Source organism: Pseudomonas sp. B33.4 (genome assembly GCF_034555375.1).
In the GTDB taxonomy this organism is placed as follows: domain Bacteria; phylum Pseudomonadota; class Gammaproteobacteria; order Pseudomonadales; family Pseudomonadaceae; genus Aquipseudomonas.
In genome coordinates this window covers 5611628-5669017 of record NZ_CP140706.1, presented here as the reverse complement: position 1 = coordinate 5669017, position 57390 = coordinate 5611628, and the positions used below count along the sequence as shown (strand labels likewise).

General features: G+C 59.2%; 52 protein-coding genes (1 of these 52 running past the window's edge). 32 read left to right on the top strand and 20 right to left on the bottom strand.

Annotated features, from left to right (window positions below; genetic code table 11):
- The first annotated feature begins 87 nt into the window (after positions 1-87).
- Genes katB through radA form a run of 3 tightly spaced genes read left to right on the top strand, consistent with a single transcriptional unit; the run spans position 88 to position 3645 of the window.
- Positions 88-1629, top strand: a complete 1542-nt coding sequence (katB, locus tag U6037_RS25045) for a catalase KatB (protein ID WP_322844876.1) — start codon at positions 88-90, stop codon at positions 1627-1629.
- Between the two features lie 57 nt (positions 1630-1686).
- Positions 1687-2232 (top strand): ankyrin repeat domain-containing protein, encoded by a 546-nt coding sequence (locus U6037_RS25040; RefSeq protein ID WP_322844875.1) that lies wholly within the window; start codon positions 1687-1689, stop codon positions 2230-2232.
- A 45-nt stretch (positions 2233-2277) separates the two neighbouring features.
- Positions 2278-3645 (top strand): DNA repair protein RadA, encoded by a 1368-nt coding sequence (gene radA / locus U6037_RS25035; RefSeq protein WP_007909773.1) that lies wholly within the window; start codon positions 2278-2280, stop codon positions 3643-3645.
- Positions 3646-3762: 117 nt separating this feature from the next.
- Here the strand turns inward: radA and U6037_RS25030 are convergent, their stop codons facing one another.
- Positions 3763-4131: a PilZ domain-containing protein gene (locus tag U6037_RS25030; protein ID WP_322844874.1), complete on the bottom strand. Its 369-nt coding sequence runs from the start codon at positions 4129-4131 to the stop codon at positions 3763-3765.
- Between the two features lie 159 nt (positions 4132-4290).
- On the opposite strand from U6037_RS25030, the gene U6037_RS25025 reads away from it, so the two are divergent.
- The 3 genes from U6037_RS25025 to yjiA all read left to right on the top strand — a co-directional run bounded on the left by U6037_RS25025 (position 4291) and on the right by yjiA (position 7704).
- Positions 4291-6357, top strand: coding sequence for a carbon starvation CstA family protein (locus U6037_RS25025; protein ID WP_322844873.1), 2067 nt, complete (start codon positions 4291-4293; stop codon positions 6355-6357).
- Positions 6358-6372: 15 nt separating this feature from the next.
- Positions 6373-6570 (top strand): YbdD/YjiX family protein, encoded by a 198-nt coding sequence (locus tag U6037_RS25020; RefSeq protein ID WP_003228401.1) that lies wholly within the window; start codon positions 6373-6375, stop codon positions 6568-6570.
- A gap of 162 nt (positions 6571-6732) precedes the next feature.
- Positions 6733-7704 (top strand): GTPase, encoded by a 972-nt coding sequence (gene yjiA, locus U6037_RS25015; RefSeq protein ID WP_322844872.1) that lies wholly within the window; start codon positions 6733-6735, stop codon positions 7702-7704.
- Positions 7705-7802: 98 nt separating this feature from the next.
- Here the strand turns inward: yjiA and U6037_RS25010 are convergent, their stop codons facing one another.
- From U6037_RS25010 to morA, 5 genes are all read right to left on the bottom strand, one after another.
- Complete coding sequence (locus U6037_RS25010) at positions 7803-8513, bottom strand: GntR family transcriptional regulator (protein WP_322844871.1); 711 nt, start codon at positions 8511-8513, stop codon at positions 7803-7805.
- A 19-nt stretch (positions 8514-8532) separates the two neighbouring features.
- A complete protein-coding gene (locus tag U6037_RS25005) occupies positions 8533-9237 on the bottom strand; it encodes a FadR/GntR family transcriptional regulator (protein WP_150751711.1) in 705 nt (234 codons plus the stop codon).
- A gap of 83 nt (positions 9238-9320) precedes the next feature.
- On the bottom strand, positions 9321-10634 hold the full coding sequence (locus U6037_RS25000; RefSeq protein WP_277759365.1) for a C4-dicarboxylate transporter DctA: 1314 nt from the start codon (positions 10632-10634) through the stop codon (positions 9321-9323).
- Positions 10635-10966: 332 nt separating this feature from the next.
- Complete coding sequence (gene glyA, locus U6037_RS24995) at positions 10967-12220, bottom strand: serine hydroxymethyltransferase (RefSeq protein ID WP_007909785.1); 1254 nt, start codon at positions 12218-12220, stop codon at positions 10967-10969.
- A gap of 240 nt (positions 12221-12460) precedes the next feature.
- Positions 12461-16309 carry a cyclic di-GMP receptor MorA gene (morA, locus tag U6037_RS24990; protein ID WP_322844870.1) on the bottom strand — a complete coding sequence of 1283 codons (3849 nt, stop codon included), beginning with the start codon at positions 16307-16309 and terminating at the stop codon, positions 12461-12463.
- Between the two features lie 285 nt (positions 16310-16594).
- Here morA and ettA point away from each other — a divergent pair, with 285 nt between their 5' ends.
- Together ettA and gdhA are read left to right on the top strand one after the other, a co-directional pair.
- A complete protein-coding gene (gene ettA / locus U6037_RS24985) occupies positions 16595-18259 on the top strand; it encodes an energy-dependent translational throttle protein EttA (RefSeq protein WP_093434780.1) in 1665 nt (554 codons plus the stop codon).
- Between the two features lie 372 nt (positions 18260-18631).
- Positions 18632-19969 (top strand): NADP-specific glutamate dehydrogenase, encoded by a 1338-nt coding sequence (gene gdhA, locus U6037_RS24980; protein ID WP_322844869.1) that lies wholly within the window; start codon positions 18632-18634, stop codon positions 19967-19969.
- Here the strand turns inward: gdhA and U6037_RS24975 are convergent.
- The 4 genes from U6037_RS24975 to U6037_RS24960 all read right to left on the bottom strand — a co-directional run bounded on the left by U6037_RS24975 (position 19966) and on the right by U6037_RS24960 (position 23539).
- Entirely contained in the window at positions 19966-20460 is a 495-nt protein-coding gene (locus tag U6037_RS24975) for a GreA/GreB family elongation factor (RefSeq protein ID WP_322844868.1), read from the bottom strand. The two genes, gdhA and U6037_RS24975, sit on opposite strands and share 4 nt — an antisense overlap.
- Before the next feature lie 70 nt (positions 20461-20530).
- Positions 20531-20887: a hypothetical protein gene (locus U6037_RS24970; RefSeq protein ID WP_322844867.1), complete on the bottom strand. Its 357-nt coding sequence runs from the start codon at positions 20885-20887 to the stop codon at positions 20531-20533.
- A gap of 214 nt (positions 20888-21101) precedes the next feature.
- Positions 21102-22955 carry a DUF4105 domain-containing protein gene (locus tag U6037_RS24965; protein ID WP_322844866.1) on the bottom strand — a complete coding sequence of 618 codons (1854 nt, stop codon included), beginning with the start codon at positions 22953-22955 and terminating at the stop codon, positions 21102-21104.
- A gap of 95 nt (positions 22956-23050) precedes the next feature.
- Positions 23051-23539: a DUF3015 domain-containing protein gene (locus U6037_RS24960; RefSeq protein ID WP_007909797.1), complete on the bottom strand. Its 489-nt coding sequence runs from the start codon at positions 23537-23539 to the stop codon at positions 23051-23053.
- 302 nt (positions 23540-23841) lie between these two features.
- Between U6037_RS24960 and U6037_RS24955 the strand changes: the two genes are divergently transcribed.
- Positions 23842-26280, top strand: coding sequence for a Lon protease family protein (locus U6037_RS24955; protein WP_122599741.1), 2439 nt, complete (start codon positions 23842-23844; stop codon positions 26278-26280).
- A gap of 308 nt (positions 26281-26588) precedes the next feature.
- Positions 26589-26906 carry a hypothetical protein gene (locus tag U6037_RS24950; protein ID WP_322844865.1) on the top strand — a complete coding sequence of 106 codons (318 nt, stop codon included), beginning with the start codon at positions 26589-26591 and terminating at the stop codon, positions 26904-26906.
- 51 nt (positions 26907-26957) lie between these two features.
- Here the strand turns inward: U6037_RS24950 and U6037_RS24945 are convergent, their stop codons facing one another.
- The gene (locus tag U6037_RS24945; RefSeq protein WP_322844864.1) at positions 26958-28787 is read right to left on the bottom strand and encodes a hypothetical protein; all 1830 of its coding nucleotides are present in this window, start codon (positions 28785-28787) and stop codon (positions 26958-26960) included.
- Between the two features lie 161 nt (positions 28788-28948).
- Between U6037_RS24945 and U6037_RS24940 the strand changes: the two genes are divergently transcribed.
- The 3 genes from U6037_RS24940 to U6037_RS24930 all read left to right on the top strand — a co-directional run bounded on the left by U6037_RS24940 (position 28949) and on the right by U6037_RS24930 (position 30618).
- Positions 28949-29437, top strand: coding sequence for a TIGR00645 family protein (locus tag U6037_RS24940; RefSeq protein ID WP_007909801.1), 489 nt, complete (start codon positions 28949-28951; stop codon positions 29435-29437).
- Between the two features lie 135 nt (positions 29438-29572).
- Positions 29573-29878, top strand: a complete 306-nt coding sequence (locus U6037_RS24935; protein ID WP_008078563.1) for a DUF6482 family protein — start codon at positions 29573-29575, stop codon at positions 29876-29878.
- A 122-nt stretch (positions 29879-30000) separates the two neighbouring features.
- Positions 30001-30618: an FKBP-type peptidyl-prolyl cis-trans isomerase gene (locus U6037_RS24930; RefSeq protein WP_008078561.1), complete on the top strand. Its 618-nt coding sequence runs from the start codon at positions 30001-30003 to the stop codon at positions 30616-30618.
- Between the two features lie 110 nt (positions 30619-30728).
- Here U6037_RS24930 and U6037_RS24925 read toward each other — a convergent pair whose 3' ends face one another.
- From U6037_RS24925 to U6037_RS24915, 3 genes are all read right to left on the bottom strand, one after another.
- Positions 30729-30986: a hypothetical protein gene (locus tag U6037_RS24925; protein WP_034153845.1), complete on the bottom strand. Its 258-nt coding sequence runs from the start codon at positions 30984-30986 to the stop codon at positions 30729-30731.
- A 206-nt stretch (positions 30987-31192) separates the two neighbouring features.
- Positions 31193-31534, bottom strand: a complete 342-nt coding sequence (locus U6037_RS24920) for a zinc ribbon domain-containing protein YjdM (protein ID WP_129395583.1) — start codon at positions 31532-31534, stop codon at positions 31193-31195.
- Positions 31535-31660: 126 nt separating this feature from the next.
- Positions 31661-32629 carry a polyprenyl synthetase family protein gene (locus U6037_RS24915; protein WP_007950962.1) on the bottom strand — a complete coding sequence of 323 codons (969 nt, stop codon included), beginning with the start codon at positions 32627-32629 and terminating at the stop codon, positions 31661-31663.
- Between the two features lie 239 nt (positions 32630-32868).
- Between U6037_RS24915 and rplU the strand changes: the two genes are divergently transcribed.
- The 5 genes from rplU to U6037_RS24890 all read left to right on the top strand — a co-directional run bounded on the left by rplU (position 32869) and on the right by U6037_RS24890 (position 36612).
- Entirely contained in the window at positions 32869-33183 is a 315-nt protein-coding gene (rplU, locus tag U6037_RS24910; protein ID WP_003176051.1) for a 50S ribosomal protein L21, read from the top strand.
- 34 nt (positions 33184-33217) lie between these two features.
- The gene (gene rpmA / locus U6037_RS24905) at positions 33218-33475 is read left to right on the top strand and encodes a 50S ribosomal protein L27 (protein WP_003176049.1); all 258 of its coding nucleotides are present in this window, start codon (positions 33218-33220) and stop codon (positions 33473-33475) included.
- A 193-nt stretch (positions 33476-33668) separates the two neighbouring features.
- Positions 33669-34892: an Obg family GTPase CgtA gene (gene cgtA / locus U6037_RS24900; protein ID WP_123375908.1), complete on the top strand. Its 1224-nt coding sequence runs from the start codon at positions 33669-33671 to the stop codon at positions 34890-34892.
- Between the two features lie 123 nt (positions 34893-35015).
- On the top strand, positions 35016-36134 hold the full coding sequence (gene proB / locus U6037_RS24895; protein WP_322844863.1) for a glutamate 5-kinase: 1119 nt from the start codon (positions 35016-35018) through the stop codon (positions 36132-36134).
- Positions 36135-36144: 10 nt separating this feature from the next.
- On the top strand, positions 36145-36612 hold the full coding sequence (locus U6037_RS24890; RefSeq protein WP_102900531.1) for a CreA family protein: 468 nt from the start codon (positions 36145-36147) through the stop codon (positions 36610-36612).
- 182 nt (positions 36613-36794) lie between these two features.
- Here the strand turns inward: U6037_RS24890 and rpsT are convergent, their stop codons facing one another.
- Positions 36795-37067 carry a 30S ribosomal protein S20 gene (rpsT, locus tag U6037_RS24885; protein WP_003228351.1) on the bottom strand — a complete coding sequence of 91 codons (273 nt, stop codon included), beginning with the start codon at positions 37065-37067 and terminating at the stop codon, positions 36795-36797.
- 252 nt (positions 37068-37319) lie between these two features.
- Here rpsT and murJ point away from each other — a divergent pair, with 252 nt between their 5' ends.
- From murJ to ispH, 6 genes are all read left to right on the top strand, one after another.
- Positions 37320-38858 carry a murein biosynthesis integral membrane protein MurJ gene (gene murJ, locus U6037_RS24880; RefSeq protein ID WP_322844862.1) on the top strand — a complete coding sequence of 513 codons (1539 nt, stop codon included), beginning with the start codon at positions 37320-37322 and terminating at the stop codon, positions 38856-38858.
- A gap of 129 nt (positions 38859-38987) precedes the next feature.
- Positions 38988-39926 (top strand): bifunctional riboflavin kinase/FAD synthetase, encoded by a 939-nt coding sequence (ribF, locus tag U6037_RS24875; protein WP_322844861.1) that lies wholly within the window; start codon positions 38988-38990, stop codon positions 39924-39926.
- A gap of 13 nt (positions 39927-39939) precedes the next feature.
- The gene (ileS, locus tag U6037_RS24870) at positions 39940-42771 is read left to right on the top strand and encodes an isoleucine--tRNA ligase (protein WP_322844860.1); all 2832 of its coding nucleotides are present in this window, start codon (positions 39940-39942) and stop codon (positions 42769-42771) included.
- Positions 42764-43276: a signal peptidase II gene (gene lspA, locus U6037_RS24865; RefSeq protein ID WP_322844859.1), complete on the top strand. Its 513-nt coding sequence runs from the start codon at positions 42764-42766 to the stop codon at positions 43274-43276. The genes ileS and lspA overlap by 8 nt, the downstream gene beginning before the upstream one ends.
- 7 nt (positions 43277-43283) lie before the next feature.
- Positions 43284-43721 carry an FKBP-type peptidyl-prolyl cis-trans isomerase gene (gene fkpB, locus U6037_RS24860; RefSeq protein WP_322847363.1) on the top strand — a complete coding sequence of 146 codons (438 nt, stop codon included), beginning with the start codon at positions 43284-43286 and terminating at the stop codon, positions 43719-43721.
- A 153-nt stretch (positions 43722-43874) separates the two neighbouring features.
- A complete protein-coding gene (gene ispH / locus U6037_RS24855) occupies positions 43875-44819 on the top strand; it encodes a 4-hydroxy-3-methylbut-2-enyl diphosphate reductase (protein ID WP_322844858.1) in 945 nt (314 codons plus the stop codon).
- On the opposite strand, the gene U6037_RS24850 is transcribed toward ispH, so the two are convergent.
- Complete coding sequence (locus tag U6037_RS24850; protein WP_322844857.1) at positions 44791-45345, bottom strand: GspH/FimT family pseudopilin; 555 nt, start codon at positions 45343-45345, stop codon at positions 44791-44793. The genes ispH and U6037_RS24850 overlap by 29 nt on opposite strands.
- Positions 45346-45475: 130 nt before the next feature.
- On the opposite strand from U6037_RS24850, the gene U6037_RS24845 reads away from it, so the two are divergent.
- From U6037_RS24845 to thiO, 7 genes are read left to right on the top strand one after another with little or no spacing between them, the layout of a single operon-like run.
- Positions 45476-45949 carry a GspH/FimT family pseudopilin gene (locus U6037_RS24845; RefSeq protein WP_322844856.1) on the top strand — a complete coding sequence of 158 codons (474 nt, stop codon included), beginning with the start codon at positions 45476-45478 and terminating at the stop codon, positions 45947-45949.
- Entirely contained in the window at positions 45946-46395 is a 450-nt protein-coding gene (gene pilV / locus U6037_RS24840; RefSeq protein WP_322844855.1) for a type IV pilus modification protein PilV, read from the top strand. Before U6037_RS24845 ends, pilV begins: the two co-directional genes overlap by 4 nt.
- Positions 46392-47105 (top strand): PilW family protein, encoded by a 714-nt coding sequence (locus U6037_RS24835; protein WP_064118723.1) that lies wholly within the window; start codon positions 46392-46394, stop codon positions 47103-47105. The genes pilV and U6037_RS24835 overlap by 4 nt, the downstream gene beginning before the upstream one ends.
- Before the next feature lie 11 nt (positions 47106-47116).
- Positions 47117-47596, top strand: a complete 480-nt coding sequence (locus U6037_RS24830; RefSeq protein WP_322844854.1) for a pilus assembly PilX family protein — start codon at positions 47117-47119, stop codon at positions 47594-47596.
- Positions 47583-50666, top strand: a complete 3084-nt coding sequence (locus tag U6037_RS24825; RefSeq protein ID WP_322844853.1) for a pilus assembly protein — start codon at positions 47583-47585, stop codon at positions 50664-50666. Before U6037_RS24830 ends, U6037_RS24825 begins: the two co-directional genes overlap by 14 nt.
- 15 nt (positions 50667-50681) lie before the next feature.
- Positions 50682-51083, top strand: a complete 402-nt coding sequence (locus U6037_RS24820; RefSeq protein WP_322844852.1) for a type IV pilin protein — start codon at positions 50682-50684, stop codon at positions 51081-51083.
- Positions 51084-51141: 58 nt separating this feature from the next.
- Positions 51142-52242, top strand: a complete 1101-nt coding sequence (gene thiO / locus U6037_RS24815; protein ID WP_322844851.1) for a glycine oxidase ThiO — start codon at positions 51142-51144, stop codon at positions 52240-52242.
- A gap of 115 nt (positions 52243-52357) precedes the next feature.
- Here thiO and U6037_RS24810 read toward each other — a convergent pair whose 3' ends face one another.
- The 4 genes from U6037_RS24810 to U6037_RS24795 form a co-directional block, all read right to left on the bottom strand.
- Positions 52358-53704 (bottom strand): sigma-54 dependent transcriptional regulator, encoded by a 1347-nt coding sequence (locus U6037_RS24810; RefSeq protein WP_322844850.1) that lies wholly within the window; start codon positions 53702-53704, stop codon positions 52358-52360.
- Positions 53701-55290: an ATP-binding protein gene (locus U6037_RS24805; RefSeq protein WP_322847362.1), complete on the bottom strand. Its 1590-nt coding sequence runs from the start codon at positions 55288-55290 to the stop codon at positions 53701-53703. Before U6037_RS24805 ends, U6037_RS24810 begins: the two co-directional genes overlap by 4 nt.
- A complete protein-coding gene (locus U6037_RS24800; protein WP_160059470.1) occupies positions 55280-55522 on the bottom strand; it encodes a PP0621 family protein in 243 nt (80 codons plus the stop codon). Before U6037_RS24800 ends, U6037_RS24805 begins: the two co-directional genes overlap by 11 nt.
- A 126-nt stretch (positions 55523-55648) precedes the next feature.
- On the bottom strand, positions 55649-56665 hold the full coding sequence (locus U6037_RS24795; protein ID WP_007909854.1) for an outer membrane protein assembly factor BamD: 1017 nt from the start codon (positions 56663-56665) through the stop codon (positions 55649-55651).
- A 151-nt stretch (positions 56666-56816) separates the two neighbouring features.
- On the opposite strand from U6037_RS24795, the gene rluD reads away from it, so the two are divergent.
- Positions 56817-57390 carry the 5' portion of a 23S rRNA pseudouridine(1911/1915/1917) synthase RluD gene (gene rluD, locus U6037_RS24790; RefSeq protein WP_034153865.1) on the top strand. It continues 389 nt past the right edge of the window, so 574 of the gene's 963 nt are visible here — the first part of the coding sequence; its start codon is at positions 56817-56819; the stop codon falls past the right edge of the window.

Sequence of the window (57390 nt, the reverse complement as noted above, 5' to 3'; positions counted from 1 at the left end):
TTCTTTCTATTTATGTTCGACGCCACAGGCCTCTAGCCTTGGGTTGGCGCATCTGGATGCGCCACAAAACAACCAGAGGATCCTGATATGAATTCCGCACTTGGACTGGGGGCTTTTCCCCGTCGCCGCACCCTCGGTGTACTCACCGCCAGCCTGTTGACCTTCTCTGTCAACGCTGCGCCGCTGACCCGCGATAATGGCGCCGCCGTTGGCGACAATCAGAACTCGCAGACCGCCGGGGCCAACGGCCCGGTGCTACTGCAGGATGTACAACTGATTCAGAAGCTGCAGCGCTTTGATCGCGAGCGCATTCCCGAGCGCGTGGTTCACGCCCGTGGTACTGGCGCCCATGGCACGTTCACGGTCACCAATGATCTCAGCGACCTGAGCAAGGCAAAAGTGTTTGCTGCCGGCCAGAGCACACCGGTGTTTGTACGCTTCTCTGCGGTGGTGCACGGTAATCACTCGCCGGAAACCCTGCGCGATCCACGAGGTTTCGCCACCAAGTTCTACACGGCCGACGGCAATTGGGACCTGGTTGGCAACAATTTCCCGACCTTTTTCATCCGTGACGCGATCAAGTTTCCGGACATGGTGCATGCGTTCAAACCCGATCCACGGACTAACCTCGACGACGATTCGCGCCGATTCGACTTCTTCTCCCATGTACCGGAAGCCACCCGTACGCTGACCGAGTTGTATTCGAACTCGGGCACTCCTGCCAGTTATCGAGAAATGGACGGTAATGGCGTACATGCTTACAAGTTGATCAACGCCAAGGGTGAAGTTCATTACGTCAAGTTTCACTGGAAGAGCCTGCAGGGACTTAACAACCTCACGCCAAAACAAGTCGCGAAAGTTCAGGGTCAAGACTACAGTCACATGACCAATGATCTGGTGAATAACATTAATAAAGGTAACTTCCCGAAATGGGACTTGTACATCCAAGTGCTGAAGTCACAAGATTTGTCCAAGTTTGATTTTGATCCATTGGATGCCACCAAGATCTGGCCAGGTATTCCTGAGCGAAAAGTTGGACAAATGGTGTTGAACCGTAATCCGGCGAATGTGTTCCAGGAAACCGAACAAGTGGCCATGGCGCCGGCGAATATTGTTCCGGGTATCGAGCCTTCCGAAGACCGTTTGTTGCAAGGTCGAGTGTTCTCTTATGCCGATACGCAGATGTATCGCTTGGGTGCCAATGCCCTGCAATTGCCAATCAATGCACCGAAAGTTGCCGTGAACAATGGCAATCAGGATGGCGCGATGAACTTCGGCGCCAGCCACACCGGTGTGAACTATCAGCCGAGCCGACTGCAACCCCGAGAGGAGACGCAAGACGCCCGTTACAGCCAGTTGGCACTGTCGGGCAGCACCCAGCAGGCGAAAATCCAGCGTGAGCAGAACTTCAAGCAGGCCGGCGATCTGTATCGCTCGTTCAGCAAGAAGGAACGCCGGGACCTGATCGACAGCTTCGGTGGCTCACTGGCCAGCACCGATGACGAGAGCAAGCACATCATCCTGTCCTTCCTTTATAAGGCTGATGCGGAGTACGGCACCGGCGTGACGGAAGTGGCCAAGGGTGACCTGAGCCGGGTCAAGGCACTGGCGGCCAAACTGGTCGACTGATACCGATGTAGCACACGGGGCCTGAGTCAGGCCCCGTTCTGTTCAAGGAGGCTGCTGATGCGAATCTGTCTTTTACTGTTGGCCGGTTGTCTGTCGTTCGCGGCATGGGCGGGACCGGTCGAGCAGAGTCCCGAGGCGATCAAGACTCAACTGCGCGACTACTATTTCGACGCGGCCCGGCGCGGTGATGTGCCGATGCTCGACACGTTCATCGAGTCTGGTTATTCCCTCGACACCCGCGACAGCAAGGGTTACACCGCGCTGATTCTGGCGGCCTACCACGGTCAGGCGCCGGCAGTGGAGCGTTTGCTCGCCGCCGGCGCCGATGCCTGTGCCCAGGATCTGCGCGGCAACACGGCGCTGATGGGCGCGATTTTCAAAGGTGAATTGCAGATCGCCCGCCGCTTGATGGCCACCGATTGCAGCCCCGATCAACGTAACGGCGCCGGACAGACGGCAGCCATGTACGCCGGGCTGTTCAAGCGTCTGGAATTGCTCGATGCGCTGAAGGCCAAGGGTGCTGATCTGAATGCCGAAGATCCGTTGGGTAATAGCGCCGCGCGTCTGGCCAGCGGCGAAATCCGCAGTGCTGCGCCGCGCTGATCGGCCGCCCGTGCGTTATCATCGCGGTTTTTGTCGGGGGTTCTGATGGCCAAGGCCAAGCGCATGTACGGCTGCACCGAGTGCGGCGCAACCTTTCCCAAGTGGGCTGGCCAGTGCGGCGAATGCGGTGCCTGGAACACCCTGACCGAGACCATGATCGAAAGTGGCGGCGCCACGGCGCCGACCGGGCGCACCGGTTGGGCCGGGCAGCAGGCGCAGATCAAGACCCTCGCCGAAGTCAGCATCGAAGAGATTCCGCGCTTCTCCACCGCGTCCGGTGAGCTGGATCGGGTACTTGGCGGTGGCCTGGTCGATGGCTCGGTGGTGTTGATCGGCGGCGATCCGGGCATCGGCAAATCGACGATCCTGTTGCAGACCCTGTGCAATCTCGCCAAAAGCATGCCGGCCCTGTACGTCACCGGTGAAGAATCCCAGCAGCAAGTGGCCATGCGCGCCCGCCGTCTCGGTTTGCCGCAGGATCAACTGCGGGTGATGACCGAAACCTGCATCGAAACCATCATCGCCACCGCCCGTCAGGAAAAGCCCAAGGTGATGGTGATCGACTCGATCCAGACGATCTTCACCGAGCAACTGCAATCGGCACCCGGCGGCGTATCGCAAGTACGTGAGAGTGCGGCGCTGCTGGTGCGGTATGCCAAGCAAAGCGGCACGGCGATTTTTCTGGTCGGCCACGTGACCAAGGAAGGCGCGCTCGCCGGTCCCCGTGTTCTCGAGCACATGGTCGACACCGTGCTGTATTTCGAAGGCGAGTCCGATGGGCGCCTGCGTTTGCTGCGCGCGGTGAAAAACCGTTTCGGCGCGGTCAACGAGTTGGGCGTGTTCGGCATGACCGACAAGGGTTTGAAAGAAGTCTCCAATCCTTCGGCGATTTTTCTCACGCGCGCGCAGGAAGAAGTCCCCGGCAGTGTGGTCATGGCGACGTGGGAAGGCACGCGACCGATGCTGGTGGAAGTGCAGGCGCTGGTCGATGACAGTCATCTGGCCAATCCGCGACGGGTGACGCTGGGTCTGGATCAGAACCGTTTGGCGATGCTGCTCGCGGTTTTGCATCGCCATGGCGGGATTCCGACGCACGACCAGGATGTCTTTCTCAATGTGGTCGGTGGGGTGAAGGTGCTGGAAACGGCGTCTGACTTGGCGTTGATGGCGGCGGTGATGTCGAGTTTGCGCAATCGTCCGTTGCCGCATGATCTGCTGGTATTCGGTGAGGTGGGCTTGTCCGGTGAAGTCCGTCCGGTCCCGAGTGGGCAGGAGCGATTGAAGGAAGCCGCCAAGCATGGCTTCAAACGGGCGATCGTGCCGAAGGGCAATGCGCCGAAGGAATCCCCGCCGGGCTTGCAGATCATCGCCGTGACCCGCCTCGAACAGGCCCTCGACGCCCTGTTTGAGTGACTCCTGACCTGTGGGAGCGAGCCTGCTCGCGAAGGGGCTGTGTCAGTCGGCATCATTGCTCAATGACACACCGTCTTCGCGAGCAGGCTCGCTCCCACAGGGGATTTGTAGTGATGGCTAGATTTCGATCAGGGCGCCCAGCTCGCGTTCCAGCTCTTGCGGATCGGCCAGGTTCAGCTCGATCACCCGCCGCAAGCGCTGGATCGATTCCAGGCTGATATGCCGGCAGACAAATCCCAACTGGCCGTTTTCCTCATGGGCCAAGTGCACGTCCATCTCGATTTCGACGTCATCGCTCAGATGAATGTCGACGAAAAAATCCTGTTCCTTATCGCCCAGCCAAGGCTCAGGCCGTTCAATCAGCAGCCCCTTGAGCGACAGGTCAATCAGCTTCACCGGCCAGATGAACTGGCCCTGACTCAGCTCGGTTCTGGCATCGAACGCAATACGTTTGAAGCGACGACGGTTGGCGGGGTGCTCGCTCATGGCGCAATCCTCATGAAGGTTCGCTGACTATAGACCGCGAATGCGGGCGCCAGCCAATCGCTAAAGCGTCTAGACCAACGTCGGGGTATGGCCTTTGGCGCCGTAAGCGCTAAACTCGGGGTGGCTGTCTTTCTTGTCCACCCTGGCTGGAATAATAAAATGAAAAATAATAATAGCCTGCTACGCCACTTACCCTGGCTAGTGTTGGCAATCGTAGGAGCGTGCGCCCTGGGCGTAGTGGCATTGCGCCGCGGCGAGGCGATCAATGCCTTGTGGATCGTGGTCGCTGCTGTGGCCATTTATCTGGTTGCGTATCGTTACTACAGTCTGTTCATCGCTAACAATGTGATGCAACTGGACCCGCGTCGGGCCACCCCCGCCGTGCTCAACAACGACGGTCTGGACTATGTGCCGACCAACAAACACATTCTTTTCGGTCACCACTTTGCCGCGATCGCTGGCGCCGGACCCCTGGTCGGCCCGGTATTGGCCGCGCAGATGGGCTACTTGCCCGGCACGCTCTGGCTGATTGCCGGCGTGGTGCTGGCGGGCGCGGTGCAGGACTTCATGGTGCTGTTCATGTCGACCCGGCGCAACGGCCGTTCCCTGGGCGACATGGTGCGTGAAGAAATGGGCCGTATTCCCGGCACCATCGCCCTGTTCGGCTGCTTCCTGATCATGATCATCATCCTCGCGGTGCTGGCGCTGATCGTGGTTAAAGCGCTGGCCGAGAGCCCGTGGGGCATCTTCACCGTGATGGCGACCATCCCGATCGCGATGTTCATGGGCATTTACATGCGCTACATCCGCCCGGGCCGCATTGGCGAGATCTCGGTGGTCGGCGTGTTGCTGCTGCTCGGTTCGATCTGGCTCGGCGGGCAGATTGCCGCTGATCCGGTGTGGGCCAATGCATTCACCTTCACCGGCGTGCAGATCACCTGGATGCTGGTCGGTTACGGTTTCGTCGCTGCATCGCTACCGGTCTGGCTGATTCTGGCACCGCGCGATTATCTGTCGACGTTCCTCAAGATCGGCACCATCGTCGCCTTGGCGATCGGCATTCTGGTGACCATGCCCGAGCTGAAAATGCCGGCGCTGACCCAGTTTGTCGATGGCACCGGTCCGGTGTGGAAAGGCGGTCTGTTCCCGTTCCTGTTCATCACCATCGCCTGCGGTGCGGTTTCCGGCTTCCACGCGCTGATTTCTTCGGGCACCACGCCGAAGCTGCTGGATAACGAAACCAACGCCCGTTACATCGGTTACGGCGGCATGCTGATGGAGTCGTTCGTCGCCATCATGGCCATGGTTGCCGCTTCGGTGATCGAGCCTGGCGTGTACTTCGCCATGAACAGCCCGGCTGCCGTGGTTGGCAGTGATGTCGCATCGGTTGCGCAAGTGGTCTCCAGCTGGGGCTTTGCGATCACGCCGGAAGCGCTGCAAGCCGTGGCGCACGACATTGGTGAAACCACCATCCTCGCCCGTGCCGGTGGTGCGCCGACCCTGGCGGTCGGTATCGCGCAGATCCTGCACAGTGTCCTGCCGGGTGAAAACACCATGGCGTTCTGGTACCACTTCGCGATCCTGTTCGAAGCGCTGTTCATCCTGACGGCTGTGGATGCGGGCACTCGTGCCGGACGTTTCATGCTGCAGGATCTGCTCGGCTCCTTCGTTCCGGCGCTGAAGCGCACCGAATCGTGGACCGCCAACCTGATCGCCACCGCCGGTTGTGTGGCGATGTGGGGCTGGTTGCTGTATCAGGGCGTGGTCGATCCACTGGGCGGCATCAACACCTTGTGGCCACTGTTCGGTATTTCCAACCAAATGCTGGCGGGTATCGCGCTGATGCTTGGCACTGTGGTTCTGATCAAAATGAAGCGCCAGCGCTACATTTGGGTCACCCTGCTGCCAGCCACCTGGCTGTTGATCTGCACCACGACTGCGGGCTTCATCAAACTGTTCGATGCCAACCCGGCGATCGGCTTCCTGTCGCTGGCGAAGAAATACAGCGATGCGCTGGCCAACGGTCAGGTGCTGGCACCGGCAAAAAGCGTCGAGCAGATGCAGCACGTGATCTTCAACGCCTACACCAACGCAACGCTCACCGCGCTGTTCCTGTTCGTGGTCTTCAGCATCCTGTTCTATGCGCTCAAGGTCGGCATCGCCGCCTGGGGCAAAAAAGAGCGTACGGATAAAGAATCGCCATTCCAGGCTCTGCCGGACGCGTAACCAGAGGATTGCACCATGTTCAATGACCTGAGTCGCCTCGGTAAATACCTCGGTCAGGCCGCGCGCCTGATGGTCGGCATGCCCGACTACGACACCTACGTCGAGCATATGCAAACCAAGCACCCGGACAAACCGGTGATGAGCTACGAGATGTTCTTCCGCGAACGTCAGGAAGCCCGTTACGGTGGCAAGGGTGGGCCGAAGTGCTGTTGAGCTGACAGCGCAAGGTTGAGGTAATCCCCTGTGGGAGCGAGCCTGCTCGCGAATACGGAGTGTCAGTTGATGAATGATTTGACTGGCACACCGCTTTCGCAAGCAGGCTCGCTCCCACATTTGTTTTTGTGTTGTTCATTCATTTTGTGAAGGGGATCTGTTTTGTCTTCTCCCATACCTGTAACGGTACTCAGCGGTTTCCTCGGCGCCGGCAAGACCACTTTGCTGCGCCATATTCTGAAAGCCGAGCACGGCCTGAAAATCGCCGTGATCGAAAACGAATTCAGCGACGCCGGCATCGACACGCAGTTGCTGGGTGATGAGCCGGTGCAAGTCATGACTCTGGCCAACGGCTGTGTCTGCTGCACCATCCACACCGATCTGACCAAAGCGCTTTATCTGTTACTCGAACGCCTGGACAGCGGCGAGATCGCGTTTGATCGCTTGGTGATCGAATGCACTGGTCTGGCCGATCCTGCACCCGTAGCGCAGACCTTTTTCATCGACGAAGAACTGCGTGAGCGTTACCTGCTCGACGGCATCATTACCCTGGTAGATGCCGCGCACGCGGACGTGCACCTGACCCAGACCATCGCTCAGGCGCAGATCGGTTTTGCCGATCGTCTGCTGGTGAGCAAGACCGATCTGGTCGACGAGGCCACGTTCAACGCGCTAAGCGAACGCCTGACGCGGATCAATCGCCGTGCGCCGATCCGTGTGGTCGAGCATGGCAACATCGATCTGGCCGAACTGCTGGATGTGCGCGGCTTCAACCTCAACGCCGATCTTGGCGGCGGCTTGAGCCTGCGTCCGGTGAGCAAGGCGCCATCGATTGATCGCATTTCCAGTCTGGTGCTGCGCACCGATCAGCCGCTGGATATCGATCAGCTCAGTGAGTTCATGAATGAGCTGCTGGAAGAACACGGCAAGCAATTGCTGCGTTACAAGGGCGTGCTGAACATTGCCGGTGAGGATCGGCGTTTGGTGTTTCAGGGCGTGCTGAAACTCTATGGTTTCGACTGGGACACCGAGTGGGCCGAGGGTGAGGCGCGGGAGAGTGTGATTGTGTTTATTGCTGATGATTTGCCGGAAGAGAAGATTCGGGCGGGGTTTGCCAGAGTGGCTTCTGTCTGATGGGTTTGTAGTTTCAATGATGACGCCATCGCGAGCAGGCTCACTCCTACAGGGGAACGGGTTTCAAATGTAGGAGTGAGCCTGCTCGCGATAGCAATCTAACCTGCAACACAATGCTCAAGGTCTGAACCCAGCAGCGTCTGCTCAAGATGATCCAGATGCTGATTCATCAGCATGCCAGCCTTGGAAGCATCGCCACGCTCGACCGCCTCAACCAGCGCCAAATGCTCCTGCCATGCGCAACAACTGTGCGTCTGGCCCCCACTTCGCGCAATCGCTAATGACGTCAACGGCACCAGACTGCCAAGAAAATGCGCCAACGGCACATTCCCCGCCATCTGCGCCAAGTGCAGATGAAACTCCCCGGACAAGCGAATCGCCGCGCCACGCCGATCCTGCTCGACGGCCTCACGCTCGCGCTCGATCAACCCGCGCAAGCGTTTCAACCCTTCAGCCTGCGGGCGCTGACACGCCAGACGCACCAACGTGTTTTCGACCAGCCGCCGCGCATGCAGAGCCTGTCGTGTCTGTTCCCGGTCAGGTGCTGCCACACGCGGCCGATGATTGGCGCGCAGCACAATGACTTGCTCAAGCGACAACTGCTTCAGCACCCGCCGCACATCGGCGCGGCTGACACAGAACATCACTTTCAGACTGTCTTCGGTGAAGCGGCTGTCGGGATTGATGCGCTGTTCGAGAATCGCATCGAACAGTCGCGGATAAAGATCCTCCACTGGCATCCGCAACCGGGAAAAGGGCAGGGGCGCGGCGGTCGGCTGGGCGTGCGAGGGTGACGCGAAACTGTTCATGGCCTGTCTCCTGTGGGGATCAGCGACTCAAGTTGTCTTCCGGAATATTCAGCTCAATGCCCATGCGCTGACCTTCACGCAGAATGTGCCGGCGCATTTCGGCGCTGGCCTGTGCGCTGTTCTTGCTGCGGATCGCGCGCACTACGGCCTCGTTTTCTTCCAGGCGCTCGGCCAGATGCTCTGGCGAATTGCGCAGCACCTCGGCGCTTTGCTTGAGGGCGTTGCTGGTTTGCTGCACCACGCTCTGGAAGATCGGATTCGAGGTGAGCGTGAACAATTCTTCGTGAAAGGCGATGTAGGCGCTGACCCCGGCGTCACTGTCGCCGGCCTCGAGGGCTTCGCGCATGTCCATCAGGGTCAGGCGCAACTGGCCGACTTCCTTGCTGCTGATCGACTGCGCGACCAGGCCGACGATGAAGGGTTCAAGGGTGTAACGCAGTTGCAGCACGTCTTCGAGGCTGGCGCCGGCGACTGCGCTGTCGTGGCTCTGGCTGTCGCTGAGATGCGCATCAAGTACGACCACGCCTTTGCCCGGCATCGAACGCACCAGACCAAGGGTTTCCAGGACGATCACCGCTTCGCGCAGGCTCGGGCGGCTGATGCCCAGTTGTTCGGCCAGTTCGCGCTGGCCCGGCAGCATGTCGCCGGAGCGCCACTGGCCACGGGCGAGCGCCGCACGGAGTTTTTCTACGACTGAGTTGACGACGGTTGATGTAGTGATCACTTGTCTTGCTCCATGTGCCCAAAGGGGCGCCGCAAATCGAAATCAAGAGATCGCCATTTGCGGCAGCGCCGATAGGGTTGAAATCAGAACTCCTGCTGGTGCGCCGGAGTTGCTGGTTTACGCGGCTGAAAGGTGTAGCCCTGCTGGCCGCTGAGTACTTTGTTCGCCCGCTGCACGTCGATGTCCTTTTCCCAACGCGCGATGGCCACAGTGGCGACGCAGTTGCCGATCAGGTTGGTCAGCGCCCGGCCGATGCCCATGAACCAGTCCACCGCCAGCACCAACACCAGACCGACCACCGGGATCGCCGGAATTGCCGTCAGTGTTGCCGCCAGAATCACCAGCGCCGAACCCGGAATGCCGTGGGCACCTTTGGAAGTAATCAGCGATACCAGCAGAATTGTCAGCAGGTCAGTCATGGCCAGCGGTGTGCCGGTGGCGTTGGCGATGAAGACGATGGCCAGGGTCAGGTAGATCGAGAAACCGTCGAGGTTGAACGAGTAGCCGGTGGGAATCACCAGACCCACGGTCGAGCTGCCGATGCCCAGGTGTTCGAGTTTGCGCATGATCTGCGGCAGCACCGCGTCGGACGACGCCGTACCCATGACGATCAACAGTTCTTCACGCAGGTACTTGAGCAGCGGCCACATGCGCAGGCCGGAGGCACGCATCACCAGCCCGAGAATCACACTGACGAAAGCGATGCAGGTCAGGTAGAACAAACCGACCAGACTGCCCAGATGCTGCAGCGAATCCAGGCCATATTTGCTGGTGGTAAACGCGATGGCGCCGAACACGCCGATCGGCGCCAGACGCACGATCATGCCCATGATCCGGAAGATCACATGGCTCAGCTCGTTGATCAGTCGCGAGATTCCGGAAGCCGCTTCGCCGACCAGATTCAACGCGCTGCCGAACAGCACCGAGAACAGCAGCACCTGCAGGATGTTGTTGTCGGCGAAGGCGCCGATCACTGAAGTCGGTATCAGGTCCATCAGGAACTGCGTGGTGGTGTGCATGTGCTGGCCGCGTTCGGCGATATCGCCCATGTCGGCGGCGGACAGCTGCTCCAAATGGATGTTCGCGCCGCTGCCGATGCCGGTGCTGAAGGCGAACACCAGGCCGATCACCAGCGCGATGGTGGTCAACACTTCGAAGTAGATCACCGATTTGAGGCCGATGCGCCCGACCTTCTTCAGGTCGCCTGCGCCGCTGATGCCGCTGACCACCACGCAGAACACGATGAGGCCGATGAGCATCTTGATCAGTTTGATGAAACCGTCGCCGAGCGGTTTGAGCTGGGCCGAGTATTCAGGAAGGGTCAGCCCGCAGACGATGCCGAGCATCAGTCCGAGAACTACTTGGAGGAAGATTGAACGCGAGCACCATCTGAGCATGGGAGGAATCCTGGTCGGTGTCCTGGCTGCTGGCGCATGCACGCTCAGATTCAGGACTTAATTATTGTGGTCTTACCGGTATGTCCAGTGCGGGTGCAGTCTACGCTCGGTTTTTTCGGGATGACAAGTGAAAACAGCAAAATTGGCATGACCGGTCTGACCGGCGGCCATAGCCGCGTAGGAGCTGCCGAAGGCTGCGATCCTTTGATCTTGTTTTTAAGATCCAGATCAAAAGATCGCAGCCTGCGGCAGCTCCTACACGGGAAATCAGGGGCGAAAAAAAACCGGCCAATCACTTGGCCGGTTTTTCATGCTGCGGGTTTAACGTCGCATCAAGCGCCGTACACCGGCAGTTTCTTGCAGATGGCTTTGACTTTCTCACGAACGGCGTCGATCACCGCTTCGTTGTTCAGGTCAGCCAGGATGTCGCAGATCCAGCCGGCCAGCTCTTTGCACTCGGCTTGCTTGAAGCCGCGAGTGGTCACAGCCGGAGTACCGAAGCGCAGGCCGGAAGTGACGAACGGCGAGCGTGGATCGTTTGGCACGGAGTTCTTGTTCACGGTGATGAACGCTTTGCCTAGAGCGGCGTCAGCGTCTTTACCGGAGATGTCCTGCTTGATCAGCGACAGCAGGAACAGGTGGTTCTTGGTGCCACCGGAAACCACATCGAAACCGCGCTCGATGAACACTTCGGCCATGGCCTGGGCGTTCAGCACCACTTGTTCCTGGTAGGCCTTGAACTCTGGCTGCAGTGCTTCCTTGAAGCAGATTGCCTTGGCAGCGATCACGTGCTCCAGCGGGCCACCCTGGGCGCCGGGGAATACCGCGGAGTTCAGCTTCTTCTCGATGTCGGCGTTGGCGCGAGCCAGGATCAGGCCGCCACGTGGACCGCGCAGGGTCTTGTGCGTGGTGGTGGTCACGACGTCAGCGAAAGGCACCGGGTTCGGGTAAACACCAGCGGCAACCAGACCGGCTACGTGAGCCATGTCGACGAACAGGTAAGCACCGACTTTGTCAGCGATTGCGCGGAAGCGTGGGAAGTCGAGAATCTGCGAATACGCAGAGAAACCGGCCACGATCATTTTCGGCTTGTGCTCAACCGCCAGACGCTCGACTTCGTCGTAGTCGATCAGGCCGTTGGCATCGATACCGTATTGAACGGCGTTGTACAGCTTGCCGGAGGAGGAAACGCTGGCGCCGTGGGTCAGGTGACCACCGTGGGCCAGGCTCATGCCCAGAATGGTGTCGCCACCTTGCAGCAGGGCCAGGTAAACGGCGGCGTTGGCTTGCGAACCGGCGTGCGGCTGAACGTTGGCGTAATCGGCGCCGAACAGCTCTTTGGCGCGGTCGATGGCCAGTTGTTCAACGATGTCGACGTACTCGCAACCACCGTAGTAACGCTTGCCTGGGTAGCCTTCAGCGTACTTGTTGGTCAGGACCGAGCCTTGAGCTTCCATCACCGCTGGGCTGGTGTAGTTTTCCGAAGCGATCAGCTCAATGTGTTCTTCCTGGCGCTGAGCTTCTTGCTCCATGGCGGCAAAAAGGTCGGCGTCGTACTTGGCAATAGTCAAATCACGGCTGAACATGGCGGTCCTCAAGGATCGGGGGCAGAAAAGGGGGGCATTCTAACCCAATGGGTTTTGGATGGCATATGAAACGACATCATGTCGCAGACAAGTGGCGTTCATGACAGATGTGCGGTGCTTTTGAAGGCCCCATCGCTGGCAAGCCAGCTCCCACAATGTCTGTGTTTCAGCCCGAGAATATTGATCCACAGCAAGTCCCTGTGGGAGCTGGCTTGCCAGCGATGGCGGCGCCGCCGATCTTCAGTCAAACATGAACAGCGCATCGTTACTGAACTGCGCCTCGAACCGCCCCGCCGGCATCGGCCGCCCGAACAGATACCCCTGAACCTCGTCGCAGCCATGCTCACGCAGGAAGTCCAGTTGCTCATGGGTTTCCACGCCTTCGGCGATCACCGCCAGATTCAGGCTATGGGCCATGGCAATGATCGCCCGGGCAATCTGCGCGTCCTGCTCACCGGACGGCAAACCGTCGACAAACGTGCGGTCGATTTTCAGTACGTCGATCGGGAATTGCTTGAGGTAGTTCAGCGACGAGTAACCGGTGCCGAAGTCGTCGACCGCGATGCTCAGGCCAAGGTTTTTCAGCCCGGCGAGGATCTGCATCGCTTCGCTGACTTCACGCATCAGGATACTTTCGGTCAGTTCCAGTTCCAGGCACGCCGGCGGCAGGCCGGTTTCGCGCAGGATCGTGGCGATCCGCGTACCGAGCTGGCCATCGGAGAACTGCCGCGCGGAAATGTTTACCGAGACCTTCGGTACACGCACGCGGTTCTGGTGCCAGGTCTTCAACTGGCGGCAAGCCTCGCTGATCACCCAGTCGCCTACGTCCACCACCAGACCGAGTTCTTCCAGCACCGGAATGAAATCCCCCGGCGGCACCAGTCCGCGACGCGGATGACGCCAGCGCAACAGCGCTTCGGCGCCGGTCAGGCGTTTGCCGTCGCCGCTGAACTGCGGCTGGTAATACAGGACGAATTCGTTCTGCTCCAGGGCGTGGCGCAAGTCGCTTTCCAGCTCCAGACGCTCCAGCGCACTCGCGTTCATGTCGGCCTGATAGAACTGGAAGTTGTTCTTGCCGCGCTCCTTGGCGTGGTACATCGCCGTGTCGGCGTTCTTCATCAACTGGCTGAGTTCATTGCCGTCCTGTGGACTCAGGGCGATGCCGATACTGGCGGTGACGAAGAACTCGCGGCCTTCCAGCACGAACGGCCGGACCAGGCTGCCAAGGATCTGCTCGGCGACATGAATCGCCCGGTTCAGCGCCAGTTCGCGGCTGGAGCGATGTTGCAGCAGCAACGTGAACTCGTCGCCGCCCATGCGCGCCACGGTGTCGTCATCGTCGACGCAGGCCAGTAGCCGCGTGGCCATGTCTTTCAACATGCGGTCGCCGGCGGCGTGGCCGAGGGAGTCGTTGATCGGTTTGAAGCGGTCGAGGTCAAGGAACATCAGCACCACCCACGACTTCTGCCGCTCGGCCGATTGCAGCGCGGTGTGCAGGCGATCCTGGAACAGCGTGCGGTTCGGCAAGTGGGTCAGGGCGTCGTAGTAGGCGAGGCGGTGAATCCGCTGCTCGCTGGCCTTGCGTTCGCTGATGTCGCTGAAGAAGCACACGTAACTGGCCAGGTCGCCTTCGTCGTCGAGCACCGCGGTGATGCCGACCCATGCCGGGTAGTGCTCGCCATTACGGCGCTTCATCCAGACTTCGCCTTCCCACGTGTTGTGCTCGTGCAGTTGCTTGAGCACGTAGCGCAAGTGCGCGTCCTGTTGCTCGTCAACGGTGAGCATGTTCGGTAACTGGTCGAGCACTTCGCCCACGGCGTAGCCACTGACGCGACTGAAGGCTTCGTTGGCCTGAACGATGTAACCGGCCGGGTCGGTGATCAGGATCGCCGACGTGGAATGCTCGAATACTGTCGCCGCCATGCGCAGGTCTTTTTCGGCGCGGCGCTGCTGGCTGATGTCGCGACCGACACCGAGCACGCCTTCGAACGCGCCGTGTTCGTCCCATACCAGCACCAGGCGCAGCTCGATCGGGATCTTGCGGCCATCGGCACGCAGGCAGTCGAACAGGAACAATTGCGTCTGTACCTGACGGCGCAAAATCGCCAGTTGTTCGGGGTTGTCCAGCGCCTTGCTGACCCGGTCCATCAGTGTGTAGATGCCGCTCAGTTGCTGCGGGTTGGCGATGGTCGATTGCCAGCCGTTCTGGAAAATCCACTCGGCGTCGTAACCCAGCACGGCTTGCACCGACGGGCTGACGTAGTTCAACGAGAGCTTGCTGTCGGTAGAGAAGATCACGTCGCTGATGCTTTCGGCGAGCATGCGGTAGCGCTGTTCGCTGTCACGCAGCGATTCGCTGGCTTCGATCTGCTCGGTGATGTCCTTGGCCACGCCGATGATCCGCGTGACTTGATCGTGCTTGTCGCGCGCCAGGGCCTGTTCGCGAATGTCGAAACGCCGCCATTTGCCGTCGCGATGGCGGAAGCGCAACTGGCATTGCAACAACTGGCTGTAACCGGCGTGGCGCTGCAACTGGCGCGAGCGATGGTAGTAATCGGCGTCTTCCGGGTGCAGAAGGATTTCCCAGAAATACTCGCCCATCTGGTGCAATTCGGTGCGGTTGTAGCCCAGGGTCTGGCCGAGGTGGTGGTTGCTGAAAATCATCCGCTGGCTGATCACGTCCTGCACATACAGATGATCCGGCACGGTGCGCACCACGTCCGACCAGAAACCTTCGCGTTCAAGCAATGACAACTCGATCAGCTTGCGGCTGGTGATGTCGTTGATGCTGAGGATCACCGCTTTGTAGTCGTGCTGCTCGGTCGGCAGGCGCAACACCATCCACAGGTGCTGGTCGCGGCCATTGATGTCCGGCAGTTTGATTTCCAGTTCCAGCTGTTTTTGTTGCTGCAGCACGGCGTCGAGTACTTGATTGCCAATCGCGCAATGGCGGTGCGGATGGCCGTCGATCAGCAATTGCCAGGCGTGCTCGCAGGAATTGACGTTGAGCAGTTGCAGCGCCACTTGGTTGACCTCGGTGACGCGCAGTTCCTGCAGCAACTGTTGGCGTTGCTGCGGTTGGTCGAGCCAGGCCTTGAGCTGATCGCTGGTCTGGATCTGCGCCTTGTCGAAGACTTGCTTCAGACCCGACAGATCGAGCACGCACAGCGCGACCCCGGTGCCTTCGAAAATGTCCTGATAGCGTCGGCGCCCCTCATGCAACTGGCGCTGACGGCGACGCATATTCAACAGCGCGATCACCGGCAGCATCGAGAACGCCAGGCCCAGCAGGCATTTGCCGATAAACGCCGGCAGCAATTCCTCGAGCACGCGCTGGCGGTCGAACAGACCGCGCAACTGCCAATCGCTGCTGCTCAGCGGCACAGTCAGTACGGTGTTGGCCATGTCGTCCGGACTCAAGACGCCGGGCCTGGCCGAAGGCTGTGCTTCGTCGCGACTGATGATCTGATGGTTGATGCGGTTTTCCACCAGCCACAGTGGGCGCAGGCCGGTGTCACCCTGTTTGGTCAGTGAGTCGAAGAAGGTCGGGGTAAGGCGCAACGCCCAATAGCCGCGCGTGCTGCCGCTGGCCTGATGCAACAACAGATGCACCACCGAGCCGTCATCGGCATTGCTGAAATAATGCGCCTGGGCGTGACTGCGGCGGACCAGTTCAGTGAGGTAGTCGGCGTCGTGGCTGTCGACGGCGCTGTCGCTGATGATTCGCCCGGAAGGGCTGAGCAACGCCATGCTGCGCAGATCGGGCAGCGACTGCTGGAGCTTGCGCAGCAGCGCCTGCTGTTCGTCGGCTGATTGCGGTTGTTCGACGATCGGTAGCAGATTGAGGGCGATTTGCGCGTTCAGCGCCATGTTCAGGCTGACCTGCGAGGCGAGGTCGGCGGTGTAATCGATGGTGTACTGACGCTGGTTTTTCTGGGTTTCGCGCAGTTGATCGAGCAGTTGCCAGAACAACAGCGCCAGCAACAAAAGCACGAGCGTCGCCAGCGCACCCTTTAATGTACCGCGCAGGGACGAGCCGGGCGCCGGTGGGGTGCTGCTCACAGAAGCTGGCGGAGTGACATTGGACAAGCTGTAATCCTGCGGTTTGCCTGGACTGGCGCGACGTGCACTATAAGCCGGACGCCCAAAGGGCGGCTAGCATGCCTTGAGTCGTGGCGAAGTGCCAGCCCCGCGCGGCTGGACTGCCTTTCATCAATCAGGTAGCTTTGCCGGTTACGCGGGAGCGTTCCAGCTCCTAGACTCAGACTTTTTCAGCGCGCACGCATTGATAACCATCAAGTGAACGACGCGCATGGTCTGGCCGGGCATCGCCTGCGCTGCAATCATTCATCTGTCACTGACCCAAGGTTCTCCATGGCTCAATACGTCTTCACCATGCATCGGCTGGGCAAAGTTGTTCCGCCGAAGCGGGAAATTCTCAAAAATATTTCGCTGTCCTTCTTCCCCGGCGCCAAGATCGGCGTACTCGGCCTCAACGGTTCGGGTAAGTCCACGCTGCTGAAAATCATGGCTGGCGTCGACACCGAGTTCGAGGGCGAAGCCCGTCCGATGCCGGACCTCAACATCGGTTATCTGCCGCAAGAGCCGCAACTTGATCCGACCAAGACCGTGCGTGAAGTGGTCGAGGAAGCGGTCAGCGTGATCAAGGATGCGCAAGCGCGTCTGGACGAGGTCTACGCCGCTTACGCCGATCCGGATGCAGACTTCGACAAACTGGCTGCCGAGCAAGCCAAGCTTGAAGCGATCCTGCAGGCCAGCGACGGTCATAACCTTGAGCGCCAACTGGAAGTCGCCGCCGATGCGCTGCGTCTGCCGGCGTGGGACGCGAAAGTAGAACACCTGTCAGGTGGTGAAAAGCGTCGTGTGGCCCTGTGCCGTCTGCTGCTGTCCGCTCCGGACATGCTGCTGCTCGACGAACCAACCAACCACTTGGACGCCGATTCGGTTGCGTGGCTGGAGCACTTCCTGCACGACTTCCCGGGCACCGTGGTAGCGATCACGCACGACCGTTACTTCCTCGACAACGTCGCCGGATGGATTCTCGAACTCGACCGCGGCGCGGGCATCCCGTACGAAGGCAACTACTCGGGTTGGCTTGAAGCCAAGTCCGATCGTCTGGCGGCCGAATCCAAGCAGCAGTCGGCGCACGAAAAAGCCATGAAAGAAGAACTGGAGTGGGTGCGCAAAGGCGCGAAAGCCCGCCAGTCGAAATCCAAGGCACGTCTGCAACGCTTCGAAGAAATGCAATCGCAGGAATTCCAGAAGCGCAGCGAAACCAACGAGATCTACATCCCGGCCGGTCCACGTCTGGGCGACAAGGTCATCGAATTCAAGAACGTCACCAAGGGCTACGGCGATCGCGTGCTGATCGACAACCTGTCGTTCTCGATGCCCAAAGGCGCCATTGTCGGCGTAATCGGCGGTAACGGCGCCGGTAAATCGACCCTGTTCCGCATGCTGATGGGCAAGGAACAACCGGATTCGGGCAGCATCGAAGTCGGCGAAACCGTGCAACTGGCCTGCGTCGATCAGAGCCGCGATGACCTCGATGGCAGCAAGACTGTGTTCCAGCAGATCTCCGACGGTTCCGATCAGATCCGCATCGGCAACTACGAGATCCCATCGCGTACTTACGTCGGTCGCTTCAACTTCAAGGGCGGCGATCAGCAGAAGTTCGTCAAGGACCTCTCCGGTGGTGAACGCGGTCGTCTGCACCTGGCGCTGACCCTGAAGGAGGGCGGTAACGTCCTGCTGCTCGACGAACCGTCCAACGACCTCGACGTTGAAACCTTGCGTTCCCTGGAAGAAGCCCTGCTGGACTTCCCGGGCGCTGCGATTGTGATCTCTCACGATCGGTGGTTCCTTGACCGCGTTGCGACCCACATCCTGGCGTACGAAGACGATTCGCAAGCGATCTTCTTTGAAGGTAACTACACCGAGTACGAAGCGGATCGCAAGAAACGCCTCGGCGAAGCGGCTGCCCAGCCACACCGGGTACGTCACAAGAAACTGGCCTGATTCGGGTTGGTTGCATAAAGAGCGGAGCCTTCGGGCTCCGTTTTTTTTGCCCGGTTTTTTTCAGGAGAACCGAGGTGGATTCATCGCTGGCAAGCCAGCTCCCACAGGGATTGTGTTATGTCCGGATTGTGTGAGCGCCGCTAAAACTGTGGGAGCTGGCTTGCCAGCGATAGCGGTGTAACTGTTGGTGCATCAATCAAGTTTGATCTCCCCATTCAGGTGCAAATTGGCGCCAAAAACCAGCCTGATTTATATCCTGTGCACCATTTAATTTCATAACTGCGACATTTTGCTCTGTTCCAGTGCGCAATTCGTTTGTTACAGTCCGGCCCAATCTCCTCCAACGACAATAAATTTGCCGAGACTTTTGCCATGATCGAATCCGTCGAATCCTTCCTTGCCCGCCTGAAAAAACGCGACCCGGATCAACCCGAATTCCACCAGGCCGTTGAAGAAGTCCTGCGCAGTCTGTGGCCGTTTCTCGAAGCCAATCCGCATTACCTGACCTCGGGAATTCTGGAGCGCATTTGCGAACCGGAGCGCGCGGTGGTGTTCCGCGTGTCGTGGGTCGACGATCAGGGCAAGGTTCAGGTCAATCGCGGTTTCCGCATCCAGATGAACAGCGCCATCGGTCCGTACAAGGGTGGCTTGCGCTTTCACCCGTCGGTCAACCTGGGCGTGCTGAAATTCCTCGCCTTCGAACAGACCTTCAAGAATTCCCTGACCTCGCTGCCCATGGGTGGTGGCAAGGGCGGTTCCGACTTCGATCCGAAGGGCAAGAGCGACGCCGAAGTCATGCGCTTCTGCCAGGCGTTCATGAGCGAGTTGTATCGCCACATCGGTGCCGACGTTGACGTGCCGGCCGGTGACATCGGTGTCGGTGCGCGCGAGATCGGTTTCCTCTTCGGCCAGTACAAACGCCTGAGCAACCAGTTCACCAGCGTTTTGACCGGCAAAGGCATGACCTACGGCGGCAGCCTGATTCGTCCGGAAGCCACCGGTTTCGGCTGCGTGTACTTCGCCGAAGAAATGCTCAAGCGTCGCGAGCAGACCGTTGAAGGCAAGCGCGTGGCGATTTCCGGCTCCGGTAACGTTGCGCAATACGCCGCGCGCAAAGTCATGGATTTGGGCGGCAAGGTGATTTCGCTGTCCGACTCCGAAGGCACGCTGTACTGCGAAGCGGGCTTGAGCGAAGAGCAATGGCTGGCGTTGCTGGAGCTGAAAAACGTCAAACGCGGACGCATCAGTGAACTGGCGACAGCGTTCGGTCTGGAATTCCGCGCCGGGCAATTGCCGTGGTCACTGCCGTGCGACATCGCGCTGCCGTGCGCCACGCAGAACGAACTCGACGCCGAAGCCGCACACGCGTTGTTGCGCAATGGCTGTGTGTGCGTGGCCGAAGGCGCGAACATGCCGACTACGCTGGAGGCTGTGGATATCTTTATCGAGGCCGGCATTCTGTTTGCCCCGGGCAAGGCGTCCAACGCCGGTGGCGTGGCGGTGAGCGGTCTGGAGATGTCGCAGAACGCCATGCGCCTGCTGTGGACAGCGGGCGAGGTGGACAGCAAGTTGCACGCGATCATGCAGTCGATCCATCACGCTTGCGTGCATTACGGCGAAGAGAACGGCCGGATCAACTACGTCAAAGGCGCGAACATTGCCGGCTTCGTCAAAGTTGCCGACGCGATGCTGGCGCAAGGTGTGGTTTAAGCCGGTTCGATGCGGATCACTTCAATCAATTGATCGCCGGCGGGGCGCTGCCACAGCACCTCGTCGTTGAGTCGGGCACCGAGCAGGGCGCGGCCCAGCGGTGAGCCCCAATTGATCAGGCCTTTGCTGGCATCGGCCTGATCTTCGCCGACCAATTGCACCCGGCGTTCGGTGTCGTGTTCGTCGGCGTAGGTCACCCGACTGCCGATCTGCACCTTGTCGGTGGAGGTCGCGGCAACCGCGACTTGTGCGCTGCTCAAGCGTTGATTGAAGTAACGCAGATCCCGTTCCAGGTCCGCCAGGCGTTGCTTGTCGGCCTGCTCACCTTTGGCCGATTGTTCGGCGTGCAAGGTTTGCAGTTCGGCGACTTTTGCCTGCAACTGCGCCAACCCCTGCGGCGTGACGTAATTGGGCTGCGTGCTGACCTGCCGTTCGACCGGTTGATCGGCTTGCGCGGCGGCGTTGTCTTCGTTGACGAATGCGCGACTCATGGTGTGCTCCTCGTATGAGGTTTGGGCCATGCTCGCAGGCATTTGGTTTCACTGGATGTCTGGCAGCGACCTATTGCGAGCGATAAGCCCGTCCGGCGTCCTGATCCTTCTGCTGCTGCCAGGCGCGCTCGCGTTCGTCCCAGTGTTCGTTGCGGTAGTCGTCGCGATCCTTGTTTTCGAGCATTGCCTGACACTGGCGAAAGCCGTCGGTCCAGCCTTCGGCGTATTGCTTGTCTTTGAGATAGCGCGGCACGTTCTTGCGAAATTCGCCGCTGATCGAACCGGCCGCCTGGCGACCGCTGATGCAGCCATCGTCGAAACCGTCGGCGAAGGCCGGTGGATAACCCTTGGCGATCAAATCTTCATGAGTGGTCTGGCAACCACTCAGCAACAACATAACTCCCAGCAAACCCGCACACCGCCACATCGCACTCTCCCGCGCCGGTTGGCCGGCTCATGAAGAAAGTCTAGAAGGGGATTTGTCGGGCGTTGGTGAAAGGCCTGTAAGTAATTCGTTGAGCGCCACAAATCCCCTGTAGGAGTGAGCCTGCTCGCGATAGCGGTGTATCAGTCACCGCAACAGTGACTGATGAATTGCTATCGCGAGCAGGCTCACTCCTACAAGGGGGATGTGTTCAGGATCAGTAGTGATACCACTTCACTTCGAGCATGACTTCCGTTTCCGGCGTGGCAAGGTGGCTAAACTCACGCTGCGCACTCAAGCGCAGACCAAGGTTGCGTGACAACTCCCACTGCTGATTCAGACTCAAACTGCGCCGCACTTCGCCATTGAAGAAGTAGTCACCCTTGGCCTCCAGACTGAGATTGCCCAACGGGTTTTTCCACAACACGCCGGTATTGAAACCGCCGGCCGGAGAAACAAATTCAGCGAAGTCATTGTTGTGTTCAACGCGCACCGTGCCGAGGGCAAAACCCAGCACATCGTCACCCAACGCCCAAGTGCCGCCACCACCACCATTCACATGGCTGACCAGCGTCTCGTCATCATGCTTGCCCGGTACCCGCTCAAGACCGCCAGTGACTTGCCATGACAGTGGCTGCAGCAGCTCATTGCGCGGTGTCAGCGAACGAATCGTCGCCAGATCCAGTTGCTGGAACTGCCAGTGATTGCCCTCGTACTGACGCAGCTTCATCTGCAGAATCTCGATCTGCGCGCCGAGCGGGAAGCTTTCGGCGTTGTCGTTAAGGTCGTGATAAGCCATGCGCAAGCCGTATTCGCCGAACGCACGATCACCACGAGTGCCGAGACCGGCCTGCCAGGTGCGTGATTCGTGACCGTCTTCAGGCAGGCCCGGTTGCGGAATTTCCAGCTCGGGTGCGGGGTTCTTGTTGATCGCCCGCAGCAGTTCAAAGCTGCGCTGCGCCCGTTGCGGGTCGCGTTCCTGACCGTTGGCGCGGTAGCGCTCCAGACGATACGCCGCGTCGATGATCAGCGCCTGACGGTCGCGGGGCAGGGCTTTGAAGGTTGAATCCTGCAGCACTTGCTGATCGGCGCTGACTTTCAGCACCCATTGCTGTTCTTCATCACTGAGCGGCTCGGCACGGCTGAGCAATTCACGCTCGCGGGATGGCCGGTATTCGATACTTTCCACCAGCCCGGCTTCCTTCACCGCTTTGACGGTGTCAGTAGGAATCGCGGTCAGCGGGAATTGCTCGGTCAGGCGCAAGCTCGGCCGTGCGACCTGCAGTAACTCAAGCAAGCGATACGAGCAGTTTTCATCGAAGAAAAAGTAGTCGAACTGGATCTGTTTCAACTCCCACACATGCTCGACCATGCGCGCGGTTTCTTCCTGGGTCAGATTCAGTCGGTATTCCCACAGATCGCGGTTTTCCAGGCTGCGGTATTCGGAAAGTTTCTCCTGATACGGCACCAGTGCGAACAGGCCCGGATAACCGCCCATCAAGCCTTTCCAGGCGTAGAGAATGCTGTTGTCCGAACCTTCGATGTAGGCGCCGAAGTTGATCGCGTAACTGAGCAGCGATGTCTTGTCGGCCTGCACGTCGGCCTGATCGATGCGCAACAGGGTGTGGCCGAACATCGATGACGGACTGTTCAAGTACGCCGCCGGGAAGATCATCACCGCGCTGTGCGGCGAGACGTCCTTGAACCATTTTTTGTACTCGGCGCACTCGGGCGTCGGCAGATCGGTGAGATTCAGCTGCGCTTTCAGCCAGCGAGTGCGGGCCGGGTAGACGCATTGCGCATGTTGCTCGCCGAGGCTGGCCGGGGCATACAGCGCTTGCACGGTGGCCGCCAGTTCATGATCGGGATGATCGTTGCCATCGGGCGCCAGAAAGAGTTTCTTGTCACTGACATAGCTGCGCCAGCCGCCGAGTTTGGCGGTTTCGTAGTGACCGAGGGAAATCCAGAAGCGGTCGTTGGCCAGTTGCTGCAAACGTTGAGGGTCGATGGTTGGCGCGGCGGACAGCGGGGCGCAGACACAGAGCGCCAGCCAGGCAAGGCGTTTGAGCATAGTCGGCAACTTGAACAGGAAAGAAATAAAGACCCAAGGAGGGCGGGCCGAAAAAATAAAACCCGCTTCCCGAAAGAAGCGGGTGGGGGTCGAGCTTAAGCCTGAGTAGCGTACTTGGCCAGACGAGGATCCGATTTCAGTACGGCCAGGGTGTTGGTATGCACGTCTTCAGCGGTCACGTCAGCCTTGCTGAAGATCTGCTGGAAGTGCTCGTGAGTCACAGCAGCGAAGTGCGCACGGTCTTCCGGCGCCACGCCCAGTACCACGGCATAAGTCGTCAGCGCTTCGCCGTTGCCTTTGGCCATGTCTTCGGACAGCTCGTTCATCATGCCATTCATGGCAAACCAGGATTTGCCGCCGTAGGTCAGCGATGCATTGGTCGAGCAGCCGTTGGTGCCGGACGTCATCCCGAAGGTGGCGTTACCGGAAGTGCCGTTGGTGGTGGAAGCGAGGAAGTGCGCCGGGGTGCCACGCTGACCTTCGAACAGCATGTTGCCCCAACCGCAATCCGGGCCGCCTGGAGCTTGCGCCATTGCGTTGATGGATACAGCGGTGAAGAGAGTACCGAGAAGAATCCGTTTCATAGCTTTGTTCTCTTTTGTGTGCATACCAATGGACAGGGTTCTGGCCCCCCAAGCTCTGTACGAAACAGACCCAAACGAAGCCAGTGGGCCGGTATTAGTTCCAGCCGCGCAGTTTGGAGTTTAGGCACGTTCCTGCGGTTCCGTGATTTTTTACAAAAGATTCGGTAATGACCCCGGTTTCAGGGGAGCTGCTGTGTAGAGGCGCGGTTGTCTATGCTTTGTCACATGGCGCGCCTTGCCAGTGGGGCACGGGCAGCGCCAGAATGCCGCTATCTGCCCCGCCTGATTGTTAAGGAAGCCCGATGCCTGATCCTGTTGCTGCCAGCTTGCGTCTTGCGCCCGAAGCGCTGACCCGTCCGTTTTCCGCTGAACAGTTCAGCTTCACTACCACCAATGATCTGGAGCCCTTTCGCGGTGTGCTCGGCCAGGAACGCGCGGTCGAAGCCTTGCAGTTCGGTGTGGCGATGCCACGCCCCGGTTACAACGTCTTTGTCATGGGCGAGCCCGGCACTGGCCGCTTCTCGTTCGTCAAACGTTACCTGAAGGCCGAAGGCAAACGCCTGCAGACCCCGGCGGACTGGGTCTATGTGAATAATTTCGATGAGCCGCGCGAACCGCGTGCTCTGGAGTTGCCGTCGGGCACTGCCGGCGCGTTTATCGGCGACATCAACGGTTTGATCGACAACCTGCTGGCAACCTTTCCGGCCGTCTTCGAGCACCCGTCCTACCAGCAGAAGAAGAGCGCCATCGACCGCGCCTTCAACCAGCGCTACGACAAGGCCCTCGATATCATCGAGCGGCTGGCCCTGGAAAAAGACGTCGCCCTGTACCGCGACAGCAGCAACATCGCCTTCACGCCGATGCTCGACGGCAAAGCGCTGGACGAAGCCGAATTCGCCCAATTGCCGGAAGCCGATCGCGAGCGTTTCCACGAGGACATCTCCGGTCTCGAAGAGCGTCTGAACGAAGAACTCGCCAGCCTGCCGCAGTGGAAGCGCGAATCGAACAATCAACTGCGTGCGCTCAACGAAGAAACCATCACCCTGGCCTTGCAGCCATTGCTATCGCCGTTGTCGGAAAAGTACGCCGAGAACGCCGCTGTCTGCGGTTACCTGCAAGCCATGCAGGTCTACCTGCTGAAAACCGTGGTCGAGCAACTGGTCGACGACAGCAAGACCGACGCTGTCGCGCGCAAATTGCTGGAAGAGCAATACGCGCCAAGCCTGGTGGTCGGCCATCCAGTCAGCGGCGGTGCGCCGGTGGTGTTCGAACCGCACCCGACTTACGAAAACCTCTTCGGCCGTATCGAATACACTACCGATCAGGGCGCGCTCTACACCACTTATCGTCAGTTGCGTCCGGGCGCCTTGCACCGCGCCAACGGTGGCTTCCTGATCCTTGAAGCGGAAAAAATGCTCAGTGAGCCGTTCGTGTGGGACGCGCTGAAACGCGCCCTGCAATCGCGCAAGCTGAAAATGGAATCGCCGCTCGGCGAGATGGGCCGTTTCGCCACCGTGACCCTCAACCCGCAGCACATTCCATTGCAGGTCAAAGTCATCATCATCGGTGCGCGGTCGCTGTACTACACGCTGCAAGACCTCGATCCGGACTTCCAGGAGATGTTCCGCGTTCTGGTCGACTTCGACGAAGACATCCCGATGGTCGACGAGAGCCTGGAGCAATTTGCCCAGCTGTTGAAAACCCGTACTTCGGAAGAAGGCATGGCACCGCTGACCGCCGATGCGGTGGCGCGTCTGGCGACTTACAGCGCACGACTGGCGGAGCACCAGGGGCGTTTGTCCGCGCGCATCGGTGATCTGTTCCAATTGGTCAGCGAAGCGGATTTCATCCGTCATCTGGCCGGCGATGAAATGACTGATGCCGGGCACATCGAACGTGCGCTGAAAGCCAAGGCCACCCGCACCGGGCGCGTCTCGGCGCGGATTCTCGACGACATGCTCGCCGGGATCATCCTGATCGACACCGATGGCGCAGCAGTCGGCAAGTGCAACGGTCTGACCGTGCTTGAAGTCGGCGACTCGGCGTTCGGTGTGCCGGCGCGGATTTCCGCCACGGTGTACCCGGGTGGCAGCGGCATCGTCGACATCGAGCGTGAGGTTAACCTCGGGCAACCGATTCACTCCAAAGGCGTGATGATCCTCACCGGGTATCTGGGCAGCCGTTATGCGCAGGAATTCCCGTTGGCGATTTCCGCGAGTATCGCCCTGGAGCAATCCTACGGTTACGTCGATGGCGACAGTGCGTCGCTGGGTGAGGCGTGCACGCTGATTTCGGCGCTGTCGAAAACGCCATTGAAGCAGTGCTTCGCGATCACCGGTTCGATCAACCAGTTCGGCGAAGTGCAGGCAGTCGGTGGGGTCAACGAGAAAATCGAAGGCTTCTTCCGTCTCTGCGAAGCGCGCGGGCTGACTGGCGAGCAGGGCGCAATCATTCCACAGGCCAACGTGGCCACGCTGATGCTCGATGAGAAAGTGCTGGCGGCGGTGCGTGCCGGGCAGTTCCACGTGTACGCAGTGCGTCAGGCCGACGAGGCGTTGAGTCTGCTGGTCGGTGAGCCGGCCGGAGAGCCGAATGCCGATGGCGAATTCCCGGAAGGCAGCATCAACGCACGGGTGGTCGAGCGCTTGCGCGACATCGCCGAAATGATCAGCGAAGAAGACCTCAAGGAAGCCGAGAAGGAGTTGGCCCAGGAAGCGCTGGCCGAAGCCAAACCCGCTTAAGCCTCGCGCGGTCAAACTGTAGGAGTGAGCCTGCTCGCGATAGCGGAGTGTCAGTTGGCGAATAAGTTGCCTGACACACCGCTATCGCGAGCAGGCTCACTCCTACATTTGTTTGTGGTGACCTTCGGAAAATTCGCCACAACTCTGGCGCCAATATTCACACAATGACCATTCGGCGCCTTCTGGTTCCATTCGGCTTGCGCGGCAGACTTTTCTTCTATTCTCAGCTCAAGGATATCGACAGTATCACTGGATCGAGCCAGTCCTCCCGTGGGGGCTGAATACCGGCTTCACCGAGGGTCGCCGCCATGTCGCGCAACCTCTGTCTCACCCGTCAATGCCTGGGTCTGGTGACCCGAATCGAATGCGCCATCAAGCCGTTGGCCGGCGATAACGGTATGTGGACCCTGCTCTTCGCTGCCGGCATGGCCGGCGAACAACCTTCCGCCATCAAGGCCCAGGGCCCGTTTCATGGGCCGGTCGCCGCCGAATCGATACTCGACACCATTGTCGAAAGCCTGACGCTGCATGGCTACGAACTGGCCGACGATCCACAGATCTGGAGCCTGCACCTGCAAGCCCAGCTGCGGCAGATCAACGGTGGACGTGGCCGCACTCTCAATTAAAACCTACCCATGCAGGAGCTGGCGCAGGCCGCGATCTTTTGATCTTGCTTTTCAGGGCGCCGAGTTGGCCGCCTGAGCCTTGTCGAGTTTGACCTCAAAGCCGTATTGCACGGTGGCGAGGTCGGTTCGCTGATAGGTTTCCACGTGGCTCGGGCGGCCATAAAAATAATGCACGCCAAACAACGCCGGGCCTTCTGCGCTCGCATCGTGGCTGACCGAAAGAATCTGCTTGAGATAGTTACCGCTGTCATCCTTGACGAAGAAACGCCATTCATTGGGTGGAAACAGTTTCAGGTCCACCACCAGCAGGTTGTTCTTGATCTCCAGGCCTTTGGGCAGGGACTTGGCGTCGTACGTCTGTTTGGCCACTGTGGCGAGAAACAGCGGCATTGAGCCGACGGCAATCGCCGGGGTTTCCGGGAACAGATTCAAGTCGTAAGTGATCGTCGCGCGCAGCGGATCGACTTGATACGCCTCGGGCGGCAGTTCGATCGGCTCGTCGAGCTTGCCGCTACGCTTTTCGGTGAAAAACGTCACAGGACTGACGCCCGGACTGAAATCATCGCCAAGCAATTCATCGTTGAACGTGCGGCGATGGGAAAATTCGATGCGGGCAGCGCTCGGTTCTTCCACGGATTGATGGATGCGGATGCCGGCCTTCAATTGCTCTTCGGTCAGGCTCGCGCCCTTGAGCCAGTTGACTGCCAGGTCGTCGTAAACCGTCACTGACGGATCCAGCGGCTGGATGGTTTTCTCCGTGGTGTGCTGATTGAACGTGCGAATCGGCAAGTCCAGCGGTTTGCGGGTCACGGTCGCCGAGGAGAAATCGAGCACGCTGACTTCCAGGGTTTCGATCGGGCCATTGAAATAGACCTTGTTGTAGCGACGCGGGTGTTTCTGCTCGAAATCCTGCTGTTCTTGCGTGAGCTGCTTTTCCAAAGCATCGCTCCAGCTCTTCTGTTGCTGCAGGGATGCCAGTTGTTTCTGGTAGAAGGCCACTTGCTCCGGACTTTCGTTGATCGAGCCGGCACGCACCAGATACTGACCGGTTTTATCGCGGGCTTGCACGATCATCGGGTTGAGCTGGGCCTCGGCGACTTCTGCGGCCAGCGGCAGGTTGTTGCTGAACTCGACTTCGGCGTAGTCCTTTTCAAGCCTCAGCAGTTTGACGCTGAGATTGTCGTTGGTGCGGGTCTGGCCGACATCCTTTTGCGTCAGGTCGAAGCTGTACAAGCGGCGTGGTGCGATGACTTCGATCCGGCCTTGCAGGCTGACCGGTTGCGGCAGGGTCTTCTTGTCCACGTCCAGTCCGTCAATGAACGGGTAGGTCACGGTCAGGTCGTCGGGGTTGGTGACGTTGGAGCTGGAGGGGCTGAGCTGAATGCCCGGATCGGTTTCCGACCATTCCGGCTGATAAGCGATCACGCGTTTGTTGCTCAACGTTACCGACTGCCATTCCACGCCATGGGGAAACAGGAAACCGCCGGGAATATTCAGGTTGAACGGGAACACAGGTTGCAAGTCGGTGAGGTAATCGGAGCTGGCGTCCTTGTGCAGCACGAACAGGCCATTGATAAAGGTATCGACCAGTGTCTGCGGGACGGGGTAATGCTTGAGCACGGCGAGCGCGTCTTCGCCGTATTCAGTGCGCGGCGGATTGTCGCTGAGCTTGAGCTGCGCCCGTTCAAGCAACAGCAGTGAACCGCCGAGTTCGGTGATGGCGTCCTTGAGCTTCGGATCGGTGATGGCGTCCAGCGACTGTTCGAACTTTGCGGTCTTTTCTTCGAGGCTGGTCGCGTGTTTCTCGTCGCCGGGCGAGCAACCGCTGATCAACAGAGCAAGGCAGATTCCGGCCGTCGTTATCGGTAATCGCACATCCATTTCCACGCGTCCTGTTTACAGTCACTGGGCTGTCAATGGTTTGGACACTAGCAGAAAAAAAATGCCACACACACGCAGGTGGCGGATTTAAGGGCGGTTTCTGGCTGTCATGACGGGCTGGTATACTCGCCGCCATTTCCAGCCCCCCTGTGTGAGATTCAATGGAACGCTTTATCGAAAATGCAATGTACGCCTCGCGCTGGCTGCTGGCGCCGATCTATATCGGGCTGTCCCTCGGACTGCTGGCGCTGGCACTGAAATTTTTCCAGGAAGTTTTCCACATCCTGCCCAACGTCTTCTCAATGGCCGAGTCGGAACTGATTCTGGTGCTGCTGTCGCTGATCGACATGGCGCTGGTTGGCGGTCTGTTGGTGATGGTGATGATTTCCGGCTACGAGAACTTCGTCTCTGAACTGAACATCGATGAAGGCAAGGAAAAGCTCAGCTGGCTCGGCACCATGGACTCTTCGTCGCTGAAGATGAAAGTCGCGGCTTCGATCGTGGCTATCTCTTCGATCCACTTGCTGCGCATCTTCATGGACGCCAAGAACGTCGATCCCGAGCACCTGATGTGGTACGTGATCATCCACATGACCTTTGTGGTCTCAGCGTTCGCCATGGGTTACCTCGACAAGGTCACCAAGCACTGATCAACCGTTGATCGTCGCAAAAACACCGCCCGTCTGTTGTGAAACAGACGGGCGGTGTCGTTTATGGCTTGTGCTTTGTGCCGCGCGGGCATATCCCTGTAGACGTCCTGTCTCGCCACCGCGTGAGGTGCGCTGATGAACCTGCAAGAGTTGAATGCGTTTGCCATTGCCAGGAAGGTAGATGAGCTGAACCTGATCTCCATGGAGGGCGGCATTTATCTACTCGAAGCGCGGATGCATGGCGCGGCGTATCCGTTGAGTGATCTCAAGGGCAATATGCTGACGCTGCGTTCGGTGGAGCATGCGCGGGATTTGCTGCATGCCTTTCCGGTGCTGCCGTTCAACCTCGTACACACCTCGGTACACGATGAAATGTGTGGTCTGGGTGCCAGTGGCGAGGAAAGCCTGAAAGTGCCGCTGGCCTGGCGTTCTGCCCTGTAGACCTTGCGCGCCATCGCCGGAACATCTGTGCTAGTCTGCTCGCCCTTTTGGTTCCGGGCGCGCCGGGACGCGCTGTGCACGCACGGCAAGTCTTGTGGCCGTCCGCACAGCGGAGCAGTGTCATGTCCGAAGTAAATCTGTCCACCGACGAAACCCGCGTCAGTTACGGCATCGGCCGTCAGCTGGGTGACCAGCTGCGCGACAACCCGCCACCGGGCGTGAGCCTGGACGCGATCCTGGCTGGCCTGACCGACGCGTTCGCCGGTAAGGAAAGCCGTGTGGGTCAGGAAGAAATGTCCGCCAGCTTCAAGGTTATCCGCGAAATCATGCAAGCCGAAGCGGCTGCCAAAGCTGAAGCCGCTGCTGGCGAAGGCCTGGCCTTCCTGGCTGAAAACGCCAAGCGTGATGGCATCACCACCCTGGCTTCCGGTCTGCAATTCGAAGTGCTGACCCAGGGCGAAGGCGCCAAACCGACCCGTGAAGACCAGGTGCGTACTCACTACCACGGCACACTGATCGACGGCACTGTGTTCGACAGCTCCTACGAGCGCGGCCAGCCTGCAGAATTCCCGGTTGGCGGCGTGATCGCTGGCTGGACCGAAGCTCTGCAACTGATGAATGCCGGCAGCAAATGGCGTCTGTACGTGCCGAGCGAACTGGCTTACGGCGCTCAAGGCGTTGGCAGCATCCCGCCGCACAGCGTTCTGGTATTCGACGTCGAGCTGCTGGACGTTCTGTAAGACCTTTGTGGGAGCGAGCTTGCTCGCGAATGCAGGCGACTGGATCTAACTTGAGATTCGAGTTGAAGCCTTCGCGAGCAAGCTCGCTCCCACAGGTTTTGTATTACTGCTCATAGTTCTATCTTGTGATGCAGTTCACTGGTCGGGCGCAATGCCCGGGCATAGCAGAACAGGAACAGATTGCGCACCAGTTCCTTGAGCACCAGCGGCTCGCTGGAATTGAGGCTGCTGACGTCCAGATCCCCTTGATCCTGCAGTTCATGCAAGGCTTCCTCTTCAAGCACCGCACAGACTTCGCCGGTCTCCCGATGGAGGATTCTGAGGTAAGGGTGTGGGCGATCCAGCCAGGCGTCGATCAGATAAGTCATGGTTCTCATCTCCATTGAAGGTGTTTGATGAGAATAATTCTTATTATCTAAATAGCAAGCGCCTATTGGCAGATTGTGAATTTTTCCGGGTAAAGATTGCGTAAGGTCAAAACGGCTGGCGTTTGGCTATTGCGCGGTTTTGCTGGAGTAGAACGGGGATGGCGAAGCTCCATCCCGCGGCTGGCGCGGGATGGATGACAGCAGATTCAGACCTTTCTGACGAACTCGGATTTGAGTTTCATCGGGCCGATGCCATCGATCTTGCAGTCGATATCGTGGTCGCCATCGCACAGACGGATATTCTTGACCTTGGTGCCGACCTTGACCACCAGCGAGGTGCCCTTGACCTTCAGGTCCTTGATCACGGTGATAGTGTCGCCGTCCTGCAGGACGTTGCCGACCGAGTCTTTCTTCACGGCATCATCGGACGCCACTTCGGCTTCGCCGCTGGCGGACCACTCGTGGGCGCACTCCGGGCACACCAGTTGGGTGCCGTCTTCGTAGGTGAATTCGGAATTGCATTTCGGGCAGGGTGGCAACGTGCTCACTAAGGCTCCTTGGGATGTGGATCGCTAAAAGTCGCACATTGTATAGGGTTTTAGCTGGCAGAGGGCAGACAACAAAAAGCCGCAGGCTTCAGAGGAAGGCTGCGGCTTTTGCTGAGGCGGGCAGAATCAGTGCGTACGGGCGACTGCAAACTCACTCAGTTCAACCAGCGCATCGCGGTATTCGCTGGCCGGCAGCGCGTCGAGGCACTTGATCGCACGGGCCACGTAATCACGGGCCAGTTGCGCGGTGTATTCCAGCGAACCAGACGCTTCCACGGCAATGCGGATGCTTTCCAGATCTTCGATCCCGCCTTTCTGGATCGCCTGACGCACCAGTGCAGCCTGTTCCGGCGTGCCTTCGCGCATGGTGTAGATCAGCGGCAGGGTCGGCTTGCCTTCGGCCAGATCGTCACCGACGTTCTTGCCCAGGGTTTCCGCATCGCCCTTATAGTCGAGCAAGTCGTCAACCAGCTGGAAGGCAACGCCGAGGTGATCGCCGAAAGTACGCAGGGCTTCGCTCTGCTCGGCGGTGGCACCGGCCAGCGCCGCCGCACTGTGGGTCGAGGCTTCGAAGAGCATCGCGGTCTTGCCGCGGATGACTTCCATGTAGGTTTCTTCGGTGGTGCTGGCGTCGCGCACCTTGGACAGTTGCAATACTTCGCCTTCGGCGATGATGCGCGTGGCCTGGGAGAGGATCTTCATCACCGGCATCGAGCCCAGTTCGACCATCATTTCGAACGAGCGCGAGTACAGGAAGTCGCCGACCAGCACGCTTGGAGCGTTGCCCCACATGGCGTTGGCGGTCGAGCGGCCACGGCGCATCCCGGACATGTCGACGACGTCGTCATGCAGCAGGGTCGCGGTGTGCAGGAATTCGATGGTGGCGGCCAACAGGCGCATGTCGTCGCCTTCGCGACCCAGGGCCTTGCCACACAGCAACACTAATAAAGGACGCAGACGCTTGCCGCCGGCCGAGGTGATGTAATCGCCGATTTTCGATACCAGCGGTACTCGGGAAGTCAGCTGCTTCTTGATGATGCCGTCGACGGCGCTAAAATCGTCCGCCACCGCGCGGTAGAAAGCTTGGGGTTGCATCAGCGAGAGTCGCTCCAGAAGGGTTGCGCGGCATGCTAGGACCCCAGTCCAGACCTGTCAAGGCGCGATGGACGGCTACTTGCAAGCCTGCCGCGCCTTGCGTACAATCGCGCACCCTGAACTTCCTGGGCAGCACCTGCCTTACGCAATTGCAACGGGCCTTCCAGCCTTATGCAGCCATGCCAGCCAATACCTCTTCCTATAAAGAGCTGGGTGAGCAGGATTATCGGAGAAATACCATGTCTTATGCAGTAATCGTTACTGGCGGCAAGCAGTACAAAGTCGCCCCAGGTGAATACCTGAAGATCGAAAAACTGGAAATCGCTACCGGCGAATCCGTTACCTTTGATCGCGTTCTGTTGGTCGCCAATGGCGATGACGTGAACATCGGCGCTCCAGTTGTTGCTGGCGCTACCGTTGTGGCTGAAGTGATCTCCCAAGGTCGTCACGATAAAGTCCGCATCATCAAGTTCCGTCGTCGTAAGCACCACATGAAGCGTATGGGCCACCGCCAGTGGTACACCGAGATCAAAATCACCGGTATTCAGGCTTAATTTCAGCCTAATTCCTCACTAGGAGAATTGACTCATGGCACACAAAAAAGCTGGTGGTAGTACCCGTAACGGTCGCGACTCAGAAGCCAAACGCCTTGGCGTTAAGATGTATGGCGGCCAGAAAATCATTCCGGGCAACATCATCGTGCGTCAGCGCGGCACCCAATTCCACGCTGGCTACGGCGTTGGCATGGGTAAGGATCACACCCTCTTCGCGAAAATCGAAGGCGTGATCAAGTTTGAAGTAAAGGGCGCGTTCAACCGCCGTTACGTGAGCGTTGTCGCCGCTTAATTGCGCGATCGCTGGAAAAGCCCTGTCTCGCGACGGGGCTTTTTCGTTTGTGGGGTGAGTCTCTTGCAAAGCTGTTTGTATGGGCTGTCGGCGTGCGATGCAGGTCGTGTTTTGGGGTCGCTGCGCTCATTTTTGCAAGAGTCTTATGTCTTGATTGTTTTTCGGCTCGTCCGTATGGCGAGAGGCGTTGGTTATGAAGTTTGTTGATGAAGTATCGATTCGCGTAAAGGCTGGTGACGGCGGCAATGGCGCCATGAGTTTTCGTCGGGAAAAATTCATCGAAAACGGTGGCCCGAACGGCGGTGATGGCGGTGACGGCGGTTCCATCTACATGATGGCCGACGAAAACCTCAACACCTTGGTCGACTACCGTTACACCCGGCACTTCGATGCCGAGCGTGGTTCCAACGGCGGCAGCACCGACTGCACCGGCAAGAAGGGCGAAGACCTGATCCTGCGCGTGCCGGTCGGCACCACGGTGATTGACTCCGCTACCCAGGAAGTCATCGGTGACCTGACCAAGGCTGGCCAGAAGTTGATGGTAGTGCAGGGCGGCTGGCACGGTCTGGGCAACACCCGTTTCAAATCCAGTACCAACCGGGCGCCGCGTCAGACCACTCCGGGCAAGCCGGGTGAGCAGCGCGACCTGAAACTGGAAATGAAAGTACTGGCTGACGTCGGTCTGCTGGGCTTGCCGAACGCCGGTAAAAGTACCTTTATCCGTTCGGTCTCGGCCGCCAAGCCGAAAGTCGCCGACTACCCGTTCACCACGCTGGTGCCGAACCTCGGTGTGGTCAGCGTCGATCGCTGGAAGAGCTTCGTCATTGCCGACATTCCGGGTCTGATCGAAGGTGCTTCCGACGGTGCTGGCCTGGGTATCCGTTTCCTCAAGCACTTGGCGCGTACGCGTCTGCTGCTGCACCTCGTCGACATGGCGCCGCTGGATGATTCCAGTGCGCCGGATGCTGCTGAAGTGATCGTCAACGAGCTGATCAAGTTCAGTCCGTCCCTGGCCGAGCGTGATCGCTGGCTGGTGTTGAACAAGTGCGACCAGATCCTTGAAGAAGATCACGATGAGCGCGTCAAGGAAATCGTTGATCGCCTCGAGTGGACGGGTCCGGTTTACGTGATCTCGGCCATCGCCAAGATCGGCACCGAGCGTCTGTGCCACGACATCATGCGTTACATGGAAGATCGTGCCGATCGCTTGGCTGCCGACCCGGCGTACAAGGAAGAGCTGGCTGATCTTGATCAGCGCATCGAAGACGAGGCGCGCGCGCAACTGCAGGCGCTGGATGACAAGCGTGCCCTGCGTCGCAGCGGCGTGAAGTCGGTCCATGACATCGGTGACGATGATTGGGACGAAGAAGATGTGGATGACGAAGACGGTCCGGAAATCATTTACGTGCGTGACTGATTCGTTGCAGTAAACTTAAGCGCCGCTCAATTGAGCGGCGTTTTAGTATCTGGAAATCGCAAGTCACAAATAACGTCATGGGCGGCGCTGGGTCGCGCTGCCCTCAAGCTAAGGTTGAAGATGATGCGGAGCAAGGTGACAGGTGCGCAGCGTTGGGTCGTGAAGATCGGCAGCGCTTTGCTGACAGCCGATGGCAAAGGGTTGGATCGCGCGGCAATGAGTGTCTGGGTTGAGCAGATGGTGGCCTTGCATGAGGCTGGCGTCGAGTTGGTGCTGGTGTCCTCCGGAGCGGTGGCAGCCGGCATGAGTCGTTTGGGCTGGACCGCACGACCCAGTGCGATGCACGAGCTCCAGGCGGCCGCTGCTATTGGTCAGATGGGTCTGGTGCAGGCGTGGGAATCGAGCTTCGCCGAGCATGGCCGGCACACTGCGCAGATTCTCCTGACCCACGACGACCTGTCCGACCGCAAGCGTTACCTCAATGCTCGCAGTACCTTGCGCGCGCTGGTCGAGCTGAAAGTCATCCCGGTCATCAACGAAAACGACACCGTGGTCACCGACGAAATCCGTTTCGGCGACAACGACACTCTGGCGGCGCTGGTGGCCAACCTGGTCGAGGCGGATCTGCTGGTGATCCTCACGGATCGCGACGGCATGTTCGACGCTGATCCGCGTAATAACCCCGATGCGCAGATGATTTACGAGGCGCGCGCCGATGATCCGAGCCTTGATGCGGTGGCAGGCGGCACAGGTGGTGCGCTGGGGCGCGGCGGCATGCAGACCAAGCTGCGCGCCGCGCGACTGGCGGCGCGTTCCGGTGCGCACACGATTATTGTCGGTGGGCGTCTTGAGCGAGTGCTGGATCGTCTGAAGGCAGGTGAGCGCCTTGGTACGTTGCTGTCACCCGAGCGCGGCATGCTCGCAGCGCGCAAGCAGTGGCTGGCCGGCCATCTGCAGACCCGTGGCACGCTGGTATTGGATGATGGTGCGGTGTCGGCGCTGTCCCAGGGCAACAAAAGCTTGCTGCCAGTCGGTGTCAAACTGGTTCAAGGCAGCTTCCGCCGAGGCGAAATGGTCGTCTGCGTGGCGTCGGATGGTCGTGAGATTGCCCGAGGTCTGGCCAACTACAGCGCGCTGGAAGCACAAAAAATCATCGGTCAGTCGTCAGATGCGATTGTCGGTTTGCTCGGTTATATGGCGGAGCCGGAACTGGTTCACCGTGACAACCTGATTCTGGTCTAAGGAAAACTCGATGCGTTTAGCAAAAGGATTGTTGGGCTTGCTGATGGCGCTGCCATTGCTGGCCTCGGCCGAAGAAATCGGTCAGGTGTCGACAGTGTTCAAATTCGTCGGCCCGAATGACCGGATCGTCGTCGAAGCATTCGATGACCCGAAGGTTGAGGGGGTGACCTGCTACCTGTCGCGCGCCAAGACTGGCGGCGTGAAGGGAGGTCTGGGTCTGGCTGAGGATCGCGCTGAGGCTTCGATTGCCTGTCGCCAGGTTGGTCCGATCAAGTTCAAGGGTGATCTGAAGGATGGCGATGAGGTGTTCAAGGAGCGCACTTCGCTGGTGTTCAAGACCATGCAGGTGGTGCGGTTCCTCGACAAGAAGCGCAATACGCTGGTGTATCTGGTCTACAGCGACCGCTTGATCGAGGGTAGTCCGCAGAATGCCGTGACCGCGATCCCGATCCTTCCATGGGTGCCCGTGCAGCAATAACACCGCAAAACAAACTGTAGGAGTGAGCCTGCTCGCGATAGCGGTGTGTCAGTCGATGCAATTATTGACTGTGACACCGCTATCGCGAGCAGGCTCACTCCTACATTTTTTTGCGCTGGATTCGTTAAATCACAGGCAATAAAAAACCGACCCTAAGGTCGGTTTTTTAATGACTACGTCGATTAAGCAGCTTCTTTCAGCGCTTTAACGTGGCCATTCAGACGGCTCTTATGGCGAGCAGCCTTGTTCTTGTGGATGATGCCTTTATCGGCCATACGGTCGATAACTGGCACAGCCAGAACGTATGCAGCTTGAGCTTTTTCAGCGTCTTTTGCGTCGATGGCTTTAACTACATTCTTGATGTAGGTGCGAACCATGGAACGCAGGCTGGCGTTGTGGCTGCGACGCTTCTCAGCCTGTTTTGCACGTTTTTTGGCGGAAGGTGAGTTGGCCACCGTCGAGCTCCTCGAAAGACTTTTTAGGAAATAGCAAACAAAATAGGCCGCGAATCATGCCGATGAGTTGAAGTCTTGTCAAGGGCACTTGAAACGTTCCGCTAAGTGGTAGGTATAAAGAGGCGGGATATTTATTTCCGGCGCTTGACCTGTAAACTCGCGAGCTTTGGCTCTGTGCTGCTGCGGCGCGGAGTATCGCACAAGTAGGCGCTTTGTTCGCCTGCTGTTTATCGACAGGCACAAATTCCCTCAATGAATCTGCTCAAATCGTTGGCCGCCGTCAGCTCTATCACGATGCTTTCCCGGGTTTTGGGGTTTGTTCGTGACACGCTCATTGCCCGTACATTCGGCGCCGGGATGGCGACCGACGCCTTCTTTATAGCCTTCAAACTGCCTAATCTGCTGCGCAGGATCTTCGCCGAGGGCGCTTTTTCTCAGGCTTTTGTGCCGATTCTTGCGGAATACAAAAGCCAGAAGGGTGAAGAAGCGACGCGTACGTTCATTGCTTACGTGTCGGGTTTACTGACGCTGGTATTGGCGGTAGTGACTGCGCTGGGCATGATCGCCGCGCCTTGGGTGATCTGGGCAACGGCTCCGGGCTTTACCGACACGCCGGAAAAATTCCAGCTCACCTCTGATCTGCTGCGGGTGACCTTCCCCTATATATTGCTCATCTCGCTGTCCTCGCTGGCCGGCGCGATTCTCAATACCTGGAACCGTTTCTCGGTGCCGGCCTTCGTGCCGACTCTGCTCAACGTCAGCATGATCGTGTTTTCGCTGTTTCTCACGCCGTACTTTGACCCGCCGGTGATGGCGCTGGGATGGGCGGTGCTGGTCGGTGGTCTGGCGCAATTGCTCTATCAACTGCCGCACCTGAAAAAGATCGGCATGCTGGTGCTGCCGCGCCTGAATCTGCGCGATACCGGCGTCTGGCGCGTGATGAAACAAATGCTGCCGGCGATTCTCGGCGTCTCGGTCAGCCAGATTTCGCTGATCATTAACACGATCTTCGCCTCGTTTCTGGTCGCAGGCTCGGTGTCGTGGATGTATTACGCCGACCGTTTGATGGAATTGCCGTCCGGCGTACTCGGCGTGGCATTAGGGACGATTCTGCTGCCGACATTGGCGAAAACCTATGCCAGCAAGGATCGCCACGAATATTCGCGGATTCTCGATTGGGGGCTGCGCCTGTGCTTCGTTCTGGTGCTGCCGTGCTCGCTGGCGCTGGGGATTCTTGCTGAGCCGCTGACCGTGTCGCTGTTCCAGTACGGTCAGTTCAGTGGTTTCGACGCCGAAATGACCCAGCGTGCGCTGATTGCTTATTCTGTCGGCCTGCTAGGGATTATCGTGATCAAGGTGCTGGCACCGGGCTTTTATGCGCAACAGAACATCCGGACCCCAGTAAAAATCGCAATCTTCACGCTGGTCGTTACTCAACTGTTCAATCTCGTTCTGATTGGTCCGCTGGCTCACGCCGGCCTGGCCCTGGCAATCAGTGCCGGCGCCTGCTTGAACGCGGGATTGCTGTTCTATCAACTGCGCAAGCAGCAGATGTATCAGCCGCAGCCGGGTTGGGCCAGGTTCGGCTTCAAGCTGGTGGTGGCAGTGGCGGTGATGTCGGCAGTGTTGCTGGTTGGCATGCATTTCATGCCAGCGTGGGATCAGGGGCACATGCTTGAGCGCTTCCTGCGTCTGGGCGCATTGGTTGCGGCGGGTGTGGTGTCCTATTTCGGTATGTTGCTGCTGCTCGGTTTCCGTCTGCGCGACTTCAATCGCAAGGCCTTGAGCTAAGGTTTTACCCTTTATGGATGGGCGCGGGCCGGCAGTTTTGTCGGCTCGTTCACTTTGCGTTACGGTGTTGCCTGTCGTCGGCCGTCGGGTGTGGTTATAATCGACCACTTTATGAGCAAGAAGCGCGTTATGCAGCTGGTTCGAGGCCTCCACAACTTGCGCCCCCAGCATCGGGGCTGCGTCGCCACTATTGGCAACTTTGACGGTGTTCACCGTGGTCACCAGGCTATCCTGGCCCGACTGCGTGAGCGCGCGCTCGAGTTGGGCGTACCCAGCTGCGTGGTGATTTTCGAGCCGCAGCCACGGGAATTCTTCGCCCCCGAGACCGCGCCGGCGCGTCTGGCGCGGTTGCGCGACAAGCTGCAACTGCTGGCTGCTGAAGGCGTTGACCGGGTTTTATGCCTGGCATTCAACCAGCGCTTGAGCAAGCTCAGCGCCAGTGAGTTCGTCGATACCATCCTGGTGGATGGCCTCGGCGTGCAGCATCTGGAGGTCGGTGACGATTTCCGCTTCGGTTGTGATCGCCTAGGTGATTTCGACTTCCTGTTGCAGGCCGGGCAGATGCACGGTTTTACCGTGGAAGCGGCGCAAACCGTCGAGCTGGACGGCATTCGCGTCAGCAGCACGCAGGTGCGCAACGCCTTGGCCGCCGCCGATTTTGTCTTGGCCGAACGTTTGCTCGGCCGCCCGTACCGCATTGCCGGTCGCGTGCTGCACGGTCAGAAGCTGGCCCGGCAACTCGGTACGCCGACTGCCAATATTCAACTCAAGCGTCGTCGCGTGCCGTTCACCGGGGTGTACCTGGTGGATGTCGATATCGACGGCAAGACCTGGCCCGGCGTCGCCAATATCGGCGTGCGGCCCACGGTACAAGGTGATGGCAAGGCCCACCTTGAAGTCCATCTTTTAGATTTTGCCGGCGATCTGTATGACCGGCGTTTGACGGTGGTTTTCCACCAAAAGCTGCGTGAAGAGCAGCGCTTCGCCTCCCTGGAGGCATTGAAAACGGCGATCAATGCGGATGTCGCCACCGCCCGTGCACTAGCCGCACCTAGCGCCCATCGCTAATGAAGAGCCTTAAATGACCGACTATAAAGCCACGCTTAACCTTCCGGACACCGCCTTCCCAATGAAGGCCGGCCTGCCACAGCGCGAACCGCAGATTCTGCAGCGCTGGGACAGTATTGGCCTGTACGGAAAGTTGCGCGAGATTGGCAAGGATCGTCCGAAGTTCGTTCTGCATGACGGCCCTCCGTATGCCAACGGCACGATCCACATCGGTCACGCACTGAACAAGATTCTCAAGGACATGATCATTCGCTCGAAAACCCTGTCGGGTTTCGACGCGCCGTACGTCCCGGGTTGGGACTGCCACGGCCTACCGATCGAACACAAGGTTGAAGTGACCCACGGCAAGAACCTCGGCGCGGACAAGACCCGCGAGCTGTGCCGTGCCTACGCCACCGAGCAGATCGAAGGGCAGAAGTCCGAATTCATCCGCCTCGGCGTGTTGGGCGATTGGGCCAACCCGTACAAGACCATGGATTTCAAGAACGAGGCCGGCGAAATCCGCGCCCTCGCTGAGATCGTCAAGGGCGGTTTCGTGTTCAAGGGCCTCAAGCCGGTGAACTGGTGCTTCGACTGCGGTTCGGCCTTGGCTGAAGCGGAAGTCGAGTACGAGAACAAGAAGTCCTCGACCATCGACGTCGCCTTCCCGATCGCTGACGAAGCCAAACTGGCTGCCGCGTTCGGTCTGCCATCGTTGAGCAAACCGGCGTCGATCGTGATCTGGACCACCACCCCGTGGACCATTCCGGCCAACCAGGCTTTGAACGTGCACCCGGAATTCAACTACGCGCTGGTTGATGTCGGCGACAAGCTGCTGGTGCTGGCTGAAGAGCTGGTTGAAGCCTGCCTGGCGCGCTATGGCGTTGAAGGCTCGGTCATCGCGACCACCACCGGTAAAGAACTTGAGCTGATCAACTTCCGCCACCCGTTCTATGACCGTCTGTCGCCGGTGTACCTGGCTGACTACGTCGAACTGGGCGCTGGCACTGGCGTGGTTCACTCCGCTCCGGCCTACGGCGTGGACGACTTCGTGACCTGCAAGAAGTACGGCATGGTCAACGATGACATCCTCAATCCAGTGCAGAGCAACGGCGTGTACGTGCCATCGCTGGAATTCTTCGGCGGCCAGTTCATCTGGAAGGCCAACCCGGCCATCGTCGACAAGCTGACCGAAGTCGGTGCGCTGATGCACACCACCGTCATCGAACACAGCTACATGCACTGCTGGCGTCACAAGACCCCGCTGATCTACCGCGCGACTGCGCAGTGGTTCATCGGCATGGACAAAGAGCCAACCAGTGGCGACACCCTGCGTGTGCGCTCGCTCAAAGCCATCGAAGACACCAAGTTCGTCCCGGCCTGGGGCCAGGCGCGTCTGCACTCGATGATCGCCAACCGTCCGGACTGGTGCATCTCGCGTCAGCGCAACTGGGGCGTGCCGATCCCGTTCTTCCTGAACAAGGAAAGCGGCGAACTGCACCCGCGCACCGTTGAGCTGATGGAAGAAGTCGCCAAACGCGTTGAAGTCGAAGGCATCGAAGCCTGGTTCAAAATGGACGCTGCCGAGCTGCTCGGCGACGAAGCGCCGCTGTACGACAAGATCAGCGATACCCTCGACGTCTGGTTCGATTCGGGCACCACGCACTGGCACGTCCTGCGCGGTTCGCACCCGATGGGTCACGAGACCGGCCCGCGCGCCGATCTGTATCTGGAAGGTTCTGACCAACACCGTGGCTGGTTCCATTCGTCGCTGCTGACCGGTTGCGCCATCGACAATCACGCGCCGTATCGCGAACTGCTGACGCACGGTTTCACCGTCGACGAAGCCGGCCGCAAGATGTCCAAATCGCTGGGCAACGTGATCGCGCCGCAGAAGGTCAACGACACCCTGGGCGCCGACATCATGCGTCTGTGGGTGGCTTCGACTGACTACTCCGGCGAGATGGCGGTTTCCGACCAGATCCTGCAGCGCAGCGCGGACGCCTATCGTCGTATCCGTAACACCGCGCGTTTCCTGCTCTCGAACCTCAGCGGTTTCAACCCGGCCACCGACATCCTGCCGGCTGAAGAAATGCTCGCGCTGGATCGTTGGGCGGTCGACCGCACCTTGCTGCTGCAACGTGAGCTGCAAGAGCACTACGGCGAATACCGTTTCTGGAACGTCTACTCGAAGATCCACAACTTCTGCGTGCAGGAGCTGGGTGGTTTCTACCTCGACATCATCAAGGATCGTCAGTACACCACTGGCGCCAACAGCAAGGCCCGCCGTTCGGCGCAAACCGCGCTGTTCCACATCTCCGAAGCGCTGGTGCGCTGGATCGCGCCGATCCTCGCTTTCACCGCCGACGAACTGTGGGAGTACCTGCCGGGCGAGCGCAACGAATCGGTGATGCTCAATACCTGGTACGAAGGTCTGACCGAACTGCCGGCCGACGTTGAACTGGGCCGCGACTACTGGGAGCGCGTAATGGCGGTCAAAGTAGCGGTCAACAAAGAAATGGAAATCCAGCGCGCGGCCAAGGCCGTCGGTGGCAACCTGCAAGCCGAAGTGACGCTGTACGCCGAAGACGCCCTGAGCGCCGATCTGGCCAAGCTGAGCAACGAGCTGCGCTTTGTTCTGATCACCTCGACCGCCAGTGTTGCGCCGTTTGTACAGGCTCCGGCCGATGCGGTAGTGACTGAAGTCAGCGGCCTGAAGCTGAAGATCGTCAAGTCGGCCTTCCCGAAATGCGCGCGTTGCTGGCACTGCCGTGAAGACGTTGGCGTGAACCCGGAGCATCCGGAAATCTGCGGCCGTTGCGTCGACAACATCAGCGGCGCTGGCGAGGTTCGTCACTATGCCTAATGCCGTTGGCCGTTTCGGACGGTTGAGCTGGCTGTGGTTGAGTTTGCTGGTTCTGGTCATCGACCAGGCCAGCAAGTTCTACTTCGAAGGCAAGCTCGAAATGTTCCAGCAGATCGTGATCATTCCCGATTACTTCAGCTGGACCCTGGCCTACAACACCGGCGCTGCCTTCAGCTTTCTGGCTGACAGCTCCGGCTGGCAGCGCTGGCTGTTCGCCCTGATCGCGATCGTGGTTAGTGCGGTGCTGGTGGTCTGGCTCAAGCGCCTGGGGCGCAACGAAACCTGGCTGGCCATCGCGCTGGCGCTGGTATTGGGCGGTGCGCTGGGCAATCTGTACGACCGCATTGCCCTGGGCCATGTGATCGATTTCATTCTGGTGCACTGGCAGAACCGCTGGTACTTCCCGGCGTTCAACTTCGCCGACAGCGCGATTACCGTTGGCGCGGTGATGCTGGCACTGGACATGTTCAAATCCAAGAAAACCGAAGAGGCCGTTCATGACTGATCAGGTATTGGCTGAGCAACGCATTGGCCAGAACACGGAAGTCACTTTGCACTTTGCATTGCGCCTGGAGAACGGCGACACCGTCGACAGTACGTTCGACAAAGCCCCGGCGACCTTCAAGGTCGGTGATGGCAACCTGCTGCCGGGTTTCGAAGCGGCGCTGTTCGGCTTCAAGGCCGGCGACAAGCGCACGCTGACCGTCGAGCCGGAAAACGCTTTCGGCCAGCCGAACCCGCAGAACGTGCAGATCATCCCGCGTTCGCAGTTCGTCGACATGGAGTTGTCACCGGGTTTGCTGGTGATCTTCAACGATGCGGCCAATACTGAGCTGCCGGGTGTGGTGAAAGATTTCGACGACGCGCAAGTGACCATCGACTTCAACCACCCGCTGTCGGGCAAGACGCTGACCTTTGACGTGGAAATCATTTCCGTCAAAGCGCTGTAACTGACTGTATAAGGTCAAATGTGGGAGCGAGCTTGTTCGCGAAAGCGGTGTGTCAGCTAACAGAGATGTTGCAGGTGATACCCCCTTCGCAAGCACGCTCCCTCCCACAGTAGTTATTCATTGTTTTTTCGCGCGCAAGACACGAGGCACAGCATGCAAATCAAACTCGCCAACCCCCGTGGCTTCTGCGCCGGCGTGGACCGGGCGATCGAAATCGTCAACCGCGCCCTGGAAGTTTTCGGGCCGCCGATCTACGTGCGTCATGAAGTGGTGCACAACAAGTTCGTCGTCGAAGACCTGCGCAGTCGCGGGGCGATTTTCGTCGAAGAACTGGATCAGGTGCCGGATGACGTCATCGTGATCTTCAGTGCCCACGGTGTCTCCCAGGCCGTACGTACCGAAGCCGCTGGCCGTGGCCTGAAAGTCTTCGACGCCACCTGCCCGCTGGTCACCAAGGTGCACATCGAAGTGGCGAAATACAGCCGCGACGGTCGCGAATGCATCCTGATCGGCCACGCCGGTCATCCGGAAGTCGAAGGCACCATGGGCCAGTACGACGCCAGCAATGGCGGCGCGATCTACCTCGTCGAAGACGAAAAAGACGTGGCCGAATTGCAGGTGCGTAACCCGGAAAAACTGGCCTTCGTCACCCAGACCACGCTGTCGATGGACGACACCAGTCGCGTCATCGATGCCCTGCGCACACGCTTCCCCGCCATTGGTGGCCCGCGCAAGGATGACATTTGCTACGCCACGCAAAACCGTCAGGACGCGGTCAAGCAACTGGCTGACGAATGCGACGTTGTATTGGTGGTTGGCAGCCCGAACAGTTCCAACTCCAACCGCTTGCGTGAACTTGCCGAGCGCATGGCCACACCGGCCTACCTGATCGACGGCGCTGAAGACATGCAGAAGAGCTGGTTCGATGGCGTTGAGCGCATCGGCATCACTGCCGGCGCCTCCGCACCGGAAGTATTGGTGCGCGGTGTGATTCAGCAATTGCAGGCCTGGGGCGCAACCGGTGCCGACGAACTGGCCGGGCGTGAAGAGAACATCACCTTCTCGATGCCTAAAGAGTTGCGCGTGCGTTCGATCTGACACTTCTGTTTTTTTGACACAGTGCCTGCTCAGCTTTTTCGCTGGCCAGGCGCACGCGACCGGTCGCCGCCAGCACTATCTGGCGCTGACTGACCGGCTCGCGAGCCGAGCAGACATGAAGTGTCCCTGCCTGAAACGCCCGCCCGGGCATCAGTGGTTGCCCCAGACTGCTGAAGCGTACGTAACGACTTACCGACCAATTGCCGACAATCGGCACCTGCGTGTCGCTCACACTTTCTTGTAGCAGCGGATTGTTGCTGTCTTTCGGCCCCTTGCCGCTGATATCCAGAATGATCCGCCAGCCCTGACTCCAGTCACCGTTGATGCCATGAATCACCACGCTCTGATTGCGCGTGATGGCTTGGGTGCGAGCGTTGCGCAGGCCATCGAGCAAAGATTGCGCCGCCTGATCCCGATGGTTCGATTCTCTGAGCGTGGCAAACGCTGGACTGACCAGCAGCAGAACAATTGCGCCAATCGCCAGTCCCATAAGCAGTTCGATCAGGCTGAAACCCTGTTGCGGCATAAAAAATCCCTCCGTGGCGTGTGATGAACGGCGCGCTCCGTGCGCCGGGCAGGGCAAATCAACCGACGCGGGTCGGTTGAATGTTCTAGCGTGTAGAAGCAGGTATAGCCGACGGCAACGGAGGGCATCGATGGATCTTCGTACAAAAGGTTTCACGCTGATCGAGTTGTTGGTCGCGCTTGCGATCTTCGTGATCCTGATCACTTTGGCCGTGCCTGCGTTCACCCGATCCATACAGGGCAGCAAGGCTGATACCGAGATGGGCGATCTGCAACGGGCGATCAATTTCGCCAGGCTCGAGGCCATCGACCGTGGCACCACCCTGCGCCTGCGCCCGACCGCCGGTGGCAGTGTCTGGACCGGTGAGTTATCGGTCTACGACAGTACCGGCACCCCGGCCAATGTGTTGCGGGTTGTTCCCGCGATGAGCAGCGGCGCGACTCTGACGCTACCCTCAGGAGTGACCGCACTGGATTTCAACAACCTTGGCGGTCTGGCGGCACCGTCGACGGCAGTGCTCATCAGTTACACGCTGGGAACGCAAAGCAGGACGCTGAACGTGTGTTTGAACGGACGAATTCAATTGGGTGGAACTTGCGGATGAGGGCAGGGAGTCAACACATACAGCAGGGTATGACGCTGATCGAGGTGCTGGTCGCGTTACTGATTCTGACGGTCGGGCTGTTGGGGGCGGCGGCGGTGCAACTGAATGCGCTGAAGTACACCGACAGTTCACGGATGACCAGTCAGGCCAGTTTCATCGCCTACGACATGATGGACCGCATCCGCGCCAACTCCGGCGCCGACTACACCGTCACACCGCCGACCTCGGGCAATCTGGGTGTCGCCCGCGATCAGGACCTCTACGACTTCGCCACCAACATCATCAACTTCGGTGGACCGACCGCGACTGGCAGCATCACCCTCAATCAGCGGGTCTACACCATCACCATCAACTGGAGCGACGCACGGGCAGCCAACACCGCCAGTGCTCAACGCAGTTTTGTCCTGACCAGCCGCGCTGCGGTTGATCCGGTGGCTACGCCATGACGCGCCATCAGCGGGGTTTCGGCTTGATCGAGTTGCTCATTGCCCTCGCACTGGGCTTGATCATTGTGCTGGGGGTCGTGCAGATTTTCATCGCGGCGAAAAATACCTACGTCAGCCAGAACAGCGCGGCGGCGATGCAGGAAGACGCGCGTTTTGTGCTGAGTAAAATGATTCAGGAAATTCGCATGGTCGGGATGTTCGGATGTCTCGGCACCATTACGGACTCCAGCTCGGCGGGGGATTTCAATGCGGCGCAGATAGCGCCGATCAACTGGGACAACGCCAACCTGAAACTGACGCTGGTCACCGCCGATATTGGCAGCGGCGGCGGCACGCCGACCTGGACGGTGGTTTCCGATTGCCGCAACAGCGCCACGGCGTATACGGGGTTACGAGCGGCGGCGAGCGGGCAGATTGCCTTCCCGATCCGGCGTCTGATCTACAGCTTCAGCAACAACCAGATTCTCATGGGCACCGGCAGCGGCACGCCGACCCAGCAGGTGCTTGTGAACAACGTCAGTGCTTTCAACGTCACGTTCGGTCTGGCCAGTTCCGCGACGGATGTGGCGGCCTCGACCTACAGCGCCAACCCGAGTGATCCGGCACGCATTCGCAGTGTGCGCCTGAGCCTGACTCTCACCGACCCCAACAGCCGGGTCGCCACGCAAACCTTCAACGTGGTTGCCGCTTTGCGCAACCGCTTGCAGTGAGGGCCGGGGTGATGCGGATCTTTCTTCATGACCGGCAAGCTCAACGCGGCATGGCGTTGCTGGTCAGTCTGGTGTTTCTGTTGTTGCTGACGCTGATCGGCCTGTCGTCGATGCAGAGTGCCAATCTGCAGGAAAAAATGGCCGGTAGCGTGAGTCTGCGTAATCAGTCGTTTCAAACTGCCGAGGCGGCGTTACGGGTCGGGGAGAGTGCGGTTCAGCTTGATACCTACACCTTGGCGGTGTGCAGTGGCACGACGCAATGCGCACCGCCGGCGGAATCATCGGTGGTCAGTGCAGCGGGGCTGAATTCAACTTCGGGTGTGACGTGGATCGCTTCCGGTAATGGCTTCTATGGTGTGCAGAATATTGGCACCACGCTCACGGCAGTGAACGTACCGAGTAACACTTCGGCGACGTTGTATCGGGTCACCGCCGTTGGTATCGCCGGCACTTCGCGCAGTGTGGTGGAGAGTGTCTATGCGAAGTATTGAGCGGTGTGGATCGCTGTTGCTCGGCATGTTGCTGAGCTTGTATCTGGTGTCTCCGGCCTACGCATTTACGCCGTCTGATTCGCCGCTGTTGAGTGCGGCAGCGGTGCCACCCAATGTCATGCTGCTGATCGACGACTCAGGGAGCATGAACAGCATCATTTATGCGGCTGGATTCGACCCCACGGCTGACCGCACGCCGGCGCGGCAGTGCAACGCATTGCTCGGCTTGTGTTTGAGTTCGGCGACGATCACCGGCGACACGATATTTCTGTCGAGCCTGCCAACCTCCGGGTGCTCCGGCGGTGCCTATGCGTTCTATAACAACAGCCTGGCGCCGTTGTGCCTGAAACTGCCGGATCCGGTGGGCAGCGGCAACACGCGTTATTCCGGGGATTACATCTCCTATGTGGTCGGCCTGGCCATTAACAATGGCACGCGCGATTTCACCACCGGGGCGATTCCTAACGACTACCGCATCAACGTCGCGCGCAACGTCTCCACGGCATTGGTCAGCAGTAACCGCACGTTGCGTATCGGCCTGTCGACATTCAATCCGGCTACCAGCAACAACTCCGGCAATGGCGGTTTCATTGCCCGTGCGATCAGCGATTTGTCGCCGGTGTCCGGCAGCGTGACTCAAGCTCAGGCCGACACGAATTACAACGCACTGATCTCTTCCATCAACGGCTTGAGCGCCGTGGCCAACACGCCGTTGGCGGAAACCTATTACGAAATCACCCGCTATATGCGCGGTATGGCGCCGTACTACAACACCACGCCGAGTACCTACACCAGCCCGATTCAGTACCGCTGCCAGAAAAACTATGGAGTGGTGATCACCGACGGCTTGCCGACCTTCGACCGTACTTTCCCCACCAATGACCCATTGGGCGGCAGTCGTTTGCCGAACTGGGACGGCGTCAACAACGACGGCAACAACCTGAACGGTGATGGTGAAGGGGATACGCTGTATCTGGATGACATCGCCAAGTTTGCCTTCGATATCGACATGCGTTCGACCGGTACTGACGCGGCGGGCAAGAGCTGGAACGCGGTGGATTTTCCCAAGCAGAATATGAATACCTACACCGTGGGCTTCACCGCCGATAACGACATGCTGTCGGACGCGGCCAGTTACGGACAGGGCAGGTATTACCAGGCGACTGACAGCACCGGCCTCAACGCCGCGTTGTCGTCGGCGTTGAGTGATATCACCTCCAAGGCCGGTTCCGGCGGGGCGGGCACCGTCAGTGGGACAACGACCAGCAGTGGCAGTAGTTTTTATCAGACCACTTACGATCCCAGGGACTGGCGCGGCACGATCAAATCATTCGGCTTTACCTCGACCGGAACCGTTAATACATCGACAGCACTCTGGAACACTGACACGACAATCGTGCCAGGTGCGACTGCACCGACCTATCAATCCTGGAACACCGCAAGCAATGCCGCCGTGACGCTGGCCTACGGAAATTTTTCCGCCGCACAGCAGGCCACGCTGAGTCAGGGCCTGCCCACCGGCATTACCGGGATCGACCTGGTGGAGTGGAGCAAGGGCACCAACAAAACCGGGCTCAAGTCACGTAGCGTGTTATTGGGCGACATTATCAATTCGCCATTGGTGCTGGCTTCACCTACCGATAAAACCGCCTCAGACCTGTCGGGCGATACCTCTTACACCTCCTATCTGACCACTAAAGCGGCGAACATGAATGCAAGCCTGGTGGTAAATGCCAACGACGGTTTCGTCAACGTGATCAACTCGGCCAACGGCACCCGGCGTTACGGTTATATGCCGTCGAGTGTATTGCCGTCGCTGCGGCTGATTGCCGATCCAACCTACATCAACGGTGTCAGCCACAAGTTTCTGGTCGATGGCCAGGTCGGGGTTTATGACGCGCAATTCAACAGCGCTTGGAAAACCTTGGCCATCGGCGGTACCGGCGCCGGCGGTAAGACGTTCTATGCGCTGCAACTGTTCGACGCTTCGGCTGGCAACGTAATGCGTGCGCTGTGGGAAGTGAGTGGACCAACGACCGCGAACACCGCTAATGTTTTCAATGATCTAGGTTATGCCTACGCCCGGCCGGAAGTGGCACGCTTGGCCGATGGTCGCTGGGCGGCGTTCATTTCCAACGGTTACGGCAGCAACTCCGGTGTGGCGGCGTTGTACGTGCTGGATGTACGCGATGGTTCGTTGATCAAGAAAATCGTAATCGACAGTTCGGAAACCACTAACGGTCTGTCGTCGGTGAAGCTCAAGGTCAATTCGCAAAATGTGGTGCAGGCTGCCTATGGCGGTGACTTGAGAGGGCGATTGTGGAAGTTCGACCTGAGTGCTAGTGCGCCTGACAGCTGGGGCGTGGCGTTTTCCGGCAAACCGCTGTTCACCACGGCAGGCGGCGCGAGTCAGCCGATCACCGCGCAACCATTGCTTGCGGACAATTCATTGGGCGGCAAACAGATTTTCGTCGGTACCGGTAAATTCAACGAAACTGCAGACAAGACCAACAAGGATTTGCAGGCGTTTTACTCGGTGTGGGATGCCGATGGGGGTTCGGGACAGCTCACCGTCAGCAGTTTGCAGCCGCAGGCGATAACCGGTTCATTTTCCGGCAGCTCCGGGCAATTGCTGACCACAACTCAAAATGACACGACTTATCCGGGGGAGAAGGGCTGGTATCTGCCGCTGGTGTATAACAACGTGCTGACTGGCGAGCGGGTCATTAATCAGGCGAGTATCGTGCTGGGTCGTATCGTCTTCACCACGGCGAGTGTCGATACCACTGACCCTTGTGCGAGTTTTGGTACAGGCAAACTGGTCGAACTCGATGCGTTCAGCGGTAAGATGCTCAACTACGCCGTGATTGACTCCAATACCGATGGAGTAGTCAACAGCTCCGACACTATTTCCAGCGGTGTGATTTTTACCGGGGGCATTCCGACCCTGAACGCCATTATCAATGCCGGCACAGGCAAGCTCACGACGGACAGCAGCGGCACCATCACGGTGGTTGTAGAAAAGGGCGGTGGCGGCAGCCGTCGTATCATGTGGCGACAAATACAGTAAGCGAGAGTTTGAGGCATGCGCAGATTCAACCGAGGTTTCACCCTCATCGAAATCATGATCGTGATTGCGATCATCGGGATCGTCATCACCATCGCCGCACCGAGCTATACCGAGTACCTGAAAAAGGGCCGTCGCGCCGAAGTGGTGTCGCTGCTTTCGGAGCAGGCGCAGAGCCTCGAGCGTTTCTACACCAAGAACAATGTCTACACCGGTATCACCGGACTCAGCACGGGCAATGATTTCTACACCCTCACCCCGACCATCGCTGACCAGACCTTTATGCTGACCGCGACCCGCAAGACCGGCACGTCCATGGCCACCGACAAGTGCGGGGATTTCACCCTGACCAACACCGGTGTCCGCAGCATGAACAACGCGACCACCGGGCTGACCACCAAGGATTGCTGGGGCCGCTGAGGCGCTTTCTTTTCGAGTGCCTTTTGCGCTCACTGTCTTTTTTACGGTTGGAACAAACATGACCAGGCAACAGCAAGTGGTGATTGTCGGTGGCGGGGTGATTGGCCTGCTGACCGCCTACAATCTCGCCTCCGAAGTGCGCAGCGTGGTGCTGCTCGATCGCTCGAACCTCGGCCAGGAATCGTCCTGGGCGGGCGGCGGTATCGTTTCGCCGCTGTATCCGTGGCGCTATAGCCCGGCAGTCACGGCGCTGGCGCACTGGTCGCAGGATTTTTATCCGCAGCTCGGCGAGCGCTTGTTCGCTGACACTGGAGTGGATCCTGAAGTGCACACCACCGGCCTGTACTGGCTCGATCTGGACGATGAAGTCGAAGCGTTGGCCTGGGCCGAGCGAGAGAATCGTCCGCTGCGGGCTGTGGATATCTCGGCGGCGCATGATGCGGTGCCGGTGCTCGGTGGCGGTTTCTCCCGGGCGATTTACATGGCGGATGTCGCCAATGTGCGCAATCCGCGTCTGGTCAAGTCGCTGAAAGCGGCGTTGCAGGCACTGCCGAACGTGACGATTCACGAACAGTGCGAGGTCAGCGGGTTCGTCCGTGAGGGCGCGCAGGTCGTCGGCGTCGAAACCTCCAACGGCGTGATCGAAGGTGATCAGGTCGTGCTGACGGCCGGTGCGTGGAGCGGTGATTTGCTCAAGACGCTGGACCTGACGCTGCCGGTCGAACCGGTCAAAGGGCAGATGATTCTCTACAAATGCGCGGCGGACTTTCTGCCGAGCATGGTTTTGGCCAGGGGGCGTTATGCGATCCCGCGTCGCGACGGCCACATTCTGATTGGCAGCACGCTGGAGCACGAAGGCTACGACAAGACGCCGACCGATGTCGCGCTGGAAAGTCTCAAGGCTTCGGCAGTGGAGTTATTGCCAGCGTTGGCCGATGCCGAAGTGGTCGGGCACTGGGCAGGGTTGCGGCCGGGGTCGCCGGAGGGCATTCCGTACATTGGTCGGGTGCCGGGGTTTGACGGGTTGTGGTTGAACTGCGGGCATTACCGCAATGGGCTGGTGCTGGCGCCGGCGTCGTGCCAGTTGTTTGCCGATGTGATGATGGGAAGGGCGCCGATTATTGATCCGGCGCCGTATGCACCGGAAGGCCGCATTTAGTCAGATATTTCTCTGGTGCCTGGCAGGCCGCTTCCGCGAGCAGGCTCGCTCCCACAGTTGATCTTTGTCGTTCACAAAATCCAATGTGGGAGCGAGCCTGCTCGCGAAGGGGGCCTTAATCCAGGCCCAGTTTCTTCAGCCGATAGCGCATCGACCTGAACGAAAGACTCAAGCGCTGCGCCGCCGCCGTGCGATTCCAGCGTGTTTCTTCCAGCGCTTGCAGAATCAGCTTTCTTTCCACGTTCTCCAGATAATCCTCAAGATTGTCGATCTGCGTCAGATCAGCAATCCCGCCCTCAGCCGCGCAATTGCCCTCGCTCAGGCGTAAATCCCCAGCCTCGATCGTCCGGTTTTCACACAAGGTGTGCGCTCGTTCGAGCACGTTCTCCAACTCCCGCACATTCCCCGGAAACCGATAGTTCTTCAGCGCTTCCAACGCCTGCGCATGCAAGCGCGCCACGGGTTGACCCGTGTCCTTGGCCAAACGCTTGAGCATATGCGCCGCCAGCACTTCAATGTCATCACGGCGCTCACGCAGCGACGGCACGCGCAGTTCGATCACGTTCAAGCGGTAATAGAGGTCTTGGCGGAATCGCTCGGCAGCCACTTCAGCATCAAGATCCTTGTGTGTCGCGCAAAGAATACGTACATCGACCACGCTTTCCTGCTGGCCACCGACACTGCGCACGGCTTTTTCCTGGATCGCCCGCAGCAGTTTTACCTGCATCGACAGCGGCAAGTCCGCCACCTCATCAAGAAACAACGTGCCGCCATGGGCCGCTTGAAACAGTCCGGGTTTGTCCTCGACGGCGCCGGTAAAACTGCCTTTGCGATGGCCAAAAAACTCGCTTTCCATCAGCTCTGACGGAATCGCCCCGCAGTTCACTGGCACAAACGGCTGGCTGGCACGCGGGCCCTGTTCGTGGATCAGTCGCGCGACCAGTTCTTTACCGCTGCCGGATTCGCCGCTGATGTACACCGGCGCCTGACTGCGAGCGAGTTTGTCGATTTGCTTGCGCAGGTTGCGCATCGGCTGTGAATCACCCAGCAGCCGTCGATCAATCGAGGTGCAAACCCCGCCCACGGCTGGCATGCGCAGGGCTGTACCGACCAGTTCGCGCAAGCGGGTGAGGTCTACCGGTTTGGTCAGAAAGTCGAAAGCACCTGCTTTCAAAGCGTTGATGGCCGTTTCCAGACTGCCGTACGCGGTGATCATCGCCACCGGCAGTTGTGGATAACTTTGCTGAATGTGCTGCACCAGTTCCAGCCCCGTACCGTCGGGCAGACGCATGTCGGTCAGGCACAAGGCGAATGTCTCGCGATGCAACAGCGCCTGGGCTTCAGCCAGATTGCGGGCACTGTAAGTGTCGAGTTTCATCCGTCCCAAGGTGATTTCCAGGAGTTCGCGGATATCCGGTTCGTCGTCGACGATAAGAATTTTTTGCCGTGGGCTCGTGTTCAACTTTGTTTCCGTCCGTGAGCAAAGGTGATGCGAAAGCAGCCGCCGCCTTGGCGTGATTGAAAGTCTAGGCGCGCTTGGTTGCTTTCGCACAGCTCACGGGACAGATAAAGCCCAAGGCCGGTGCCTTGGCTGCTGGTGGTGAAGAAGGGTTCGAACAGATGAGTCTGCTCATCGGCCGGGACGCCGGGGCCGTTGTCCTGCACTTCGAGGACCGCCAACTGGCTGTCGGGATCGCTGAACAGGGCCAGCCAGACTTCGGCCTGATCGTGCAGCAGGGCGCTGTGGCGCCAGCCATTGCGTAACAGATTGTCGAGAATTTGCGTGAGCTGGTTGGGGTCCATCAGCGTGGTGAAGTCCCCTGAATTGATCCGCAGATGAATCTGCTGGCGCTCGCTGGCCTGTTCGCGGCTTTCGGCGACGAAGTTTTCCAGCCACGGCTTGAGATCCAGCCGTTGCGGGGCACTTTGCTGGCGGCGGGACAGTTGCAGGACGTTTTCGATGACTCGGTTCATGCGCTGGGAGTGGTCTTGAATGATCTGCGTCAGACGCCGGTCGGCGCTGTCGAGTTCCTCGGACTCACCCAATAGCTGCGCAGCATGACTGATGGCGCCGAGTGGATTGCGGATTTCATGAGAGATGCCGGCGGTCAGGCGACCGAGCGCGGCGAGCTTCAGTTGCTGAGCCTGCTGGGCGATTTGCGCGAGGTCTTCGAGAAATACCAGGGTTTGCTGATTCGGGCTTTGTTCCAGCGCGATGAAGCTCGGTTGCAACTCCAGACCATTGCCGGGAATTTTCAGGCTTTGTGGGCGCAGGGTCGGATTGTTCATCCACAGTTGCAGGCGGTCGACCATAGCCGGCGAGTAATCGTCGATCAGATGGCCCTGCAAATGTGTTTGCGCGAGCAAAGTCTGGGCACTGTGGTTGGCCAATTGCACTCGACGTTCTTCATCGAGCACCAGAATTCCGGTACGCATGCGTTGCAAGATCAATGCGTTCAATGCTTCGAGGCCGACGACTTCGCTGGCGCGTTGTTCGGCCAGTGTTTCACTGACCTCCAGGCGCCGGATCAGGCCCTGCACCAGTAATGAGGCGGCAAAGCACAGGGCGCCGAGCGTGCCGGCTTGCAGGTATTCATTGGCGCTCAGGGGATGATCGAAGCTCAGCAGGACAGTCGAGCCGATGATGCCCAGCGCGCCGATGGCGGCGATCAACAGGCCGATGCGTCGGCGTAGCAAGGTGTTGCTGATCGCCACCGAGACAATCAGCAGATTGCCCAGTGCACTGCCAACGCCACCGGCAGCGAAGAACAAACCGCATAAAAGCAGGACATCGACGAGGGCCAGGCTGAACAGTTGCGCCGGCCGTCGCGTGTTCTCGAGGAATACCACCAACAGAATGTTGAGAATCAGGTACAACCAACTGCCGCCGCGCAGCAATTCGTCGTTGGCCGACGTCAGCAGGCGGTTGTCCATGTTGCTGGAGATCAGCAGCACCAGAGTGATGCCGACGCTTAAACGGTAGAGATGATAAAGGCGCAGCAGGCGCTGCGCCTGTTTGCTGTCGGCGTGGGTGGCCTCAGCGATCACTGGCACCCGGGCCTTGCTCAAGGTGAGCCTGGCTGCAATACCACTGTTGTTGCACGCTCAGTGCGCGGTCGCGCGGCAGGTGCACGCCGCAATGGGCACAACGCACCATCGGCGCGGCATCCTGCTCGCGTGATGGGCGATTGGATTGAGAGGACGCGGCAGGGGCCTTGAATTTACGCCACAGCCAGATGGCGGCGAAAATCACGACGATCCAGAACAATAAACGAAGCATGATGAGCGGCTTTTCGACTGATGATCCGGCAGTTTAGCCAAGGACCCGACAAGCGCACAGCCTATTAATGCGCGGCAATAAAAAAGGGAGATCCGCAGATCTCCCTTTCCTTTACTGCCGGTGTGATCAGTCGAACACGCCGAAAGTCATGTAGCTGAACCACGAGCGGTCGGTGTTGCTCGACTCAGGCTCTGGCTCTTCGATCACGTCGCCGTTCTCGTCTTTAGGCTTGAGCTCGTTCGGGATCGCGTCTTTCGCGTCCTGGAACTGCTTCTGCACGTCCTGATTGGCGCGGGTTTCACCCGGCGGCAGCGGTGGACGCGACTCGATCAGGCCCAAAGTGGCCTTGCTCAGGAACGAGCGGTTGTCGGCTTCGGCAACCCGTGGCACGAACTGGCCGTCTTGCAGGCTCGGATGGTTCGGGTAGTTGAGCTTCAGGGTTTCCAGGCTGGTGGCCGCCAGTTCGTCCAGGTGCAGACGCTGATAGGCTTCAGTCATCACCGCCAGGCCGTCGCCGACCGATGGGGTTTCCTGGAAGTTTTCCACCACGTAACGGCCACGGTTGGCAGCGGCTACATACGCCTGACGGGTCAGGTAGTAGTCGGCCACGTGGATTTCATAGGCTGCCAGCAGGTTGCGCAGGTAGATCATGCGCTGCTTGGCGTCCGGCGCGTAGCGGCTGTTCGGGTAGCGGCTGGTCAGCTGGGCGAACTCGTTGTACGAGTCGCGCGCGGCGCCCGGGTCACGCTTGGTCATGTCCAGCGGCAGGAAGCGCGCCAGCAGGCCGACGTCCTGGTCGAAAGAAGTCAGACCTTTCAGGTAGTACGCGTAATCCACGTTCGGGTGCTGCGGATGCAAACGAATGAAACGCTCGGCGGCGGATTTTGCAGCTTCCGGCTCGGCGTTCTTGTAGTTGGCGTAGATCAGCTCCAGCTGTGCCTGATCGGCGTAGCGACCGAACGGATAACGCGACTCCAGAGCCTTCAGCTTGGCTGTGGCGCTGGTGTAGCTGTTGTTGTCCAGGTCAGTCTGAGCCTGCTGATACAGCTCGGCTTCGCTGAGGTTTTCGTCTACGACTTCCTTCGATGAGCAAGCAGCGGTCAATGCGAGGATGGCGATCAGCAGCAGGTGTTTCACTTGCATGGCGGCTTGCGTCCCTATGACGGCCGCTGTCTTGGGCGGGGCCGTCCTGTTATGATGAGCGCCCCGTTGAAAAGCCTCGGGGCAAAAGACGCCGTATTTAACCACAAGCGCGCAGCCGAAACCAAAAGCTGTGCCGACGCACAGTCAGAGCATGTCCGATAAAATTGAACTTCGCGCAGAGGTGCCGTCCGAATTGGGCGGCCAACGCCTCGATCAAGTCGCTGCCCAACTCTTCGCTGAGCACTCTCGCTCGCGCCTTTCCGCCTGGATCAAAGAAGGTCGCCTGACTGTGGACGGGGCGGTCATCCGCCCTCGCGACATCGTGCACGGCGGTGCCATCCTTGAGCTGACTGCCGAGCAGGAAGCCCAGGGCGAGTGGATCGCCCAGGACATCGAGCTCGACATCGTCTATGAAGACGACGACATTCTGGTGATCAACAAGCCTGCGGGCCTGGTGGTGCACCCGGCTGCCGGTCACGCCGATGGCACGCTGCTCAACGCCTTGCTGCACCACGTGCCGGACATCATCAATGTCCCGCGCGCCGGTATCGTGCATCGTCTGGACAAGGACACCACCGGTTTGATGGTGGTGGCCAAGACCATTCAGGCGCAGACAAAGCTTGTTACTCAATTGCAGAGTCGCAGCGTCAGCCGCATCTATGAGTGCATCGTGATCGGTGTGGTCACCGCCGGGGGCAAGATCAACGCCCCGATCGGTCGCCACG

Excerpts from the sequence above, each read along its gene's own strand:
- thiO (WP_322844851.1), top strand. The coding sequence starts at position 51,142 with ATGACCAGGCAACAGCAAGTGGTGATTGTCGGTGGCGGGGTGATTGGC.
- U6037_RS24930 (WP_008078561.1), top strand. The coding sequence starts at position 30,001 with ATGTCCGAAGTAAATCTGTCCACCGACGAAACCCGCGTCAGTTACGGC.
- U6037_RS24890 (WP_102900531.1), top strand. The coding sequence starts at position 36,145 with ATGCGTTTAGCAAAAGGATTGTTGGGCTTGCTGATGGCGCTGCCATTG.
- lspA (WP_322844859.1), top strand. The coding sequence starts at position 42,764 with ATGCCTAATGCCGTTGGCCGTTTCGGACGGTTGAGCTGGCTGTGGTTG.
- U6037_RS24935 (WP_008078563.1), top strand. The coding sequence starts at position 29,573 with ATGAACCTGCAAGAGTTGAATGCGTTTGCCATTGCCAGGAAGGTAGAT.
- U6037_RS24950 (WP_322844865.1), top strand. The coding sequence starts at position 26,589 with ATGTCGCGCAACCTCTGTCTCACCCGTCAATGCCTGGGTCTGGTGACC.
- proB (WP_322844863.1), top strand. The coding sequence starts at position 35,016 with ATGCGGAGCAAGGTGACAGGTGCGCAGCGTTGGGTCGTGAAGATCGGC.
- ispH (WP_322844858.1), top strand. The coding sequence starts at position 43,875 with ATGCAAATCAAACTCGCCAACCCCCGTGGCTTCTGCGCCGGCGTGGAC.
- ileS (WP_322844860.1), top strand. The coding sequence starts at position 39,940 with ATGACCGACTATAAAGCCACGCTTAACCTTCCGGACACCGCCTTCCCA.
- gdhA (WP_322844869.1), top strand. The coding sequence starts at position 18,632 with ATGATCGAATCCGTCGAATCCTTCCTTGCCCGCCTGAAAAAACGCGAC.
- U6037_RS24850 (WP_322844857.1), bottom strand. The coding sequence starts at position 45,345 with ATGCCGCAACAGGGTTTCAGCCTGATCGAACTGCTTATGGGACTGGCG.
- rplU (WP_003176051.1), top strand. The coding sequence starts at position 32,869 with ATGTCTTATGCAGTAATCGTTACTGGCGGCAAGCAGTACAAAGTCGCC.
- ribF (WP_322844861.1), top strand. The coding sequence starts at position 38,988 with ATGCAGCTGGTTCGAGGCCTCCACAACTTGCGCCCCCAGCATCGGGGC.
- murJ (WP_322844862.1), top strand. The coding sequence starts at position 37,320 with ATGAATCTGCTCAAATCGTTGGCCGCCGTCAGCTCTATCACGATGCTT.
- U6037_RS25040 (WP_322844875.1), top strand. The coding sequence starts at position 1,687 with ATGCGAATCTGTCTTTTACTGTTGGCCGGTTGTCTGTCGTTCGCGGCA.
- glyA (WP_007909785.1), bottom strand. The coding sequence starts at position 12,220 with ATGTTCAGCCGTGATTTGACTATTGCCAAGTACGACGCCGACCTTTTT.
- U6037_RS24955 (WP_122599741.1), top strand. The coding sequence starts at position 23,842 with ATGCCTGATCCTGTTGCTGCCAGCTTGCGTCTTGCGCCCGAAGCGCTG.
- U6037_RS24925 (WP_034153845.1), bottom strand. The coding sequence starts at position 30,986 with ATGACTTATCTGATCGACGCCTGGCTGGATCGCCCACACCCTTACCTC.
- U6037_RS24975 (WP_322844868.1), bottom strand. The coding sequence starts at position 20,460 with ATGAGTCGCGCATTCGTCAACGAAGACAACGCCGCCGCGCAAGCCGAT.
- U6037_RS24820 (WP_322844852.1), top strand. The coding sequence starts at position 50,682 with ATGCGCAGATTCAACCGAGGTTTCACCCTCATCGAAATCATGATCGTG.
- radA (WP_007909773.1), top strand. The coding sequence starts at position 2,278 with ATGGCCAAGGCCAAGCGCATGTACGGCTGCACCGAGTGCGGCGCAACC.
- U6037_RS25020 (WP_003228401.1), top strand. The coding sequence starts at position 6,373 with ATGTTCAATGACCTGAGTCGCCTCGGTAAATACCTCGGTCAGGCCGCG.
- katB (WP_322844876.1), top strand. The coding sequence starts at position 88 with ATGAATTCCGCACTTGGACTGGGGGCTTTTCCCCGTCGCCGCACCCTC.
- U6037_RS24825 (WP_322844853.1), top strand. The coding sequence starts at position 47,583 with ATGCGAAGTATTGAGCGGTGTGGATCGCTGTTGCTCGGCATGTTGCTG.
- U6037_RS24960 (WP_007909797.1), bottom strand. The coding sequence starts at position 23,539 with ATGAAACGGATTCTTCTCGGTACTCTCTTCACCGCTGTATCCATCAAC.
- U6037_RS24795 (WP_007909854.1), bottom strand. The coding sequence starts at position 56,665 with ATGCAAGTGAAACACCTGCTGCTGATCGCCATCCTCGCATTGACCGCT.
- pilV (WP_322844855.1), top strand. The coding sequence starts at position 45,946 with ATGAGGGCAGGGAGTCAACACATACAGCAGGGTATGACGCTGATCGAG.
- U6037_RS24965 (WP_322844866.1), bottom strand. The coding sequence starts at position 22,955 with ATGCTCAAACGCCTTGCCTGGCTGGCGCTCTGTGTCTGCGCCCCGCTG.
- rpmA (WP_003176049.1), top strand. The coding sequence starts at position 33,218 with ATGGCACACAAAAAAGCTGGTGGTAGTACCCGTAACGGTCGCGACTCA.
- U6037_RS25000 (WP_277759365.1), bottom strand. The coding sequence starts at position 10,634 with ATGCTCAGATGGTGCTCGCGTTCAATCTTCCTCCAAGTAGTTCTCGGA.
- U6037_RS24830 (WP_322844854.1), top strand. The coding sequence starts at position 47,117 with ATGCGGATCTTTCTTCATGACCGGCAAGCTCAACGCGGCATGGCGTTG.
- U6037_RS24970 (WP_322844867.1), bottom strand. The coding sequence starts at position 20,887 with ATGTGGCGGTGTGCGGGTTTGCTGGGAGTTATGTTGTTGCTGAGTGGT.
- U6037_RS24945 (WP_322844864.1), bottom strand. The coding sequence starts at position 28,787 with ATGGATGTGCGATTACCGATAACGACGGCCGGAATCTGCCTTGCTCTG.
- U6037_RS24940 (WP_007909801.1), top strand. The coding sequence starts at position 28,949 with ATGGAACGCTTTATCGAAAATGCAATGTACGCCTCGCGCTGGCTGCTG.
- U6037_RS24845 (WP_322844856.1), top strand. The coding sequence starts at position 45,476 with ATGGATCTTCGTACAAAAGGTTTCACGCTGATCGAGTTGTTGGTCGCG.
- ettA (WP_093434780.1), top strand. The coding sequence starts at position 16,595 with ATGGCTCAATACGTCTTCACCATGCATCGGCTGGGCAAAGTTGTTCCG.
- U6037_RS25025 (WP_322844873.1), top strand. The coding sequence starts at position 4,291 with ATGAAAAATAATAATAGCCTGCTACGCCACTTACCCTGGCTAGTGTTG.
- cgtA (WP_123375908.1), top strand. The coding sequence starts at position 33,669 with ATGAAGTTTGTTGATGAAGTATCGATTCGCGTAAAGGCTGGTGACGGC.
- U6037_RS24835 (WP_064118723.1), top strand. The coding sequence starts at position 46,392 with ATGACGCGCCATCAGCGGGGTTTCGGCTTGATCGAGTTGCTCATTGCC.
- U6037_RS25030 (WP_322844874.1), bottom strand. The coding sequence starts at position 4,131 with ATGAGCGAGCACCCCGCCAACCGTCGTCGCTTCAAACGTATTGCGTTC.
- U6037_RS24800 (WP_160059470.1), bottom strand. The coding sequence starts at position 55,522 with ATGCTTCGTTTATTGTTCTGGATCGTCGTGATTTTCGCCGCCATCTGG.
- U6037_RS25010 (WP_322844871.1), bottom strand. The coding sequence starts at position 8,513 with ATGAACAGTTTCGCGTCACCCTCGCACGCCCAGCCGACCGCCGCGCCC.
- U6037_RS24915 (WP_007950962.1), bottom strand. The coding sequence starts at position 32,629 with ATGCAACCCCAAGCTTTCTACCGCGCGGTGGCGGACGATTTTAGCGCC.